At 39.0% G+C, this 42,390-nt stretch carries 48 protein-coding genes and 1 tRNA gene (1 of these 49 cut by a window edge); 17 read left to right on the forward strand and 32 right to left on the reverse strand.

Annotated features, from left to right (window positions below; translation table 11 throughout):
• Positions 1 to 924, reverse strand: partial view of a M23 family metallopeptidase gene (locus BUQ87_RS11770; RefSeq protein WP_207647192.1) — the 5' portion only. Its footprint begins 609 nt before the window's first position; 924 of the gene's 1,533 nt are visible here — the first part of the coding sequence; the start codon lies at positions 922 to 924; its stop codon lies off the left edge, out of view.
• A 257-nt stretch (positions 925 to 1,181) separates the two neighbouring features.
• Here BUQ87_RS11770 and BUQ87_RS11775 point away from each other — a divergent pair, with 257 nt between their 5' ends.
• Both BUQ87_RS11775 and BUQ87_RS11780 read left to right on the forward strand, forming a co-directional pair.
• Positions 1,182 to 2,249: a DnaD domain protein gene (locus BUQ87_RS11775; RefSeq protein WP_038262202.1), complete on the forward strand. Its 1,068-nt coding sequence runs from the start codon at positions 1,182 to 1,184 to the stop codon at positions 2,247 to 2,249.
• Positions 2,250 to 2,259: 10 nt separating this feature from the next.
• Positions 2,260 to 3,246, forward strand: a complete 987-nt coding sequence (locus BUQ87_RS11780; RefSeq protein ID WP_038262205.1) for an ATP-binding protein — start codon at positions 2,260 to 2,262, stop codon at positions 3,244 to 3,246.
• A gap of 72 nt (positions 3,247 to 3,318) precedes the next feature.
• On the opposite strand, the gene BUQ87_RS11785 is transcribed toward BUQ87_RS11780, so the two are convergent.
• From BUQ87_RS11785 to BUQ87_RS11795, 3 genes are all read right to left on the reverse strand, one after another.
• Positions 3,319 to 3,394, reverse strand: a tRNA-Val gene (locus BUQ87_RS11785).
• Between the two features lie 253 nt (positions 3,395 to 3,647).
• Complete coding sequence (locus tag BUQ87_RS11790) at positions 3,648 to 4,937, reverse strand: adenylosuccinate synthase (protein ID WP_334292814.1); 1,290 nt, start codon at positions 4,935 to 4,937, stop codon at positions 3,648 to 3,650.
• Positions 4,938 to 5,173: 236 nt separating this feature from the next.
• Positions 5,174 to 6,331, reverse strand: a complete 1,158-nt coding sequence (locus BUQ87_RS11795; protein ID WP_038262211.1) for an aminotransferase class V-fold PLP-dependent enzyme — start codon at positions 6,329 to 6,331, stop codon at positions 5,174 to 5,176.
• Between the two features lie 331 nt (positions 6,332 to 6,662).
• Between BUQ87_RS11795 and yedE the strand changes: the two genes are divergently transcribed.
• From yedE to BUQ87_RS11810, 3 genes are read left to right on the forward strand one after another with little or no spacing between them, the layout of a single operon-like run.
• A complete protein-coding gene (yedE, locus tag BUQ87_RS11800; protein WP_038262215.1) occupies positions 6,663 to 7,745 on the forward strand; it encodes a YedE family putative selenium transporter in 1,083 nt (360 codons plus the stop codon).
• The gene (locus BUQ87_RS11805) at positions 7,738 to 7,947 is read left to right on the forward strand and encodes a sulfurtransferase TusA family protein (protein WP_038262217.1); all 210 of its coding nucleotides are present in this window, start codon (positions 7,738 to 7,740) and stop codon (positions 7,945 to 7,947) included. The genes yedE and BUQ87_RS11805 overlap by 8 nt, the downstream gene beginning before the upstream one ends.
• A gap of 12 nt (positions 7,948 to 7,959) precedes the next feature.
• Positions 7,960 to 8,205 (forward strand): putative Se/S carrier protein, encoded by a 246-nt coding sequence (locus BUQ87_RS11810; protein ID WP_038262220.1) that lies wholly within the window; start codon positions 7,960 to 7,962, stop codon positions 8,203 to 8,205.
• 48 nt (positions 8,206 to 8,253) lie between these two features.
• Here the strand turns inward: BUQ87_RS11810 and BUQ87_RS11815 are convergent, their stop codons facing one another.
• The 27 genes from BUQ87_RS11815 to rpmH all read right to left on the reverse strand — a co-directional run bounded on the left by BUQ87_RS11815 (position 8,254) and on the right by rpmH (position 30,223).
• Positions 8,254 to 8,472 (reverse strand): DUF1858 domain-containing protein, encoded by a 219-nt coding sequence (locus tag BUQ87_RS11815; RefSeq protein ID WP_038262224.1) that lies wholly within the window; start codon positions 8,470 to 8,472, stop codon positions 8,254 to 8,256.
• 198 nt (positions 8,473 to 8,670) lie between these two features.
• Complete coding sequence (locus BUQ87_RS11820; RefSeq protein WP_052635927.1) at positions 8,671 to 9,300, reverse strand: GNAT family N-acetyltransferase; 630 nt, start codon at positions 9,298 to 9,300, stop codon at positions 8,671 to 8,673.
• A complete protein-coding gene (locus BUQ87_RS11825) occupies positions 9,269 to 9,751 on the reverse strand; it encodes a ferritin family protein (protein WP_038262226.1) in 483 nt (160 codons plus the stop codon). The genes BUQ87_RS11820 and BUQ87_RS11825 overlap by 32 nt, the downstream gene beginning before the upstream one ends.
• An 84-nt stretch (positions 9,752 to 9,835) precedes the next feature.
• Complete coding sequence (dnaB, locus tag BUQ87_RS11830) at positions 9,836 to 11,164, reverse strand: replicative DNA helicase (protein ID WP_038262229.1); 1,329 nt, start codon at positions 11,162 to 11,164, stop codon at positions 9,836 to 9,838.
• Positions 11,165 to 11,185: 21 nt separating this feature from the next.
• On the reverse strand, positions 11,186 to 11,638 hold the full coding sequence (gene rplI, locus BUQ87_RS11835) for a 50S ribosomal protein L9 (RefSeq protein WP_038262232.1): 453 nt from the start codon (positions 11,636 to 11,638) through the stop codon (positions 11,186 to 11,188).
• Positions 11,638 to 13,638 (reverse strand): DHH family phosphoesterase, encoded by a 2,001-nt coding sequence (locus BUQ87_RS11840; protein WP_038262235.1) that lies wholly within the window; start codon positions 13,636 to 13,638, stop codon positions 11,638 to 11,640. Before BUQ87_RS11840 ends, rplI begins: the two co-directional genes overlap by 1 nt.
• 19 nt (positions 13,639 to 13,657) lie before the next feature.
• A complete protein-coding gene (locus BUQ87_RS11845; protein ID WP_038262237.1) occupies positions 13,658 to 14,578 on the reverse strand; it encodes a YybS family protein in 921 nt (306 codons plus the stop codon).
• A 163-nt stretch (positions 14,579 to 14,741) separates the two neighbouring features.
• A complete protein-coding gene (gene rpsR / locus BUQ87_RS11850) occupies positions 14,742 to 14,999 on the reverse strand; it encodes a 30S ribosomal protein S18 (RefSeq protein WP_038262240.1) in 258 nt (85 codons plus the stop codon).
• A gap of 42 nt (positions 15,000 to 15,041) precedes the next feature.
• Entirely contained in the window at positions 15,042 to 15,464 is a 423-nt protein-coding gene (locus tag BUQ87_RS11855) for a single-stranded DNA-binding protein (RefSeq protein ID WP_038262243.1), read from the reverse strand.
• A 30-nt stretch (positions 15,465 to 15,494) separates the two neighbouring features.
• A complete protein-coding gene (gene rpsF, locus BUQ87_RS11860; protein ID WP_038262246.1) occupies positions 15,495 to 15,791 on the reverse strand; it encodes a 30S ribosomal protein S6 in 297 nt (98 codons plus the stop codon).
• Between the two features lie 286 nt (positions 15,792 to 16,077).
• Positions 16,078 to 17,262 carry an aminotransferase-like domain-containing protein gene (locus BUQ87_RS11865; RefSeq protein WP_038262249.1) on the reverse strand — a complete coding sequence of 395 codons (1,185 nt, stop codon included), beginning with the start codon at positions 17,260 to 17,262 and terminating at the stop codon, positions 16,078 to 16,080.
• Between the two features lie 209 nt (positions 17,263 to 17,471).
• Positions 17,472 to 17,669 (reverse strand): DUF951 domain-containing protein, encoded by a 198-nt coding sequence (locus tag BUQ87_RS11870; protein WP_038262252.1) that lies wholly within the window; start codon positions 17,667 to 17,669, stop codon positions 17,472 to 17,474.
• A gap of 11 nt (positions 17,670 to 17,680) precedes the next feature.
• The gene (locus BUQ87_RS11875) at positions 17,681 to 17,947 is read right to left on the reverse strand and encodes a putative Se/S carrier protein (RefSeq protein WP_038262255.1); all 267 of its coding nucleotides are present in this window, start codon (positions 17,945 to 17,947) and stop codon (positions 17,681 to 17,683) included.
• Between the two features lie 174 nt (positions 17,948 to 18,121).
• Positions 18,122 to 18,733: a sulfurtransferase-like selenium metabolism protein YedF gene (gene yedF / locus BUQ87_RS11880; protein WP_038262258.1), complete on the reverse strand. Its 612-nt coding sequence runs from the start codon at positions 18,731 to 18,733 to the stop codon at positions 18,122 to 18,124.
• 72 nt (positions 18,734 to 18,805) lie between these two features.
• A complete protein-coding gene (locus tag BUQ87_RS11885) occupies positions 18,806 to 19,411 on the reverse strand; it encodes a CvpA family protein (protein WP_038262260.1) in 606 nt (201 codons plus the stop codon).
• An 11-nt stretch (positions 19,412 to 19,422) separates the two neighbouring features.
• The gene (locus tag BUQ87_RS11890; RefSeq protein WP_038262263.1) at positions 19,423 to 20,487 is read right to left on the reverse strand and encodes a DUF5711 family protein; all 1,065 of its coding nucleotides are present in this window, start codon (positions 20,485 to 20,487) and stop codon (positions 19,423 to 19,425) included.
• Positions 20,488 to 20,638: 151 nt separating this feature from the next.
• A complete protein-coding gene (locus tag BUQ87_RS11895) occupies positions 20,639 to 21,940 on the reverse strand; it encodes a helix-turn-helix domain-containing protein (RefSeq protein ID WP_038262266.1) in 1,302 nt (433 codons plus the stop codon).
• Between the two features lie 96 nt (positions 21,941 to 22,036).
• Positions 22,037 to 22,828 (reverse strand): ParB/RepB/Spo0J family partition protein, encoded by a 792-nt coding sequence (locus BUQ87_RS11900; protein WP_038262268.1) that lies wholly within the window; start codon positions 22,826 to 22,828, stop codon positions 22,037 to 22,039.
• Positions 22,829 to 23,005: 177 nt separating this feature from the next.
• Positions 23,006 to 23,818 carry a nucleoid occlusion protein gene (gene noc, locus BUQ87_RS11905; protein ID WP_038262273.1) on the reverse strand — a complete coding sequence of 271 codons (813 nt, stop codon included), beginning with the start codon at positions 23,816 to 23,818 and terminating at the stop codon, positions 23,006 to 23,008.
• 96 nt (positions 23,819 to 23,914) lie between these two features.
• Complete coding sequence (gene rsmG, locus BUQ87_RS11910) at positions 23,915 to 24,634, reverse strand: 16S rRNA (guanine(527)-N(7))-methyltransferase RsmG (protein WP_038262275.1); 720 nt, start codon at positions 24,632 to 24,634, stop codon at positions 23,915 to 23,917.
• A gap of 86 nt (positions 24,635 to 24,720) precedes the next feature.
• A complete protein-coding gene (gene mnmG, locus BUQ87_RS11915) occupies positions 24,721 to 26,595 on the reverse strand; it encodes a tRNA uridine-5-carboxymethylaminomethyl(34) synthesis enzyme MnmG (RefSeq protein WP_038262278.1) in 1,875 nt (624 codons plus the stop codon).
• Between the two features lie 38 nt (positions 26,596 to 26,633).
• Positions 26,634 to 28,013 (reverse strand): tRNA uridine-5-carboxymethylaminomethyl(34) synthesis GTPase MnmE, encoded by a 1,380-nt coding sequence (gene mnmE, locus BUQ87_RS11920; RefSeq protein ID WP_038262281.1) that lies wholly within the window; start codon positions 28,011 to 28,013, stop codon positions 26,634 to 26,636.
• Positions 28,014 to 28,063: 50 nt separating this feature from the next.
• Positions 28,064 to 28,690: an RNA-binding cell elongation regulator Jag/EloR gene (gene jag, locus BUQ87_RS11925; RefSeq protein WP_038262284.1), complete on the reverse strand. Its 627-nt coding sequence runs from the start codon at positions 28,688 to 28,690 to the stop codon at positions 28,064 to 28,066.
• 12 nt (positions 28,691 to 28,702) lie between these two features.
• Positions 28,703 to 29,383 carry a YidC/Oxa1 family membrane protein insertase gene (locus BUQ87_RS11930; protein ID WP_038262287.1) on the reverse strand — a complete coding sequence of 227 codons (681 nt, stop codon included), beginning with the start codon at positions 29,381 to 29,383 and terminating at the stop codon, positions 28,703 to 28,705.
• A gap of 32 nt (positions 29,384 to 29,415) precedes the next feature.
• The gene (gene yidD, locus BUQ87_RS11935; protein WP_074210107.1) at positions 29,416 to 29,655 is read right to left on the reverse strand and encodes a membrane protein insertion efficiency factor YidD; all 240 of its coding nucleotides are present in this window, start codon (positions 29,653 to 29,655) and stop codon (positions 29,416 to 29,418) included.
• Positions 29,652 to 29,996 (reverse strand): ribonuclease P protein component, encoded by a 345-nt coding sequence (rnpA, locus tag BUQ87_RS11940; RefSeq protein ID WP_038262289.1) that lies wholly within the window; start codon positions 29,994 to 29,996, stop codon positions 29,652 to 29,654. Before rnpA ends, yidD begins: the two co-directional genes overlap by 4 nt.
• A gap of 92 nt (positions 29,997 to 30,088) precedes the next feature.
• On the reverse strand, positions 30,089 to 30,223 hold the full coding sequence (rpmH, locus tag BUQ87_RS11945; protein ID WP_038262291.1) for a 50S ribosomal protein L34: 135 nt from the start codon (positions 30,221 to 30,223) through the stop codon (positions 30,089 to 30,091).
• Between the two features lie 637 nt (positions 30,224 to 30,860).
• Here rpmH and dnaA point away from each other — a divergent pair.
• Positions 30,861 to 32,183, forward strand: a complete 1,323-nt coding sequence (dnaA, locus tag BUQ87_RS11950) for a chromosomal replication initiator protein DnaA (protein ID WP_038262293.1) — start codon at positions 30,861 to 30,863, stop codon at positions 32,181 to 32,183.
• Between the two features lie 34 nt (positions 32,184 to 32,217).
• Here the strand turns inward: dnaA and BUQ87_RS11955 are convergent, their stop codons facing one another.
• Positions 32,218 to 32,397, reverse strand: a complete 180-nt coding sequence (locus BUQ87_RS11955; RefSeq protein ID WP_038262295.1) for a hypothetical protein — start codon at positions 32,395 to 32,397, stop codon at positions 32,218 to 32,220.
• Between the two features lie 86 nt (positions 32,398 to 32,483).
• Here BUQ87_RS11955 and dnaN point away from each other — a divergent pair, with 86 nt between their 5' ends.
• From dnaN to BUQ87_RS12010, 11 genes are all read left to right on the forward strand, one after another.
• Positions 32,484 to 33,593 carry a DNA polymerase III subunit beta gene (gene dnaN, locus BUQ87_RS11960; RefSeq protein ID WP_038262298.1) on the forward strand — a complete coding sequence of 370 codons (1,110 nt, stop codon included), beginning with the start codon at positions 32,484 to 32,486 and terminating at the stop codon, positions 33,591 to 33,593.
• Positions 33,594 to 33,897: 304 nt separating this feature from the next.
• Complete coding sequence (yaaA, locus tag BUQ87_RS11965) at positions 33,898 to 34,101, forward strand: S4 domain-containing protein YaaA (RefSeq protein ID WP_242943840.1); 204 nt, start codon at positions 33,898 to 33,900, stop codon at positions 34,099 to 34,101.
• Between the two features lie 15 nt (positions 34,102 to 34,116).
• Positions 34,117 to 35,214, forward strand: coding sequence for a DNA replication/repair protein RecF (gene recF, locus BUQ87_RS11970; protein ID WP_038262303.1), 1,098 nt, complete (start codon positions 34,117 to 34,119; stop codon positions 35,212 to 35,214).
• Between the two features lie 15 nt (positions 35,215 to 35,229).
• Positions 35,230 to 35,523, forward strand: coding sequence for an extracellular matrix regulator RemB (gene remB, locus BUQ87_RS11975; protein WP_052635929.1), 294 nt, complete (start codon positions 35,230 to 35,232; stop codon positions 35,521 to 35,523).
• Positions 35,523 to 37,421 (forward strand): DNA topoisomerase (ATP-hydrolyzing) subunit B, encoded by a 1,899-nt coding sequence (gene gyrB, locus BUQ87_RS11980; RefSeq protein ID WP_038262306.1) that lies wholly within the window; start codon positions 35,523 to 35,525, stop codon positions 37,419 to 37,421. The genes remB and gyrB overlap by 1 nt, the downstream gene beginning before the upstream one ends.
• Before the next feature lie 56 nt (positions 37,422 to 37,477).
• Positions 37,478 to 39,910 (forward strand): DNA gyrase subunit A, encoded by a 2,433-nt coding sequence (gene gyrA, locus BUQ87_RS11985; RefSeq protein ID WP_038262308.1) that lies wholly within the window; start codon positions 37,478 to 37,480, stop codon positions 39,908 to 39,910.
• Positions 39,911 to 39,971: 61 nt separating this feature from the next.
• On the forward strand, positions 39,972 to 40,235 hold the full coding sequence (locus BUQ87_RS11990) for a YtxH domain-containing protein (RefSeq protein WP_038262310.1): 264 nt from the start codon (positions 39,972 to 39,974) through the stop codon (positions 40,233 to 40,235).
• Positions 40,225 to 40,473, forward strand: coding sequence for a DUF948 domain-containing protein (locus BUQ87_RS11995; RefSeq protein ID WP_038262313.1), 249 nt, complete (start codon positions 40,225 to 40,227; stop codon positions 40,471 to 40,473). The genes BUQ87_RS11990 and BUQ87_RS11995 overlap by 11 nt, the downstream gene beginning before the upstream one ends.
• A gap of 25 nt (positions 40,474 to 40,498) precedes the next feature.
• The gene (locus BUQ87_RS12000; RefSeq protein ID WP_038262315.1) at positions 40,499 to 40,816 is read left to right on the forward strand and encodes an STAS domain-containing protein; all 318 of its coding nucleotides are present in this window, start codon (positions 40,499 to 40,501) and stop codon (positions 40,814 to 40,816) included.
• A 65-nt stretch (positions 40,817 to 40,881) separates the two neighbouring features.
• The gene (locus BUQ87_RS12005; RefSeq protein ID WP_038262411.1) at positions 40,882 to 41,274 is read left to right on the forward strand and encodes an ATP-binding protein; all 393 of its coding nucleotides are present in this window, start codon (positions 40,882 to 40,884) and stop codon (positions 41,272 to 41,274) included.
• Positions 41,275 to 41,289: 15 nt separating this feature from the next.
• Entirely contained in the window at positions 41,290 to 42,087 is a 798-nt protein-coding gene (locus BUQ87_RS12010; protein WP_187655919.1) for a SigB/SigF/SigG family RNA polymerase sigma factor, read from the forward strand.
• Positions 42,088 to 42,390: the final 303 nt, after the last annotated feature.

The raw sequence follows: 42,390 nt of genomic DNA on the forward strand, positions 1-42,390 counted from the left end.
CTCCTGTGTGGTCTTGACGCTTATATAGGGCTTTGGCACTGTCACGTTGATCTGCTGGTCTATTTGGAGCTTTTCAACATTCACGTCCGGATTTGCCTTTTCTATGTCGCTTACATGAATGTCAAGCTCTCTTGCTATGCTCCATGCACTGTCTCCGGTCTTTACCTTGTAAGTCTGCAGCTTGTCTGTTCCCTGGGCTATGTATGTAAGTGCCTTTTCGCTAGACTTTATGTCTGCTATGTTGGCCTGCACCTTTTCAATCTTAACCTCCTGTATGAAATCTATTTCCCTGTTGCTTATGCCCTCTTCGTCTTCCTCATAAGGCTGTTTTATATTCTGGAGTATCTCATTGGCCTCTTCCTCCGACTTTACAACGGTAACAATCTGTCCATCGGCAACTATCCCGAATGCATCCATTTGAACGTCTATGCTTTGTCTTATTCTCGCCTCAAGCTTGCTGCCGGCAATAATCTGTGCCTTTGAAACATGAACCCTTTTCATTTCTATGCTTTGGCCTATCTTTATGTCCTCGCCAAACTGGGCCGGGACACTTCCCTTTATGTCTTCGACAAGCCCATATACCTCAGACTTCTTGTCAACTATCCCTATCATCTTTCCGTCTATGTATACCTCGTAGTTCAAAGTCGAAAAATATGCCGTTCCTGCAAGAATGACTATCAACGCAGATGCAGTAACGGTATAAAAAATATTCTTATTGGCATTCAGCGCCGACCATTTGTTTTCAGCGCCTAAAATCTTTTTAAGCTCTGCCGTATTTTTATTGTATGTATCTTTAAATCTATCAAGCATATGGCCATTTCCATATGATTCCTTCGCATTTTCAATTATTTCGACAAGGCTGTCCCTGCCCTTTAGTGCCACATCTTTGGCCTTTTTTGAAATTGACTTTATACTGTCAGCCAATTTATTTAAATTATCAGAATTCATCATAATGCTCCTTTCAATAAAAACTACACTCTATTATACCAAATTTCCGCACCTTATTTCAAATTACAGCTTAAATTATATTATTTTTTTGTGAATTGATATGATTTCTCAAATCAAACACCATGGCAGGCGTTCCAATTGCAGCTTCAATGAAATTTCGGGTTGAAATGCACATATATATTATGATAGTGTAGTAATCTGCATGTGATATAATTTAAATTGAGGTGGTAATAATGTTTTATAAAGAAAAATCGGATGTAAGCTTCGGCCAAACTCCTATTGACAATATATTCATAGACATATTCATGCCAATGGCAAACGGAACATTTGTAATGGTGTATCTTCTTGGGTACAGATACTCGCTTGAACCATACGACAGCGAAAATTCCCCTGGCAATATCACAATATCAAAAAATCTTGGCATACCCCTTTCAGACGTGCTTTCTGCCTGGGAATTTTGGGAAGGAAAGGGCATAGTAAAAAGGCATTCCGACTCGTCATTTGACGACGGAAAATACAGCGTGGAGTTTATGGACCTTAAAAGGCTCTATCTAGAAAATATAAAGCCCCACTCATTAAACTCCTCCACAGGAAGCATAGGCGTGAACGATCTGATACAGCTCAATGAAAATGAAAGCATACGAGGCATGTTCAACTCGGTAAACGAAATAATATCAAGGGAGCTTGCTCCAAACGAAAAGCAAAAGATACTCCAGATAATGGAACGCTATAATATGCCATGCGACATTATAAAGGCGGCATATTCATTTGCAAAAAATAAAAAGGGAATAAAAAATGTCAATTTCGTGGAAGGGATAATAAGGAACTGGTACGATATGAATATCTCAGATATAAGTGCTCTCGAAGAATACCTCAAAGAGCGCTCTGAAAGAATGGTGCTATATAGCAGGGTTTTCAGGTCTTTAGGATTTACAAGGCAGCCTTCTCAGGAAGAGAGAAAAGTAATGGACTCTTGGATGGATGGTCTCTCATTTGACATGGATATTATTTTGAAGGCATGCTCCAAATCCAAGAATACGTCCAACCCTTCAATAGCCTATATAGATGGTATTTTGAAAAGCTGGCACTCCAAAGGCTTTACCTCAGCTGAAGACACCCAAAAGGAAGATGCCGAAAGAGAAAATCAAAAGATCATCTCCGCCGGCAAAAATACTCAGTACCAAAAAAACCAAAATCCTTACAAGACGAAATTTCATTACAAGGAAGAGCGTAGTTCCAGATACACACCTGAAGAACTCGAAAAAATTCTTTTAGAAAACCAAAGGAAAAAATTTAAGTAGGTGAAAATACATGAGAGAGCAAAAAATAAGAACAATTCTTTTAAATTACGAAAAGAAAAGGGACAAAGCCCATATAGACCTTGAACACCGAAAGAAAGAGATTTATTCCAAATTTCCTCAAATTGAAAAGATAGATAGTTCAATATTTAGCATAGGCCTTAAAATGAGCAGGCTTGCACTGGAAAATCCAAACATGACTTCTGAGATAGTCCTGCAGTCCAAGCAGAAAATCGAAGCCCTCAAACAGGAAAAGGACAGCATACTAAAGGCAAACGGCTATTCACCCGACTACCTTAAAATCAAGTTCGAGTGCCCTCTTTGCAATGACAAGGGATTTTTAAAAAACGGCCAAAAATGCAAATGCCTGAGGCAGGAGATAATCAGCGAAGCGTATAATATGTCCAACATAAGAAAGGTCATACAAAAGGAAAACCTATCCACTTTCAACCTCGACATATTTTCAGACACAAGGGGCAGCGACGAGCCTTGCTCCCAGAAGGAAAACATGGCAAACATACTTACAATATGCGATGACTTCATAAGAGATTTCAACAAAAACACGGGCGAAAACCTGCTTTTCTACGGCACCACGGGCTCTGGCAAGACATTCATGTGCAACTGCATAGCAAAAGACCTACTGGACAAGGGCTATTTTGTAATATACCAGACAGCATTTGCACTGTTTGAAATAGTCGAAAACCACAAGTTTCAAAAGGGAAACAGGGACATAGGCGCGGACTCATACCGTTCACTTTTCGAGTCGGACCTTCTTATAATAGACGATCTTGGCACTGAAATCCAAAACTCCTTTACAAACAGCGAGCTTTTTCACATAATAAATTCAAGACTTGTAGCTGGCAAAAAGACTGTAATATCCACAAACCTTTCTCTCGGAGAGCTTTCCCAAAGATATACAGACCGGATATTTTCAAGAATTTCAAGCAGCTTCACTCTTTTGAAATTCTTTGGAAAAGACCTCAGGTGGGAAAACAGGTAAAAAAAAACCATCTGCGTAGCAGATGGTTTTTTTTAATGAAAAAGCGACTGTGACGCCACAGTCGCTTAAAATTGGTGGGAGCAACAGGGCTCGAACCTGTGACCCCCTGCTTGTAAGGCAGGTGCTCTCCCAGCTGAGCTATGCTCCCACGTCAATTTCTCAAATTGCCTAATTATTATTCTACTACCCTTTACCATATATGTCAACATTAAAATTGTATTTATTCAAAATTTTTGAATATAATTTCAAAGCGACATGGATATTCCCCTGGCCAAATCAACAATCTGCATATGAAATTGACCCCTACATAGCAGTTCAAAAAGACATGTGTATGGTATTATGCCTCACATGTCTTTCTGGAATTAACTGTCATATGAATATTTCATATGACAGTTAATTTTTTAGTAAAGCTCAGATCTTACTATTGTCTGCTTTCTCTTTGGTCCTACGGCAACCATGCTTGCCTTAACTCCGCAAAGCTCTTCAAGTTTTTCAACATATTCCTTTGCGTTTTCTGGAAGGTCCTCAAACTTGTCTATTCCTGTTATGTCTTCGTTCCATCCGTCAACTTCCTCGTAAACTGGCTCACACTTAGAAAGGTCTTCTATGTTAGATGGGAACTCAGATATTATCTGGTCGCCTTTTTTATATCCAACACATATCTTTATCTTTTCAAATCCGCTCATAACATCAAGCTTTGTAAGAGCCATTGATGTAAGTCCGTTTATTCTCACCGCGTATTTTACTATTACGGCGTCAAACCATCCGCATCTTCTCGATCTTCCAGTTGTAGTTCCAAACTCATGTCCTACTGTTCTAAGTCTTTCTCCGTCTGCATCGAAAAGCTCTGTAGGGAATGGTCCCTTTCCTACTCTTGTAGTGTATGCCTTAACAACACCTACAACTTCGTTTATCATAGTAGGTCCTACTCCTGCGCCTGTACATACTCCTCCTGCAACAGGGTTTGAAGATGTAACATATGGATAAGTTCCATAGTCAAGATCAAGTAGCGTACCTTGAGCTCCTTCGAAAAGAACCTTTTTGCCTTCTTTTATGGCATTGAATACTGTTACAGATGTATCTGAAACGTACTTTTTCATCTGCTCAGCGTATCCCATGTACTGCTCGTATATTTCGTCAAAGCCGAATCCGTCGTTGTCGTAAACCGCTCTTATAAGCTTGTTTTGCGCACTTACATTTCTCTCAAGCTTTGCCTTGAAAGTGTCTGAAAGCATGTCGCAAACTCTTATTCCCATTCTTTCAGTCTTGTCTCTGTAGCAAGGACCTATTCCCCTTTTAGTAGTTCCGATCTTCTCGCTTCCTCTTTTTTCCTCTTCAAGCACGTCAAGGCTCTTGTGATACGGGAATATTATATGAGCTCTTTCGTCTATTCTAAGGTTGTCCGTGCTTATGCCCTTTTTGTTAAGGTATTCTATTTCAGAAAGAAGAACCTGAGGGTCTATAACAACCCCTGCGCTTATTATGCATATCTGGTCTCCGTAAAGTATTCCAGACGGTATAAGGTGAAGCTTGTATTCTTCTTCTCCAACTACAACCGTATGACCTGCATTATTTCCTCCTGAATATCTAACTACTACATCGGCCTTTTCGGCAAGAAAGTCTATTACCTTTCCTTTTCCTTCATCTCCCCATTGCGAACCTACTACTATTAAACTCGACAATCTCTTCACCTCTTTATTTAAAAATATTATTCATTAATATTCGAACACTCCAAGGATAATTTTATCAAATATACGGATTGTAATCAATCTTAAAATATAATTTTGTGCTAAATAGGACAAAAAAAACCCCACTTTTACGCGGGGCTCCCTTACTACGGTCATTATATACATATTTTGCATTTTCAAAATGAACTTTATCAGTCTGATTCACAGCGCATTTTTGTCTACCATTTGATGTTTACAGTCTATTCCAGCTCCGAAAGCACATTTTTTATCGCCTGCACAGCATATTCAATTTCTTCCATTGTAGTTGCATATCCAAAGCTGAATCTTACGGTTCCCTGGGGGAATGTACCAAGAGTCTTATGTGCAGATGGCGCACAGTGAAGGCCCACCCTTGTAGATATGTTATACTCCTTTTGAAGCGCAAATCCTATTTCGGCATTGTCGTTTTCAGGAAAATCTATAGAGACAACCGCAGTTCTTCCGCTTGCATCCTTTTTACCTATTAGCTTTGCGCCTTCTATGCCCTTGACCCCGTCTATGAAAGCCTGTGTTATTTCCATTTCATGTTCTTTTATGCCCTCTATGCCTGTCTTTTTAAGGTATGAAAGCGCCGCGTGAAGTCCGTATATTCCCACTATGTTTTGAGTTCCCGATTCAAATTTGTCAGGCATGTAGCTAGGCTGCTCCTCAGACTCTGAAAGGCTTCCAGTCCCCCCTTCAATGAAAGGTGATACATTTTCATTGAGCCTGTCGCTTATTACAAATCCACCCATTCCCGGAGGCCCCAAAAGGCTCTTGTGACCTGTAAATGTTATGGCATCGGCATTTAGCTTTTTCATATCAACATCAAGCACACCGGCAGTCTGTGCCGCATCCACTATGAAAAACAGGTCATTTTCTACTGCAATATTGCCCACGGCCTCAAGGTCAAGCACTGTTCCGCATACGTTTGAAGCATGCATCATAACTATGGCCTTTGTATTTGCCTTTATTGCATCTTTTACATCCTTAGGATCTATCTCTCCCGTTTCACTGCACTGAACCCTTGTAAATTCGGCTCCACTTTTCGAAAGCCCAACAATAGGCCTCATTACGGCATTGTGTTCCATGGATGAGACTATCACGTGGTCTCCCGATTTTAAAAGCCCTTTTATTATTATATTGAGGCTTTCCGTTATGTTCTTTGTGAATATAACATTTTCAGTCTTGTCGAAATTGAAAAGTTCGCATATCATTTCTCTGGCTTCAAGCACTATTCTCTCTGCGGCAAAAGCCGAGTCGTAAGCGCCCCTGCTGACATTGCATCCCACGTTGTTTATATAGTTCGCCATGGCTTCTCCCACGCCAGGAGCCTTTGGAAAAGCCGTGGCTCCGTTGTCCATATATACCTTTTTCATGAAAATACCTCCGCTTCATACTTTATATTGCCCAAATTCAAAAATTCGATTCCGGGTGGTCTTATATACATCAGTGAATGCCATAATGCACAGCAATATACTGCACATAGCCGCTCAAATGATTAATTTGCACATTCCAAAACATTCCCCCTACTATGATAATATAAAATACCCGGTATTTAAATCATTTATATGCAATCTATAGTTTTTATCCATAAAAATAACTTATAGTATTTGGCATATGTATAAGAACTTTCAATTTAACCTTTACTCCTTTTGCTGTTACAATCTACTGGAATAAAACTTATATTTTTATGGGAGGGTTTTTAAAATGGGTGAGAAAAAAGGCATAATAATTGCCGGAGCTATCATTGGTATTTTATCAGTGGCTCTTGTAAAGCTGGGCAACCCGGTCAACATGGGATTTTGCATAGCCTGCTTCATAAGGGACATAGCTGGCGCTGTGGGCCTTCACAGAGCCGCAGTTGTACAGTATATAAGACCTGAAGTCATAGGCCTTGTAATAGGTGCTTTTGGCATGGCCATGTTTTCAAAGGAATTCAATTCAAAGGGCGGATCTTCTCCTATTACAAGATTTTTCCTTGGAATGGTAGTGATGATAGGAGCTCTAGTATTCCTTGGATGCCCTATGAGAATGGTATTAAGACTTGCTGGGGGAGACCTTAATGCAATATTCGGAATAGGTGGATTTGCAGCCGGAATACTTCTTGGTATAGCATTTCTCAACAAGGGCTTCAGCCTCAAGAGAAGCTACAAGCTTTCTAGCATGGAAGGGTTCATGTTCCCTGCGATGGCTGCAGCGGTATTTGTGCTTCTTGTGGCTGCGCCAGCATTCATATTCTTCAGCGAAAATGGCCCTGGCGCAATGCACGCACCAATATTCATATCGCTCGCAGTAGGCCTTTTAGTTGGAGCTTTGTCTCAAAAGACAAGACTTTGCATGGTGGGTGGAATAAGAGATATCGTTATGTTCAAAGACTCTTACCTTCTGTCTGGATTCCTTTCAATACTTGTTTTTGCAACTATAGGAAATGTAGCGCTCGGATATTTTAATGTTGGATTTGAAGGCCAGCCCGTTGCGCACAGCGACGCACTTTGGAACTTCATGGGAATGCTTCTTGCTGGATGGGGATCTGTGCTTCTTGGAGGATGCCCTTTAAGACAGCTTATACTTGCAGGCGAAGGAAATACGGACTCTGCAGTTGCTGTAATGGGAATGCTTGTTGGAGCTGCATTTGCGCATAATTTCGGATTGGCTTCAAGCCCTAAGGGACCTACTCCAAACGGAAAAATTGCAGTTATAATGCTTCTTGTGACAGTGCTTGTCATAGCATTTGGAAATATTCAAAGAACTTCTGTTTCTAAATCGAAAGGGGATGTAAAAGTTGGATAAGATAGATACAAGGGGCATGTCTTGCCCGCAACCGGTTCTAATGACTAAAAACGCAGTAAAAAGCAGTCCTAATGAAGTTCACATAATAGTCGACAACAATACGGCAAAGGGAAATGTTGAAAGATTCCTTAAAAGTTCAGGCTATTCAAACATAAGCTTCTCAGGCCAAAGCGAAGACTGCACTATAATAGCGAAAAAATAGGTAGGGGATTTAATGGTTGAATATGTAGCAGTTTTTTTCACACATTCGGGTGCTATAAAATACGACAAGTTTTTAAATGGCGAAAACATACATTCTGAGCTTATGCCTGTTCCAAGAAAGCTGAGTTCCAATTGCGGCATAGGTGTGAAGTTTTCATATGAAGGTGATGTCAGCACGCTTCTATGTGACGATATAGAAAAACTATTCAAGTCGACATTGCCAAAGGAATATTCACTAGTGTATGAAAATGACCAATAAAAAAGAGCCGTAAGGCTCTTTTTTTTATGCTGCAAAAATACATATCTGTTATTTTTCGTCTTTATTTTTTTCTTCAAAAAACTTTTCAAGCTCTTCAATAAGCTTTTCCAAATCAAGCCCATGAACTTGAGCTGCCTGCTCAACAGTTTCAAATCTCGCACTTGGACATCCAAGGCAGTGCATTCCATACTTCATGAATATATAGGCTGTATTTCTGTCTTCCGCCAATATATCCGTAATGGTCATATCTTTTGTCACTTTAAACATATACATATCCCCCTTAAATATTAGGCCATTAATTATACTGTACATATAAATATATCAAAACTGAAGATTTTATTCCACATGAAATACAAAACATTGATAAAATTTATGCACAATTCAATGTATATAGTTTTTAACAATATAGTAAACATTCACTGTCCTTACCCCAGTATTTCAGCTGCTTTCATAGCTTATCAACAATCACTTTGTGGATAATGTGGATATGTTCATTTTGTAAAACAGCGCCCAAACTTTATCCCCATTTATTTTGAATGTTTCATCTTTGCCATTTGAAAGCTTTCCTGCCATATCTTTGCTCAAATTCGTTTCCATATACAGCCTTCCAGTGATCTTAAACCCGCACGAGACATAACAGTTATAAGCCCTCTTGTTATATGCGGCCACCGTAAGCATGAGTTTTTTGTATTTCATGCCTTTAAAATAATACTCCAAAAAAGCCATTATAGCATCTTTGCCGTATCCTCGGCCTACATATGCAGGCGAAAATACTATGCCCATTTCAGCCCTTTTGAATATGAAATTCATATCCCGAAGTGATATGTATCCTATGAGCTGCATATTCTCATTGAGCACTGCAAAACACTTTCTAAAGACATTGTTTTTCATCTTAAACCATATGTCTCTTTCTTCGCTGTCAAGACTCGGGAATGAGTAGTCCTTCAGAAAATCCTCCTCATATAATCCCCAGCCTATCATTTCGTCAACATCTTTTCTCTCAAGTCTTCTTATAAAAGTCTTTTTCCCCCTTGAAAGCAATCTCATATCTCTTCCCGGAGTATTAAATACTTTTATATAGCTGAAGAAGTTCATTTAAATGGCCCTCTTCTTCAATTATGAGCTTTTTAAGATTTTCCTTCGCACTCTCCATTCTTGTGCTCTCGTAAAGCTTCGAATAAAAAAGTATAGAATCCTTTTCAGCCTGTATCCCCATTATTATGGCCTCTTTGGCAGTCTTCACCTGGCCAAGCATTGCGGCCATGACTCCATCTTTGTTAAATACGGCGCTGCTGCTTATAGAAGCTATATATGCGCTTGTGTGTTCATCTAGAAGGTATTCATCGCTGATGGATGACTTTTCGCTTGCTTCCTTGTATAGCTTTTCAAAATACTCCCTGTGGCATCTTTCTTCCTTCGCAAGGTTTAAAAACATCGCTTTTATACTCTCGTCATCTGCCCTGTCTGCGGCGGCAGTGTAAAAGCTTTCGCCTTCCTGCTCTATTTTTTGAGCCATCTGTAGCAGTTCCAATTCGTTAAAATTCATCTCAAAATCACCTTCCAAGTCATTATTTTTTAATATATATTTAACAATGCAATGCAGCTTCCGCCTGTTAGGGCGGAAATCATGCTAAATCTCCCTCGCAAGATTGTGGAATTTCTGGTATTCCCCCATCCATGCAAGCTCGACAGTTCCCGTCTCCCCATGACGGTGCTTTGATATTATTACCTCGCCTATGTTCTTCTTTTCGGTATCCTCGTTGTAATATTCATCCCTGTACAAGAACATTACTATGTCGGCATCCTGCTCTATGGCTCCTGATTCCCTCAGGTCTGAAAGTATCGGCCTGTGGTCCGCCCTGAGCTCCGGGGCACGTGAAAGCTGAGAAAGCGCCACCACTGGACAGTTGAGCTCTTTTGCTATTATCTTGAGCGATCTGGATATCTTGGCTATCTCCTGCTGCCTGCTCTCTCCGCCGCCTTCACTTTCCATAAGCTGCAGATAGTCTATCAGTATGAGGTCCAGCCCCTTTTCCATTTTAAGCCTTCTGCACTTTGACCTTATTTCCATTACAGTTATTCCAGGGGTATCGTCTACATATACATTCGACCTTGAAAGAACGCCCATGGCCTCTATTATTTTGGGCCAGTCCTCCTCGCTGAGGTTTCCGTTTTTTATGTTCGAAAGCTCTACATGCGCCTGAGCAGCCACCATACGCTGTATAAGCTGTTCTTTTGACATCTCAAGGCTAAATATGGCAACTGAACTCTTGGCCTTGAGCGCCGCATTTTGAGCTATATTAAGCGCAAATGCCGTTTTCCCCATGGCTGGACGCGCCGCCACAAGCACGAGGTCGCTTTTTTGAAGCCCGCTTGTCTTTCTGTCAAGGTCTGCAAATCCGGTGGTTATTCCGGTTATTCCACCCTTGTTTCTCGCAAGCTCCTCCATCACCTCGTATGCGCTCATAAGCACTTCGCCTATGGGCTTTAAATTGTCCCCTGTCTTTTCCTGCGATATGTCGAATATGTTCTTTTCCGAAATCTCAAGTATCTTTTCTATTGATTCATTTTCAGAATAGCTCACATCCAGTATTTTATACGATGCGTTTATTAGTGTTCTCAGTATAGCCTTTTCCTTTACTATCTTTGCATAATTCCTTACGTTTGTAGTGGTGGGAACCACAGTTGAAAGCTGTGTTATATAGGCTATTCCACCTACCATGTCGAGAGCCTGCATCCTCTTGAGCTCGTCGGTAAGTGTTATAAGGTCTACCGGCTCACTCCTGTTGTAAAGCGACAGCATCGCAGCATATATGTTTAAATGCGCCTCCTTGTAAAAATCTGAAGGCGTCACTATGTCTGTAACCTCTGTTATGCAGTCCTTGTTGAGTAGTATTGCACCAAGCACGGACTGCTCCGCATCTATATTGTGCGGTGGAACTTTTCCTACAAAATCCAACTTTACCAATCCACCTTATTATTATTTATCCTTTTCGTTTACCTGAACCTTTATCTGAGCTGTAACCTCAGGATGCACCTTTATTTTTACATTAGTTGCACCAAGCACCTTTATAGGCTCATCCAGAAGTATCTTTCTCTTGTCTATCTTTATTCCGTGTTTTTTATTTAAAGCCTCGGCTATGTCCTTTGATGTTACTGATCCAAAAAGCCTTCCGCCTTCTCCCGCCTTGGAGAAAAGAGTAACTGTCATCTCTCCCATGTTCTCTGCAAGCGCTTTAGCCTCTTCGAGCTGCTGGTCCTCTTTTATCTTTTGGGCGGTCTTTTGCTCTTTAAGAACCTTGACATTCCCCTCTGTAGCCTCTTTTGCCACACCCTTTGGAAAAAGGAAGTTCCTTGCGTATCCATCACTTACATTTACAACATCACCTTTTTTCCCTGTTCCCTTTAAATCCTTAAGTAGTATAACTTTCATTACAAACCTACCTCCTTCAAATATGTTGTGACTATGTCTTCAAGTTTTGATATTACATCTGATATATCTGAATCCTTTATCTGGGCGCCGGCAATGTCAATATGACCTCCTCCTCCCAGTTTTTCCATTATGACCTGTACATTTATCTCTCCCATGGACCTTGCGCTTACATAGACAATGCCGTCTTTTCCCTTCCCAAGCACGAATGATCCCTTGATTCCCTTTATGTTGAGCAGCTCATCGGCGCCCTGGGCTATTACAATGCTAAGGTTTTCAATGCCCTCCTCGCACGACGATATGGCTATCTTTCTCTCTATTATTTTTGCACTTCTTATAACGTCTGCCTTTGCAAAGAATGTCTCTACATCGCCCTGGAATAGCTTTTTGACTGAAGCCGTATCGGCTCCGAGCTTTTTAAGCGTCGCAGCAGCTTCAAATGTCCTGACGCCGGTCCTGAATGTGAAGTTCTTAGTGTCAAGGGTTATTCCTGCAAGCAATGCCTCAGACTCTAGCCTTGAAATGTATGGCTTTTCAGATATGTACTGAATAAGCTCTGTCACCATTTCACTTGCAGATGAGGCATAGGTCTCGTGGTATACCAGCACTGCCTTGTCTATAAACTCGACTCCCCTTCTGTGGTGGTCTATTACAACTATCTTCTCGGCGATTTCCAAAAGCTCCTTGCATTCTGTGAAATTAGGCCTGTGAGTGTCTACTACTATCAGGAGAGTGTCTTTTGTGCACATCTTTATCGCCTCTTCCCTTTTTACGAAGAGGTTTTTATATCCTCCTGACCTGAATATATTCTTTAGAAGAAGTTCTATTGAACCATTCGACTCCTGAAGGACTATGTTCGCACTCACATCCAAATGGGCGCATATGCTGTATACTCCCATTGCCGCGCCAAGAGCGTCGAGATCCCCATTCTTATGCCCCATTATAAGGACGTTTTCAGAGTCCATTACAAGGTCCTTAAGAGCATATGCTATGAGCCTTGCCTTTACCTTTGTCTTCTTCTCTATACCCTTAGAGCGCCCGCCGTAAAAAGTTGATTTGTCCTTTCTCTTTATTACGGCCTGATCGCCGCCTCTTCCAAGCGCCAGATCTATTGCACTTTCGGCGTATTCAAGGCTCTTTACAAGGGTGTCGCCCCAAACCCCTATTCCTATGCTCAGCGTTAGCGGAAGTGAGTTGCCGTAGTTTATCTCCCTCACCTCGTCAAGTATTGCAAATTTTTCTTTTTCTAGCTTTTCCAGAGTTGAATTCTCCATGAACACTATATACTTGTCGCTTCTGGTCTTTTTTATAGCGGCCCCTATGGAGTCAGCCCATGCCTTTAGCGTTCTCTCCATGTCCGCCACTATGAGAGGCCTCATGTCCGAACCCGCACTTTCAAGCACCTCGTCAAAACTGTCTATTTGGACTATTCCAAACACAGATTTTTCATCATAATACTTCTTTGAAAGCTTCAAAAACTTGGTGTTTTCTATGAAGTATACCATTATTAGATATCTTGATTCCAACTTGTTTTCTATTTTCACTATATTGTATACGACATTGAAATTATTTCCTTCTATGCTCACATTTGTATACATTTCATTCTTTTCATTTAAAACCTTCCTGAGGTTCAGGTTTGGAATCATTTCCTCTATCTTATTGTCCAGAAGCTCTCTTTTTTTAACTATGTCTGCAAATTTGTTATTGTACCAGTTTATGTTCCCGTCTATTTCAAGTATGCATATGGGTATTGGAAGGTTTATTATTGCGCTTTTGACAGTTTCATCTATATCCGCCGAAAGGCTTTCTATATATTTGGTCCACTCCTTCTGCCTTATGTCTGAAGTCTTTCTGTTATAGTACAGAAAATATATTATCGCGGACACTGAAATAAATCCTATCACCTTGTTATAATATAAAGCTACCAATGTCAAAACAGCTATCATGACTATATATCTTTTTTGTTCGGGAAACCAAAATTTAAAACTAGTCTTATTTTTCATGGCAGGCCTCCTAATATTGCTATCTTCTTATCCTTCTAAAGTCAATTATAGAATCTAAAAAACCCAGTATTGAAACAAAAGAAGAAAAAGGCCCTAGCACTAAGGCCATAAAAAGCAACGTGTTTTTTAAAGCGCTATTCATTTTTGTCTTGGACAGCAGATGTCCAAGCACGGCAAATCCCTGCAAAAAGAACATGAAAAGTATTATAAGCGTTATATTTGCAACAAGCGCGTCATATTTTATCCAAGGCACGCCTTTCATGGTCATTGTAAGGAAATATATTATGAGTATCCCAAGTGCTATATTTCCCGGCAGCGTGAATTCGCTTATCCTCGGCATGCTTACAGACTCCCTCTCCACCCTTTTTAGTATAGAAAGAGATATGTAGTAGTTGAAAAAAGACATTGACATAGCCTGTACGATTATAAGCCCAGGTATTATGCTGCCCATTATGCTCAATATCTCCTGAGCATCTATATCCCCCGCATGCATTGGCAGCGTACTTTGAAACTCTAGAGCCTGTTCAAACATCTCCATTACAAGCTGGACTATATCCACTCCAAAAACTACCGAAAGCAGCTTTATGTATATCATGGTAAGAGTTATTGATGATATGAACCCCCACGATATTGGCACATATGGTTCTTTGCATCCTTTGCCTGTATGTCCTATGGCTATCCCCGGCATGAAAAACAAAAAAAAGAGTGTTGCACTATAAAAAATATTCGAAAACATGAGAACTGCCAGAGCCGATATGCAAGCCGACATTATGCCGTATTTCAGTCCGTTCCTCATTGTTATGAGTATGTACGGAACCGCCGTAAAAAATATAAGAAGCTGTAAAATTGGGACATATACACTCATAAGTATGAATATTATTCCTATAGAGCTTACTATTGCCGATTCCGTAAATCTTTGTCTGGTACTTTTTTCAATCAAAATATTCCCTCCTGATAAAACAGCATGCACCTACTCGTGCATCTATTTCCTCTTAAATAATTATTATACCACACATGTACTTTCTTATGAAACAGCATAAGCGCCTTTGCCTTTAATCCGCAAATAACAAAAGGCGAACCGTCAGGTTCGCCTCTAAAAATTACTAGTCTATTGTGTATGGCATTATAGCTATAGCTCTTGCTCTCTTTATCGCAAGAGTAACTTCTCTTTGGTGCTTAGCACAGTTTCCTGAAATTCTTCTAGGAAGTATTTTTCCTCTTTCAGTCATGTACTTCTTAAGACCATCTACATTTTTGTAATCTATAGTCTTGTTTTTATCGGAACAAAACGCGCAGACCTTTTTTCTTCTTCTTCTTGCGCCGCCTCTTCCTCTTTCTCCTCTTTCTCCTCTTTCAGCCATATTCAACCCTCCTCGGTTAAATGTATTTAAAGCCCCGTGGCTTTAAAATGGTATATCATCATCGTCTAGAGCTTGGAATCCTTCTGGGTCAAGTCCAGCTGGTTCAAAAGACTTTTCCTGTCCGCCGGAAGGCTTTTCATCCCTTCCTGTCCATTCCAAAAACTCAACTCTGTCGGCAACTACCTCGGTTACCCATTTTCTCTGGCCCTGCTGATCATCGTAGGTTCTTATCTGAAGTCTTCCACTCACTGCAGCCTGCCTTCCTTTTTGAAGGTAGTTAGCACAATTTTCGGCACTTTTTCCCCAAACCTGTATTGGTATAAAGTCTGCCTCGTATTGGCCTTCCTTGTTCTTAAAAGGCCTGTTTACCGCTATTGTAAAGGTGGCTACAGGCTTACCAGTACCAGGTATATATCTGAGTTCTGGATCTTTTGTTAGTCTTCCTATCAAAACAACACAGTTCAACTACAACACCACCTTATCTATATTTCATTACTATTTTTCGTCTTGTCTTACCATCATGTGTCTTATTACAGCATCCATGATCTTAAGATTTCTGTCTATTTCGTTTACAACTTCTGATGTAGCTGTAAAGTAAACAAGATTGTAGAAACCTTCGTTAAGCTTCTTTATTGGATACGCAAGTCTTCTGTTACCCCAAGTATCAACTTTATCAACCTGACCGTCAGACTCTATTATACCCTTCACCTTGTTGAATACAGCCTCCCTAGCCTCATCTTCAAGATTTGGTCTTAGGATGTAAACTAGCTCATAATTTCTCTTTGTATTCATCAATTTCACCTCCCTTTGGACTTATGGCTCTATTTAAAGAGCAGAGATTAACATACCGTAGTATTTTAACATTTTTGAAACATAAAATCAATAATAAAATAAATTTCAAAAAAATTTTATTTTTTTTTGAATTTTATCTATAATCCTTTCATATTTTGGTAACTATAATAATAGGTATCCCACAAACTTATTTTTTTATCTCAATCTCCCCCTAATACTAGAGAATTGTTAAGGGAGTGGATAAATTCCACTCCCGATTTTTTTTGCCTATTTTTTTGTGTTGGTATTACATCATTGACTTTATAGCTTTTGCAAGTCTCTTCATGCCCTCTTCAAGCTTTTCTTCAGGTGCGTTAGAGTAGTTAAGTCTGAATGTGTTTTCATTTCCTCCGTTAGGGAAGAATGCTCCACCTGGAACGAAAGCAACTTTTTCCTCTAGGCACTTCTTAAGAAGGTCTCTTGCATTAATGTGCTCTGGAAGAACAACCCAAGTGAAAAGTCCGCCTTCTGGGTAAGTCCACTTAACGCCTTCTGGGAATTCTTCTTTCATTATCTTCATCATAAGGTCCCTACGAACCTTGTATACAGCTTTTATCTTCTCAACGTGCGCATCAAGGTCATACATCTCTCCGAATTTTGCAGCTTCCATTTGAGATATTGTAGAAGACTGAAGGTCAGCACTTTGCTTTACGAAATTGAACTTTTGAAGTATTTCAGGCGCCGCGCAAACCCAACCTATCCTTAGGCCCGGAGCGAATATTTTAGAATATGTTCCAAGGAAAACTACAAGATCCTTTGTGTCCATAGACTTAAGCGATGGAAGTATTTCTCCCTCGAATCTAAGCTCTCCGTATGGATTGTCTTCTATTACAGGTATTTCGTGCTTGTTTATAACTTCCATGAATCTTTCTCTTCTTTCCATTGTCCAAGTCTTTCCGCTTGGGTTTTGGAAGTCAGGTATTACATATACCATTTTTACATTTTCTGTAGAGTCAAGTATCTTCTCTAGCTCTTCTATAACCATTCCGTGGTCATCTGTTGGAACTTCTATGAATTTAGGGCCGTACGCCTTGAATGCGTTTATAGCTCCAAGGTATGATGGGCTCTCACAAAGAACAACATCGCCCTCGTTTATGAATATCTTACCTGCAAAGTCAAGTCCCTGCTGAGATCCGCTTGTTATAAGCACATCGTCAAGCGCAACTTTCGACTGATATTTTCTGTTCATTCTGTCAGCTATCTGCTCTCTAAGCTTTACATTTCCCTCAGTAGTAGCATATTGAAGAGCAGACTGTCCGCTTTCTTCAAGAACTGCAACTGCAACTTTCTTCATCTCTTCCACAGGAAAAAGCTCTGGAGCCGGCATTCCGCCGCCAAATGATATTATGCTTGGGTCTGCCGCAAACTTTAGAAGTTCACGTATTTCTGAAGCTTTAAGATTGTCCATACGATCTGCAAATTTAATAGCCATATTATAAAAGCACCTCCAAATTGTTTTGAGACTATAAAAACGTTCTAATAAAAACAAGTGAAAACATTTTCCTAAACTAGTATTTATTATATCACTTAAATTTTGTATTGCCTACAATACTTGGAATTTGCAGAATTTTCATACTTTTGTTTTTTTTTTGAACACCGAATACATATTCAGTCCTGTACTTTTTTTTCGAATTTTTATTCCTACTTTTTGTCTTCTGGCTGTATTATTTTTTTGATCCTTTTTTCGAGATTTACTCTCGATATCCAGACCTCTTTGCCGCACCCCAGACACTTGATTCTAAAATCCATTCCGGCTCTTGTTATCTCGAATTCATCGCCCCCGCAAGGATGGCTTTTCTTGAGAATGAGCTTGTCACCTACATTCAATTTTAAAGGCATACATATCCCTCCTACAATATTTTTTGAACCTGCTTCTCTTTTTCCCCCGCTAGCTTTGTAAGCTTGAATATTCCATATATGTCGACATTGCTTTCCTCTATCTTTTCCTTTACATTTTCAATGTCGGACTTGTCAAATTTAATAGAAAGCCCGCAGCTTGCCGTTATCTCCCTTGGAGAAGGTATCATCATCATTTTTATGTCTGCTTCTTTGAGTATTTTTTCAAATTTTATCGCATAGTGCGTAGAGTTAAAAGTTACAACATGCATCTCGTTCATAATTTCCTCCCTAAATCCTATCAATTGTCCGTGCATCTTATTTGCAGCACAGCCTACAGAATTGCCTTGCGGCTAGAGTACTGCAGCCCAGTAGTCTCTAGCCTGTTTTATAAAAAAATAGACTACAGTATGTAGTCTATCATATTAGAAGTTCATACTCCATATTCTTTTTGATTAGCCTATTACAAGCGTATTCGAAGCATCCTTTGCAGTTTCAAGTATGTCGTACATATTTCCCACTATGCCGACCTCGAGCTGGTCTTTTATTCCAAAGAAATCAAGGCATGTACCGCATGATATTATGCTTACACCATTTTGCTCAAGAATCTTGAGGTTTTCTATTGTGTGGCCGTTTTGAGTTGTAAGTCTTACCCCTGAGTTCACAAGAAGGACGGCCTTTGGATATGGCTCAGCCTCAGTAAGGGTGTACACAAAGCTGTTTATCAATATTGCTCCAAGCTCGTCAGAGCCGCTTCCCATCTTGTCAGACTGTATCATAACTACCTTGTCTGCAATGTTGGCTGAAACCTCGCACTCTGCGCATTCGCATTCCGTTAGAGATGCGTCCTTGCTCATTTCTCCCTTTGTTATTTCTATGTAGAAGGCCCCATCTTTTTCATAGCTGCTGTATTCACATTCCATTGATTTTGCAAGCTTTATCACATTTTCTTTTGCAGTTTCATTGTCGACTACCGTAATTACAGGCTCGCTTGCTCCTTCTACAGCCTTTTTTGTCTTTATTACAGGCTGCGGACATGCAAGGCCCCTAGCGTCTACTTGTATCATGACTTTTTCCTCCTTTAAGTTTGGCAGCAGTACCAATCAGTATATAAGTAAATTATATCACCACAAAATGGATTATCCTAACCTATTACTATTGAATATTTCTATGAGGCCATTGAAATATTTAAACATAAAATTGTACATGTAAAAATATTTTGCCAGCAGCGAATTGTTAAGGTTGTTTGCAATCTCACCGTCAGGATTCATCGCCACAAATGGATTTATTATTACAAATGCAAGCATTACAAGTATAGTGCCTTTTGCACTGCCAAATAAAAATCCCGCGGCCTTATTGACCATGCTCAGTGGTTGTATCTTTAAAAAACCGTTTATAATAACAACAGCAATGCCTATTGCAATATTGCATGCCATAAATATGAGTATTATAGCCCCTGCCTGTGCAAACAGGTAAGATGCCTTATACATAATTACTTCGTAGTTTTCAAGTCCTGAAAAAACACTTTGTGATATTGTCATGAAAAACGCCATTACTTTTTCATTCCCCATCAATGTCTGCGAAATAGGCTCGTAGTACATGGCTGTACATGCTATTGATATGCCATACTTGGCCAGGTTGAGCAGTGAAAATGCAAATCCCTTTATATATCCCATTGTACCCAGGAATAATATCACTGTAATTATTATTGCGTCTACATGGTTCATACTGTTTATATAATTCATCCGCACACCTCCTAATTTACAAGAAGTATTTTCGCTTCTCCTCTGCATATTGCCGCTACGGACTTTTCATCTATTCTTATTACTTCCAATATGTCGTTTTTAACATCAAATGTATCATCGCTGTCTAATACGTCAAGTCTCATTTGTGTATAGAGAATAATTTTGCTTCCAGCTGATACTGTCCCCTTGAGTTTTTCTCCATACCTGTGGATGCTTTGCTCTCTTCCGTCATATGAATAAACTCTTATGGTATTTGACTCATCAGCAACTACAAATGCATCTCCTATGTCCTCCACCCCTATTATGCCGCTGTCAGAATATATGGAATTGACATATTTTAGCTCCGAGTCCCTTATTTCTATATAGTTTTCCTCCCAAAGCACAAATTTTCCATTTGAATGCAAAGCCCCTGCAAAAACTTTGTTTTCCGTCTTTTCACCGCTCATAAGGTCTCCATCACGGCTGTAGTGCATTATATTGTTGTATAGCCTGTTGTCCTCTATGCTTATTCCGCTCATTATGAATCCATTTGAATCCTTGTCTGTATTTATAAAGAGTATAGTTATATTTGCAATTTGTATGTCTTTTATCTGTTTTCCCGAACTGCTAAATACCCTTATTCCTTCGGCCTTTTCATTGAGATCATATACATAGTGTACAATAAATCGTCCCTTTCCAAGAGCTTCAATTGAAAGTGGCTTTTCGCCGAAATTTATCTGCTTTAGTATATTTCCTTTTTTATCTATTAATATGAGAGTACGCTTTATTCTGTCCAAAAATAGAAGTTTGTCGCCAAATCCCTCTATGTCAAAGTCATTTGTCCTCCACTCTATGTCGAATGCGGTATTTCCCTTCCTGTCAACCCCACGGATATCTCTGCCGTTGTATATTGCAATGCCTTCGTCAAACCCCACAAAGCTCATATTTGGCCCGTATTCAAAAGAAAACTTTGCTATCTCGCTTATTTCAGGGTCACTCATATTAAGCCCCTTAATCATCTGCATTGCATTTGGGTTCAATACAAAAAGCACAGCTATTATAAATAGTCCTATTATAAAAGTCTTGAATATCTTCATTCCTTTTACTCTTCCTTTCGGGGTTTATAATATTAATCTTTAACTAAAGGCATGCGGATGGCATGAATAATATGTACATAGCTCCGAAGCGTAATATGTCTGTACGTTCATACCTCAAATGCCTATAAACAAAAGACCCTTATGTAAGGGTCTAATTGGCTATTATCTCCAGTTCCTTGTATATCTTTACTCCTCTAGAGTAGTATTCAAGCTCTTTTTCACTTGATATTTTAGAGTATATTTCAGCAAGTTCAAAATAGTTGTCCGCAAGCTCTTTCTTGTCTCCGTATTTTTCAAGAAGCTCTATGCATCTTTGCATGTTCTCAAGAGCTATGTCCATTTCACCTTGATTTAGGCTTACCTTTGCATAGTATTTTATGGATCTTGCCTCAAGCACCTTGTCTTTTATCTGTATCGATATGGACAGCGCTTCTTTGCTCAGCTGCTTGGCTTCATCAATTCCCCCGCTCGAAAGGAGAACATTTATGTAGTCAAATATTATATGTATAAGCTCCTTGTCCTGAGAATCCATTCTGAGCTCATATGCTTTTTTGATTTTTTCTATGGATTCAGGATACTGCTCAAGTTTTTTATATATGTAAGACATCACAGCATATGTCTTTGCCTGCTCACTAGTCTTCTCATGCTCCATAAAAACATCCAGAGCTTTTGCAAAATATTTTTTCGCCTTTATGTAATCTCCTTCATTCAAATACTTGTTTCCGAGAAGGAATAGGCTGTTGCCCTTGTGCCTGTAATCTTTCATCTTTTCTTCTATCTCGTCCGCTTTCTTTGAATAGTAAAGCGCCTCTTCATAGTCTCCCAGTTCCATGCTGCAGTATGATATGTTTATGTATAAAAGCCTTTCTATTTCATAATTAACTATATTGCTGTCAGAAAGGAAGTTTTTGCCCTGTATGAACTTGTCCATAGCAGGCTTATAGCATTTTTGAAGCATGTATATCTTGCCCAGCTCTATATAGCAGTTGAGAGAACCTTTAACATTTGATGTCTTTATATTAAGTATAAGGCTCTTTTCCAGCATGCTTGCAGCCATTGTATATTCTTTCTCGTCCTTGTATACGCTGGACATCAGGAATTTGGCCTTTGCACATATGGAATACACCCTATATTCCTTACACAGTTCTATAACCCTTGTCAGTTCATCCTTGGCACTTTTCAATTTGCTGTTTTTTATGTAGTATTCACCTTTTAATAGAAGTGCCTCACTTATTTTTTTCACTTGAGATTCCTTGCTCTCAACAAGGTAATCCACAGATACACCTAGTTTTTGAGAAAAATATTCAAGAAGGTCCTGACTCGGATAAGATTTATCTCTCTCTATGTGGCTTATTTGCGCAGCCGTAACTCTGCTTCCTGCAAGCTCTTTGAGAGTCATATTTTTTTCTTTTCTTAATTTCTTTATCTTTTGACCTAATGTAAGTATATCCATATCTTATCCTCCAAATTTAAATTTGCTACATTGATTATAACTTATCCATCATAAAAAAAACAACCTAAACATAGGTTTATTAACACATTGCCGCACCTATCCGCTCATTATTGTATTGACTATGTGTTCAAGCTCTTCTTCACTGTAGTATTCTATTTCAATTTTTCCCTTTTTGATTCCATTTTTTATGCTGACCTTTGTTCCAAGCATGTTTATAAGATTTTCCTGTATGTTTCTTATAAATGGATCTATGGCCTTGGCCTTGCCGCCATCCTTTTCTTTTTTCGACATATTGCCTTTTATAATCTCCTCTGTAACTCTTACTGAAAGCCCTTCTTCCGCTATCCTATTGGCTAGTTTTCTCTGCTCATTTGCGTTTTTAATCTTGAGCAGGGCTTTCCCATGTCCTGCTGATATCTTTCCTTCCCTTAAAAAAAGCACCACCTGATCTGAAAGGTTTAAAAGGCGTATCATATTTGCTATATAAGGCCTGCTTTTTCCAACTGAGGCAGCTATATTCTCCTGAGTAAGCCCGTATTTTTCACAAAGTTCTCTATAGGCAATGGCTTCTTCAATCGGATTTAAGTTTTCCCTTTGTATGTTTTCTATAAGGGCAACCTCCATTATACCTTTTGATGACTTTCCGTCCCATACAACGCAAGGTATATTTTCAAGCCCGGCTATCACTGAAGCCCTGTAGCGCCTTTCACCTGCAACTATCATGAATCTGTCCATTTTTTTTTGAACTACTATAGGCTGTATTATCCCGTGTATCCTTATTGAATTTGACAGGTCTTCAAGTTTTTTCTCGTCAAAAATCTTTCTGGGCTGAGAATTATTTGTACAAATATCTTTAACAGGAATCCATGTTATCTCCTTTTGTCCCAAGTTTTCACCTCCTTATTAAAACAGACAACCGTTTTAAATAATATTTAATTTTAACTTATAAGTTCATTATACATAAAATATACAAATAGTTTAATCCATTTTTCAATAAAAAACCTTAAAAATATTTTAAGCAAAATAAAAAATTACTGAAAACATCAGTAATTTTTTATATAAACTCTAAAGCTTTGGTATTCTTACAACTATTTCAACATGATCGCCCTTATCAACTTCATCATATTTTGCATCAATTCCCGTGTCAACTATTGCCTTGTATGCGTTTTTAAGTGTATTTGTATATATCTTAAAATTTATGAAGCCCTTTATGTTTCTTGTGCTCTTCTTTTTAGGGTCCTCTGTTTTTTCCTCTTGCGGTGGATTTGCAATATCACTGAGTATATCCGATATAAGCTGCTCAGCTTTTTTAACCGTCAGGTCATTTTTTATTATGGTTTCGAGCACACTGAGTCTAAGACCATCGTCTGGAAGCTTTAAAAGCGCCCTTGCATGCCTTTCCGTAAGTCCGCCATCGATTACCGTCTGTATTGTGTCTTTAGGAAGTCTCAGTATTCTTATCTTGTTTGCTATGGTGGACTGGCTCTTGCCTACCCTGCTTGAAAGCTCTTTTTGTGTGAGTTCGTATTCATTCATGAGATTTTGATATGCATATGCTTCCTCTATAAAATTCAGGTTTTCCCTTTGTATGTTTTCTATAAGGGCTGACACCGCAGATGATTCATCGCTGACTGAAGTGACAATAGAGGCTATGCTTGAAATTCCAGCCATCTTGCAAGCTCTAAGCCTTCTCTCACCTGCTATGAGCTCATACCTCGCATCCGAAATCCTTCTTACCGTTATTGGCTGAATCAGCCCGCATTCTTTTATAGAGTTTGAAAGCTCCTCTAAAGACGATTTGCTAAAGCTTTTTCTAGGCTGATTCGGATTTGGAAATATATTTTCTATGGGCAATTCAACAATCAATTTGTCCGTCATGAGATCCCTCTTTCACAAACTAAATTTTAAATTTCGCAATATACAATATATATATTATAAACCAACTGCTGTTGTTATTAAATATATTTGATATATTTAAGCTATAGGTTTTTTTGAAGGCATGCCCGCTTTTCTAGGATACTTTGATGGAGTCCCTGAAATTTTTTCAAATACAAGTACATAGTGGGTTATATCCATAAATGGAAGCTTGACTTCTACCTGATTTTTGAGTCTGAGGCCAAGCACTTCTATGGCCTTAGATGCCTCTTTCAGCTCATCGCCTGCCGCCGGACCCTTTTGACACACAAAAACTCCTCCGACCTTTAAAAATGGAGTGCAGTATTCCAAAAGCACATTAAGCGATGCCACAGCCCTTGAAACCGCAATATCATATTTTTCCCTATATTCAGGATTCTTTCCGAAATCCTCTGCTCTTCCATGCACGAATTCAACATCCTCAAGCTCCAGCTCACTGCATACAGTCTGCAAGAACCCTATTCTCTTTTTCAGCGAATCAAGAAGAGTAAGTTTTATTCCCTCTTCATATATCTTTAGTGGAAGTCCAGGAAATCCTGCTCCAGTTCCAACATCTATAACAGTTTTGCCTTCTGTGAATTCCTCTGTAAGCATGCATGCAATCGAGTCCACAAAATGCTTTATATAAACTTCCTTATCCGCTGTTATTGCCGTCAGATTCATCTTTTCATTCCACTCCACAAGAAGCTCCTTGTATCGTTCAAACTTCGCCAAAGAGATTTCATCTGAGTCAAGCCCAATCTCTTCAATGCCTTTTTCCAAGTATTCTATATTTTCCAAAGGAATTCTCCTTTCAACACGCCGTACAAGTCGTGACAATTATATTTTTATACCTTAAAACCAGTGCTTGCCATATGTCCAAATGATTACTGCGCGCTTCTCTTCATGCTCTCCATATATATCAAAAGTACAGATATGTCGGCAGGAGAAACTCCCGATATCCTCGACGCCTGTCCTATTGAAACAGGCTTTATCTGCGTCAGCTTTTGCCTCGCCTCAAGTCTTAATCCCTCTATGTTTGAATAGTCCATATCCTGTGAAAGCTTCTTTTTCTCAAGCTTTTTAAACTGCTCTACCTGCTTTAGCTGCTTTTGTATATATCCGTCATATTTTATTGTGATCTTGCACTGATTCTTAACCCTGTCTGAAACATCGGACGACTTTCCGATTTTTTGGAGCATGTCATAGTCAGCCTCTGTCCTTTTCAGGAAATCATAAAGGCTTACGGTGGCCTTCAAAAGAGAGTGTCCCTCTTTTTCAAGCAGCCAATTGACTTCCTTTGGAGATATTTTCTCAGACTTTAGCCTGTCCATTTCTATCTGGATATCAAGCTTTTTCTTAAGGAATTTCTCATATCTTTCACTGCTTACAAGTCCTGCCTCACGCCCTTTTTCAGTAAGCCTAAGGTCTGCATTGTCCTGCCTTAAAAGAAGTCTGTATTCAGCCCTCGAAGTCATTATCCTGTACGGCTCATTAGTTCCCTTAGTTACAAGATCGTCTATCAAAACGCCTATATAGGCTTCCGATCTGTCAATCACAAAAGGCTCTTTTCCCTTTACCTTAAGCACTGCGTTTATTCCGGCTATAAGCCCCTGAGCTGCCGCTTCCTCGTATCCTGAAGTGCCGTTGAACTGGCCCGCCGAAAACATGCCTTCTATCTCTTTCATCTCAAGAGTTGGCTTTAGCTGCATAGGGTCTATGCAGTCGTATTCTATGGCATACGCCGGCCTCATCATCTTACAGTTTTCAAGCCCCTTTACACTCTTGTACATGTCCAGCTGGACTTCGTAGGGAAGGCTTGTTGAAAAACCAGATATATACATCTCCTTACTCATTTCCCCCTCGGGCTCCACAAAAAACTGGTGTGAAGGCTTTTCGCTAAACCTCACGACCTTGTCTTCTATCGATGGACAATATCTAGGGCCAACTCCCTCTACATGCCCACCGTACATTGCAGATCTTTTGATGTTTTCATTTATTATATCGTGAGTCTTCTGATTTGTCCTCACAAGATAGCAAGGATGGTCTTCAAAATCCAGGGTTTCATTCATGAGTGAAAACGGTTCAGGCCTTTGCTCCCCATGTACTATCTCCATCTTTGAAAAGTCAAGGCTGTCCATATGGACTCTTGCCGGTGTTCCCGTCTTGAACCTGCTAAGCTTCACACCAAGGTTCATAAGGCTGTTTGTAAGCTCGCTTGCGGCCATGAGTCCAAGAGGTCCCGATTCAAAATTGACTTCTCCTATGAATATCTTGGACCTCAAATATACTCCCGTACACAGTATTACGGCTTTTGAGCTGTAAAGCGCCCCAAGCTTTGTAAGCACTCCCTTTACTTTTGAGCATTCACAAACCAGTTCCACCGCCTCGTCCATTACTATGTCCAGATTTTTCTGGTTTTCAAGCGTTTTTTTCATCTCCTGATGATACTTATATTTGTCCGACTGGGCTCTAAGCGAATGTACTGCAGGTCCCTTTGCAGTATTAAGCATTCTCATCTGTATAAGTGTCTTATCCGTATTTATTGCCATCTCTCCGCCAAGGGCGTCTATCTCCCTTACAAGATGGCCTTTGCCTGTTCCTCCTATTGAAGGGTTACACGGCATTAGGGCTATCGCCTCCAGCGACATTGTAAGCAGCAGTGTAGAGCATCCCATCCTCGCACATGCAAGCGCAGCCTCGCACCCAGCATGTCCTGCTCCTACAACCACCACGTCATAACTTCCTGCGTCAAATCTCATACTTTGTATGCCTCCTTTGTTCCTTGTGAAACTATAATCTACTTCCCTATGCAAAACTGGCTGAATATGACGTCTAATAGGTCTTCGCTCACTGTCTCTCCTGTTATCTCGCCAAGGTAGTCCCATACATTTTTAAGGTCTATTTCCACAAAATCCATAGGCACCTCAGAATCTATGCCGTTTAAACATTCTTTTGCAGAATCTATGGCCTTTTGAAGCGCATCTATGTGTCTGACATTCGTCAGCATTACATTTGAGTTTTGAGTCACCTCTCCTGAATACACCATGTTTTCTATTTCATCTTCTATATCTTCAGTTCCCCTGCTTTCAAGAGCCGATACCCTTATTATCTTCTTGTCTGACATGTGCTGCCTTATTTCTTCTTCGCTTACAGCAGGCTCAAGGTCTATCTTGTTTATGAGGACTATGCAATTTCTGCCCTTTGCCATATCCATTATCTCTATGTCCTCCTTGGAAAGAGGAACTGACGAGTCTATTACAAGTATTATAAGGTCCGCCTGCTCGAATATGCCCTTCGTCCTTTCAACACCCATTCTCTCTACTATGTCTTGGGTGTCCCTTATTCCTGCAGTATCTATGAGCTTTAGAGGTATCCCCCTTATGCTTATGAACTCTTCTATTATATCCCTTGTAGTTCCGGCAATGTCAGTTACTATGGCCCTTGCCTCTTTGAGCATCGCATTTAGAAGTGATGATTTCCCCACATTTGGTTTTCCCACTATCACCGTCTTAAGGCCGTCCCGTAATATCTTTCCAGTTTGAGAGGTCCTTTGAAGCTCCTCCATATCACCAATGAGCCCCTGTGTCTTTTCACGTAAAACTCCCATTGTGATTTCTTCAATGTCCTCTTCCGGAAAGTCCAGTGAAACAGTTACATGCGCAAGTATCTCAGAAACCTTCATCCTCAGGTCTTTTATACTTTCCGAAAGGCTTCCCTCAAGCTGTTTTTGGGCTTCTTTGTGGCTCGATTCAGTTCTCGCCCTTATAACGTCCATTACGGCTTCTGCCTGTGAAAGGTCCAATCTTCCATTTAAAAAAGCCCTCTTTGTAAACTCTCCCGGTTCGGAGATTCTAGCTCCGCCCTTTAGCACAAGCTGTAGTATCCTCTTCAGGGATACATATCCACCATGGCAGTTTATCTCCACTACGTCTTCCTTTGTATAGCTGTTTGGCCCCTTCATGTAAACTACAAGTGCTTCGTCTACAACATCATCGCCACTGAATATATTTCCATATACCATTGTCCTTGGACTGTACTGGTCTATGTTTTTGCCGCTTTTTGATCTGAATATGCCCTGGCTTATAGAAATAGCCTCCTCGCCGCTTATCCTTATTATTCCTATGCCACCCTCTCCCGGAGCAGAGGATATGGCTGCAATTGTATCGTACATATACATAATATCACCTTCTTTTTCAACAAAAATAAAGCCACTACAAAATGTAGGGGCTATTTCTTGATTGCTATTACAACTCTCCTGTTAGGCTCGTCACCTTCGCTATAAGTCCTAACATATGGATCGCTCTGAAGAGCTGCATGTATTATTCTTCTCTCATAAGGATTCATAGGCTCAAGTTTTATAGGCCTTTTACGCTTGACTGCAGCCCTTGCCATCTTTTTACTGAACCTTATAAGCGATTCTTCTCTTTTTTCTCTGTAGTCTCCAACATCCATAAGCACCTTGACGTGTTCTTTGCTGTTTTTATTTACTACAAGGTTTGTAAGAAACTGAAGAGCATCAAGTGTTTCTCCCCTTCTTCCTATCATATGGCCCATTTGATTTCCATCTCCATCAAGCCTTATGTTCAAAACCGAGCCGTCCTTTTCGATATTCGGTGTAAGATCTACATCCATGCAATTAAGTATTTCATTTATGAAACCCCTTGCAATGTCGCCACTTCTGTCTTTCAAAGTGACCTTTATCCTGCCGGCCTTTCCGCCTATCAGTCCAAGAAATCCCTTTGTCGGTTCCTCTAAAACCTCATATTCAACTTCTTCCAAGGTGGCCTTTAGCTCTTCTAACGCTTTGCCCAGAGCTTCTTCAATGGTTTTCCCCGTAGACTCTACAAATCTCATATAACCGCCTCCTTAATTCTTATCCGGCTTCATTATAAAGTACTGCTGTGCTATCTGGAATACATTGCTGACAACCCAGTATAGAGTAAGTCCTGCTGGAAAACTTCTTCCCCACCAAAGTATCATTAACGGGAAAAAGTATAGCATCATAAGTTGTGTAGTGTCTTTCTTGCCAGCCGACTGCTTAGCATTCATCATTGCAGAAGCCAAATATGTTGTAATTGCCGCGAGTATTGGTAATATCCATGGCAGATCTAGTCCTCCAACCATTATTACATCTGGATCAGATAGATTTGACAGCCATGCAAAACTTGTATTTATAGCATTATATGCTTCTTCTGACTTGAATACGTATTTCGCTGGATCTTTAAGCGCATTGAAAAGACCTATTAGTATAGGAAACTGTATGACTAGTGGCAGGCATCCCGCTGCCGGATTTATCTTGTGTTCTTTGTATATTTCCATGACTTTTTGCTGTGCTACCTGTTGGTTGTCTTTATACTTTTCTTGTATCTGCTTTATCTTAGGTTGAACCTGCTGCATTTCCTTCATTGACTTGGTCTGAGCCCTTGTGAGCGGATAAAGCGCCAATTTTACAAGAACCGTGAAAATTATAATAGCAAGCCCATAGCTATTGACCGTGTCAAATACAAGCTTTAATAGGGAACCCAGTGCTCCTGATATTGCTGCCAAAATAATACCTCCTAATAATGTTTAAGTATTTTTTACGACAGAGGATCGTATCCACCCTCATTAAACGGATTACATCGCAGTATTCTCTTAACTGCAATATATGACCCCTTAAAAGGACCATATTTTTTAATGGCCAGTACTGAATATTCAGAACAGGTAGGATAAAATCTGCAATTTTTTCCCAAAAGCGGAGATATCAATTTTTGATAAATTCGTATTACGAAAATAATTATAACCGCCGCCAATCTTTTTATGCCATTCACATAAATCATCCCTTTAGTATTGAAGCCCTTTTAAAAAGATTTTTCATGGATTTTTCTACCGCCTTGTAATCTGCATCTTTAGCTGCAACTCTGGATATGAAAATTATATCATAGCCGGACTTAATGGTGCAGCAATTAAGCCTGTAGCTCTCCTTCATCAATCTTCTTACCCTATTTCGCACAACACTATTGCCTACTTTTTTAGAAACAGAAAAACCTATCCTGTTTTGGCCGATATTATTTTTTCTTACATATATGACGAGATCTCTATTTGCACAAGATTTTCCCTTCCTATATATATCTCTAAAATCCATATTTTTTTTTAAAGTAACTCCATTTTCAAACTGCATACTCCCATTTCCTCCGATTATGCAACTACAAAAAATTATACAAAAAGGCCACATTACGCGGCCTTTTGATTTGCATATAAGTAGTATGACTATTATGCTGTAAGTCTTTTTCTTCCTCTAGATCTTCTCTTCTTTAGGATTCTTTTTCCATTTGAAGACTTCATTCTCTTTCTGAATCCATGCTCTTTCTTTCTTTGTCTCTTTTTAGGTTGGTAAGTTCTTTTCATCTAAAACACCGCCTTTCATTAATTTTAAATTCTTCTATTTTAAAAAAACACACATATTCATATAGTGCATACATATAGATTATAAAGGGATGAAATAGCGTTGTCAACTTAAAATTTCAATGTGGATTTTATTTTTGTTTATCCACAAAAACATACAATTTGCACATGCATTTTACACCGGCATAAGACTTATTCATTCAAATTTCATATTCTGCAGGTTTTGTGGATATATTTCTTGATTATTATGGCGCTATTATCAACAAACTGTTACATCTGTGGATAAATTCCCTTTTATCTATTGATGTTTTTATCTATATTTGATATTATATTTTTGCCTGTTGATAAGTATCCGTGCCGGGAATATTTTTTTCAACTTATTCACAATCTGTGGATAATACTGTGTATAAGTTATTCTAATCGTCTTTTATCGCCTATTTTATTGTCTTTTAGGTATTGATAAATTTATCCACACTCTGTTTATTTATTTTTTTATTCTAGATACCATCTAAGTTTTTCACATTTTATTATACCATTTACCCACACTCTGTGTTAATGAATTCAACATTTTTACAAATATATTGTTTGTGTTGATATCTTTGTTGATTAAAATTTTTATGAATTGGGAGGACTTTTTACAATGAATTTAGATACAATATGGCAAAATGCTCTGAAAATAATAAAGACAGAGCTCACTCCCGCAAGCTACAATGCATTCTTTTCCCCTATTGAACCCCTGCAAATCAGTGATTCTACAATATTTTTATATGTTCCGAATGATTTTATGAAGGGTATATTGGAAGCAAGGTATATGAATCTTGTAGAAAAATCCATAAACCAGCTTTCTACAGTAAAATACAATGTCAAGTTCACTATTGAAAAAAATGAAGTTTTAGCCAAGGAAAAAAAGAGAAACACTTCAAAAATTGAAGTTCCAGTGTATTCAAATCTAAATCCAAAATACACTTTCGACACCTTTGTTATAGGAAACAATAACCGATTCGCACATGCAGCATGCGTTGCGGTAGCAGAAGCTCCGTCCAAAGCATACAATCCGCTTTTCATATATGGGGGAGTTGGACTTGGAAAGACACACCTTATGCATGCTATAGGACATCATGTGCTGTCTCAAAATAACAATGCCAAAGTCGTATATGTTTCATCTGAAAAATTTACCAACGAACTTATAAACTCAATAAAAGACGATAAAAACGAACAGTTTAGAAACAAGTATAGAAATGTAGATGTATTGCTTGTAGATGACATCCAGTTTATTGCAGGTAAGGAAAGAACTCAGGAGGAATTCTTCCATACTTTCAATGCGCTGCATGAGGCCAATAAACAGATAATCATTTCCAGCGACAGAACCCCAAAGGAAATACCTACTCTTGAAGACCGTTTAAGGTCAAGGTTTGAAATGGGCCTTATAGCTGATATCCAGCCTCCTGACTTTGAAACACGAATAGCAATACTCTACAAAAAAGCTCAAAATGAAAACATAGAAATTGAAAATGAGGTAATGGCTTATATTGCAAAGAATATAAAATCCAATATAAGAGAGCTTGAGGGAGCCCTCATAAGAGTTGTTGCCTACTCATCACTCACAAATAACGATATCTCTTTAGAGCTTGCAGTTGAAGCCTTAAAGGACATAATCACACCATCGAAGCCTCAGGAAATAAACGTGGAAATTATAAAAGAAAAGGTGGCTGAGCACTTTAATATAAAGATGGAGGACTTCAGCTCTAAAAAGAGGACAAGGGCAATAGCATACCCAAGACAAATTGCAATGTACCTTTGCCGAGAGCTTACAGATCTTTCGCTTCCTCGTATAGGAGAAGAGTTCGGGGGGAGAGATCACACCACGGTAATCCATGCGTATGAGAAAATATCCCAATTATTGACAAGCAATCAGGATTTAATCAAAAAAATGAACACCATAATCAGCGAACTCAAAGAATAACAGGGCTTGTTTCAAAACAAGCCTTTAATTAATTTTAAAATATAACCCATATGATTTTTATCCATAAGCCATGTTGATAATCACATGCAGCTGTTGATAATATTTCAAAGCTGATTTTTTGCTGGAAAATATGCATTTGCAAATCTACAGCCTTATCAACATGTTTTTCACTGTGGAAAACCCCATTTTTCAACCAGTCTACATAGTTTTCCACATATCCACGGCCCCTACTACTATTACTAACAGTTTTTGTTCTTTTTATTAATCAGATTTTCAAACTTTTCAAAAGGAGGCATCCACATGAACATAATATGTCATCAAAAGGAGTTATCTCAAGCTATAGGAGTGGTTCAAAAAGCAGTGTCCTCAAAAACTACAATGCCCATACTCAAAGGAATACTGGTAGAGACTGCCCATAACCGATTAAAGCTCACCGGCAATGATCTTGAACTTGGAATAGAAACCATAATAGATTCTCAAGTCATAAGGGATGGTTCTGTTGTAATAGATTCGCGTTTATTTGGAGAAATAGTAAGAAAACTGCCAGATTCTTATATAGAAATAGATTGTGATGAAAAAAACAATGTGGTCATAAAATGCGAACATTCAGAATTTAAAATAATGGGCTATTCACAAACCGAATACCCTCAACTACCTGATGTCGATGACAATTTCAACTATGAAATAAATGCACACTGCCTGAAAAACATGATAAGACAGACTGTATTTGCAATATCTCAAGACGAGACTAAACCTCTTTTAATGGGAGAGCTTATAGAGATAGACGGTGCGGATATAAGTATAGTGGCTCTTGATGGATACAGGCTGGCCATAAAAAAGGCCGGTATTGAAAATAATATAGGCAATATAAACGTAATAGTGCCTGGCAAAACACTGTCTGAAATAAACAGGATAGTTTCTGGCGAGGAGAAAAATATAAAAATGGCATTCACTCAAAAGCATGCCCTGTTTTCAATTGAGAATACAAGGATTATAACAAGGCTTTTGGAAGGTGAATTTATAAATTACAAGCAGATAATTCCGAAAGAAAGCAGAATAAAAGTGACTGTAAATACTAAAAATCTTCAAAACAGCATTGAAAGAGCATCTCTTTTGGCAAGAGAAGGCAAAAACAACCTGATAAAATTCTCAATAACAGACGGGCTTATGATAATAACCTCCAATTCTGAAGTCGGCAATGTATACGAGGAGCTTCCCATAAATCTTGAAGGAGGAAATATCGAAATAGCATTTAATTCAAGATATATGCTTGAGGCCCTTAAAGTCATGGAATGTGATAGCATAGTCATGAATTTCGATACAAACCTTAGTCCATGCACAATAAATCCGCAAGAAGATACGGGATATACGTACATGATACTTCCCGTTAGGATTTCTGCCGGCAATTAAAAAACTGAAATATTTATTACAATACAGCCTGGCTGCCAGGCGACATAAATACAATTGCCAAAAACCCAGCCTGTCATTAAGTCTGGGTTTTTGGCAATTGGAACAAAAATAGGCTCATGCAGGCATTTATTTTATTGAAAATCAAAAGATATTACTTAATTTTGTTATTTCAATAAGTGAGTTTTTTTGTGCTATAATATATTGATTGGCTATACTTTTTAAGCTTAATAAGCATACATAGGCAGCCGAAATGAAATTTGTGTTTCATGCATTATGAATGCATCTGATACGGGAGGATGAATTTGTGAAGATTAAAATAAATTCTGAATATATAAAATTGGACCAGCTTCTTAAATTTGCAGACATTACGTCTTCTGGAGGAGAGTCAAAAATTTTAATTAAAGAAGGACATGTAAAGGTTAATGGCGAGGTTGAAACAAGAAGAGGAAGAAAGTTGCATCCTGGAGATATTGTTGAGATGGATGGTGAAAGTGTAGAAATAGAGTAAAGAGGGGCTTTTATTATGAAGCTGGAGAGTTTAAAACTCTTGAATTTTAGAAATTACAGTGAAATGCAGGTGGATTTCAACCCGGAACTGAACATAATAATTGGAAGTAATGGACATGGAAAAACAAATATACTCGAGGCGATATACTTTATGTCCATAGGCAAGTCATTTCGTACCAGTAAGGACAAAGAAGTCATAAACTTTAAAAGTGACAGGGGCTATATTTCGATTGCCTTTGGCAGGGGAGCCCAAAAGGGCGGCATAGAAATGCTCATAGGGAAAAAAGGTAAGGCTATAAAAATGAACGGCATTTCAATTCAAAAGATATCGGAGCTGTTTGGAGCATTTAACTCTGTAATATTTTCACCTGAAGACATAAGAATGCTCAAGGATGGCCCGGCTGAAAGGCGAAAGTTTATGGATAGGGAAATTTCCCAGATATCTCCGCGGTATTATCATGATCTTTCTGCATACAATAAACTTCTCTCACAAAGGAACAGCTGCCTTAAAAATAAAAATGTGGATGAAAACCTCATTGACATATATGACATTCAAATATGTCAGTACGCATCACGTATTTACATGGCGCGGAAAAGATTTGTTGAAAGTCTTTCTGAAATAGCAAAGGGCATCCATTCCAAAATAGTTGGAAAGCCAGAAAGCTTTGAAGTTGAATATTTGAGTCAGCTCAAAATGGGGGATGGGGAGCCTGGCGAAGATGAAATTGCAAGCGGTCTAACAATTTTGCTTAAAAAAAGCAGAAGGGACGATATACAAAGAGGCAATACGCGATATGGGCCTCATAAGGATGACATAAAAATAGTCGTAAACTCAATAGATGTCAGGACATACGGTTCGCAGGGACAGCAAAGGACTGCGTCGATATCTCTCAAGCTGTCTGAACTTGAGCTTATAAAAAAAGAGACAGGGGAGTATCCCGTGCTCCTTTTGGACGATGTGCTCAGCGAGCTTGATGAGAAAAGGCAAAAAAGTCTTATAGACAGCCTCGGGGGAATACAGACATTTGTGACTACGGCCGAAGAATCGCACATTAAAATATTTGAAGGTTATGACATGTCTGTCTATAGAGTTAAAGAGGGAAGAATAACATAAAAACGGAGGTAAATAATGTTTTTTCACCTGGGAGAAAACTATTATATAGACGCAAATGAAATACTGATGATAATGGACATGAAGTCAGCGCTTACGTCCAAAATATCAAGGGATTTCATAGAAAAAATAAAAAAGGAAAAAGGCATAAAAAGCATATGCGGCGAAAAGCCTAAATCTATAATAATAACAAGGGAAAAAAGCCCTGATGGATATGATATAAAGGCGTACTATTCTTCGATATCATCGAATACCCTTTTGAAAAGGTCGTATCAATATGATTTTTCTTCTTTTGAAATGGAGGTAATGTAATGCAAGAATACGGAGCAAGTCAAATACAGGTTCTTGAAGGTCTTGAACCTGTAAGAAAAAGACCGGGCATGTATATAGGATCTACAGGGCCAAGAGGGCTTCACCATCTTGTATATGAGGTGGTAGACAACAGTATAGATGAGGCGCTTGCAGGATACTGCACCGATATAATGGTATCAATAGAAAAGGATAACTCGATAGTTGTCACTGACAATGGAAGGGGTATCCCTGTCGAGACACACCCCAAAACAGGCAAGTCGACTGTAGAGACAGTTCTAACAGTGCTTCATGCGGGAGGTAAATTCGGGGCCGGAGGATACAAGGTATCAGGAGGTCTTCACGGGGTTGGTGTATCGGTAGTTAACGCCCTTTCTGAAAAGCTTGAGGTTATAGTAAAAAGAAACGGCAAGATTCACAGGCAGAAATATGAAAGAGGAAATCCTATGACGCAGCTTGAAGTCGTAGGGGAGACTACTGAAACTGGAACCACCACAATTTTCAAGCCTGACGGCACGATTTTTGAAGAGACTGTATACAAGTACGAAACGCTTGAGCACAGACTGAGGGAGCTTGCATTCCTAAACAAGGGAATAAAAATAGTGCTTGAGGACAAAAGGTATGAAAGAGAGCAGAAAAAAGAGTTTTCTTATGAAGGTGGTCTTATTGAATTTGTAAAGCACCTGAACAAAAACAGAAATTCAATACATGACCAAATCATTTACTTTGAAAAGCAGCAGGATGATTACAGCGTTGAGATATCAATGCAGTATACAGACGGCTTTACTGAAAACATATATTCATTTGCAAACAATATAAACACACATGAGGGAGGAAGCCACCTTACAGGCTTTAAGGCATCTCTTACAAAAGTTGTAAATGACTATGCAAGAAAGTACAATATTCTAAAGGAAAAGGAAGACAATTTCACAGGTGAGGACATAAGGGAAGGTCTTACTGCCATACTTTCTATAAAACTGCCGGACCCACAGTACGAGGGACAGACAAAGACAAAGCTTGGAAATACTGAAGCAAGAGGAATAGTGGACACTATAACTACTGAGAATTTGGCGGCGTTTTTAGAGGAAAATCCTGAAGTTGGAAAGATAGTGGTGGAAAAATGCATGAGGGCGCAAAGGGCCAGAAATGCAGCTAAAAAGGCAAGGGAGCTGGCAAGGAGAAAAAGTGCGCTTGAGAGTACTTCACTTCCAGGAAAACTCGCGGACTGTGCCGAAAAGGACCCTTCAAAATCCGAAGTATATCTTGTCGAGGGAGACTCGGCGGGAGGATCTGCAAAACAGGGCAGAGACAGGAACACCCAGGCAATACTGCCTCTCAGGGGAAAAATATTAAATGTTGAAAAATCAAGGCTTGACAAAATACTCAGTTCAGAAGAGATAAAGAACATGATAACTGCATTTGGATGCGGAATAGGCAATGAGCTGGATATTGAAAAGCTTAGATATCACAAGATAATAATAATGACGGACGCCGATGTCGACGGAGCGCATATAAGAACGCTTATACTAACATTCTTCTTTAGATACATGAGGGATCTTGTTGAAGGCGGATATATATATATAGCACAGCCACCTCTTTACAAGATAAAAAAGGGAAAGTCTGAAAGATATGCATACAGCGACAGGGAAATGGATGCAATATTAAGTGAAATAGGAAGAAAAGGCGTAGGGCTTCAAAGATACAAGGGTCTTGGAGAGATGAATCCAGAACAGCTTTGGGAAACCACAATGAATCCGGAAAACAGGACACTACTGCAAGTTTCAATAGATGACGCTGCACATGCAGACGAGGTATTTTCAATGCTAATGGGAGACAAGGTTGGGCCTAGAAGAGAGTTCATAGAGCAGAATGCAAAATATGTAAGCAACCTGGATTTCTAGTTTGGAAATAAAGTACATTCTATAGGAAATATGTCCGGGAAGGAGAAATGATTTATATGATAGAAGAGGGAAAAGATAATATAGTTGAAATACAAATAGAAGACGAGATGAGAAAATCGTATATAGACTATGCGATGTCAGTTATAGTTGGCCGTGCACTTCCAGATGTCAGGGACGGGCTTAAGCCGGTTCACAGAAGGATACTATATGCCATGAATGACCTTGGGCTGTATCCTGAAAAGGCATATAGAAAATCAGCTACGGTTGTCGGGGAAGTTTTGGGTAAGTACCATCCTCATGGAGATGCATCCGTATACGATGCAATGGTAAAAATGGCACAGGACTTTTCAATGAGAAATCCCCTTGTAAACGGACATGGAAACTTCGGTTCCGTAGACGGAGACAGCGCTGCGGCAATGCGTTACACAGAGGCCAAAATGGAAAAGCTTGCAACGGAGCTTTTGAGGGATATAGACAAAGAGACTGTAGATTTTGTTCCAAACTATGACGAGAGCAGAAAAGAGCCTTCTGTTCTTCCTTCAAAATACCCGAATCTGCTAGTAAACGGTTCTAACGGAATCGCCGTAGGTATGGCAACATCAATACCTCCTCACAACCTGGGGGAGGTAATAGACGGGACAATATCGCTTATAGACAATCCAGACATATCTATTGACGAAATGATAGAGCAGATAAAGGGACCTGATTTTCCTACAGGCGGAATCATAATGGGCAAAAATGATATGGTAAGGGCATATCAGACCGGAAGAGGAAAAGTCAAAGTAAGGGCAAAAGCAGAGATAGAGGAAGGTAATAAGGGAAGAGACAGGATAATAATAACCGAAATACCATATCAGGTTAACAAGGCAAGGCTTATAGAAAAAATAGCAGATCTTGTAAAGGACAAGAGGGTTGAGGGAATATCAGACCTTAGAGACGAGAGTAACAGGCATGGTATGAGAATAGTCATAGAGCTTAAGAGGGATGCCAATCCAAACATAGTGCTCAACCAGCTATACAAGCATTCTCAGCTTGAGGATACCTATAGCATAATAATGCTTGCTCTTGTAAATGGAGAGCCTAAGGTTCTAAATCTAAAGCAGATGCTGTATCACTATGTAGAGCATCAAAAACAAGTCATAACTAGAAGAACCAGGTTTGAACTTAAAAAAGCTCAAGACAGGGCACACATACTTGAAGGTCTTAAAATAGCTCTGGACAACCTGGACGAAGTGATAAAGCGGATAAGGGCAAGTAGTGATGGCTCGATAGCAAAAGAAGAGCTTATAAACAAGTTTACCCTTACAGAGCCTCAAGCCCAGGCGATACTTGATATGAGACTGCAAAGGCTTACGGGACTTGAAAGAGGGAAGATAGACTTTGAATACAAAGAGCTTATGGAGCAAATAAACTCACTGAGGGAAATACTTTCTAACGAGCCTATACTTATGAACATAATCAAGAGAGAAATGCTCGAAATAAAAGAAAAATTTGCAGATAAGAGAAGAACTCAGCTAAAACCTTCAGAAGCAGAAATAAACATAGAAGACCTTATAGAAGATGATGAGATAACCATAACGCTTACCCATCTTGGATATATAAAGCGTGTAACTTCTGACACTTACAAAATTCAAAAGAGGGGCGGCAAAGGAATAAGCGCACTCAGCACCAGGGAGGAAGATTTTGTAGAACATCTTGTAACTACTACGGCACACAGCAAGGTGCTTTTCTTTACGAACAAGGGAAGGGTATACAGGCTTAAGGCTTATGAGATACCGGAAGGCAAGAGGCAGGCCAAAGGCACTGCTCTCATAAACATACTTCCGCTTGAAAAAGATGAAAAAGTTACAGCTCTTATACCATTTAAAGACTTCGATGATGAAAATTATCTTTTATTATGTACTAAAATGGGTATAATAAAAAAGACTGTGCTTAAAGAGTTTAGAAAAAGCAAGAGAAATGGCCTTATTGCAATCAATTTGAGAGATGAAGACGAGCTTATAGGTGTAAGGGTTACTGATGGAGACCAGGAGATTATAATGGTCACCAGAAAAGGAATGTCTATAAGATTCGATGAAAATGACATCAGGCCTATGGGAAGAAGTGCCATGGGAGTCAAGGGAATAACGCTTTCGGAAGATGATGTTATAGTATCGGTCAACCTTGTAGGCGAGGGTGAAGATCTTCTGATTGTAAGTGAAAATGGATATGGAAAGAGGACTCTTCTTACTGAGTATAGAATGCAATCAAGGGGCGGCAAAGGGATAAAAACATACAATATAAATCCAAAGACCGGCTCAATATCTGGAGCACGAGTTGTAAATCCAGAGGACGACCTTATGATAATAAATTCAGATGGTGTTCTCATAAGACTTGGAGTAGAAAATATATCTAGGCTTGGAAGGGCTACAAGCGGAGTCAAGCTGATGAAAACTGAAGAAGAGACGAATGTTGTATCAATAGCCAAGATAATGGCTGAAGAAGAATAGATGCGTGCCGGCTTTGCCGGCCGCATACATTATTTATTGAACAGTTGGAAGGGGTGTAGACTTGAGAGGCAGATCAAGATATTTTATACTTGGTGCAGCTGTGGGTGCTGCCGCCGCCTTGGCATTTGCTCCAAAAAAAGGTTCTGAATTTAGAAAAATAGCAGTTGAAGGTGCAAAAAAGCTGATAGAAAGCTCGGATGAAATATTAAGAGATATAAAAGAAAGGCTTGAAGATATTGCCGAAGAGGTAGAGATAGTGCCTCCAGATGAGGAAATAGTAATAAGTGTAGACTATGAATCAGAGGATGATGAGTATGAACGTTAGTCTTTGGGAAATAGGCGTATTTATTATGGCTATGGGATTTTTTGTACTGTGCATAAACCTTTCATATGCAGTGAAGAGCGTCGATAGGACTATAAAATCGGCTATGGACATAATTGAAAAAAATGAGCCAGACATAAAAAAAATTGTGGCTGACATAAGTGGTATTACCGACAATGTTGAAAAATTGACCAATATAACAGCTGTATTGGCTGGAGTATTGTCAAAGATAAAAAAATAATAGATAAGTTTGGGGAGGGATATTGATGTCACTTACAATAAACAAGAGTTTCAATGAAGATAAGAACATATGGGACGTCTCGTTAAAGGGAGAAGTAGACATATATACAGCAAATAAACTCAAAGAGACTCTCATAGACATGGTTGCAGAAAGGCCTCAGGATATATTAATAGATGCTTCAAGACTCGAATATATAGATTCTACAGGACTCGGAGTGCTTATAGGAGCGCTTAAGAGATTAAAGCAACATGAAAAGGATATATATATAAAGGATGTAAAGCTCAATGTAAAAAAGATATTCAAGATAACAGGCCTTGACAAAATATTTAAGGTGGAGGGATAAATTTGGATGCTATAAATAGTCAACTAACATACAAAGAAGATGTTTCTGAATTTGATTTTATATCGATGAAGATTCCAAGCAAGCCGGAGTATGTGGGTGTTATAAGACTTACGGTTTCTGCGATTGCAAATAGAATAGGATTCAATATAGAAGAAATTGAGGATATAAAAGTTGCTGTGGCAGAAGCATGTACAAATGCCATACAGCACAGCTGCAATGGAATAAATGAATTTTATGTAGAGTTTGAAGTTGCAATCGACAGACTGGCAATAACAGTAAAAGACAATGGAAAAGGAATAAATGAGAAGGACGTGAAGGAACCTAATCTTGGAGAACTTAATGAAGGCGGACTGGGGATATTCATAATAAAAAGCCTTATGGACGAAGTTAGCTTCAGCTGTGAACTTGAAACAGGTACAGAGATAAAAATGGTCAAGTTTTTGCAGGAGAATTTTTAGGAGTTGATGTACGCGATGGGCAGAAGAATATCAAAGAAAAGATCTATTCCAAGGGATTCCTTCTATGCTGACAAGAGTGATAAAGAGCTATTTGTAATGTATTCTGAAAACAGGGACATAGATATAAGAAATGAGCTTATAAACAGAAACATATATATAGTTGAGATACTTTCAAAAAAGTTTTTAAACAAGGGAATAGAATATGAAGATATATATCAGGTTGCTTCTTTAGGACTCATATATGCAATAGAAAGATTTGACGTCACAAAGGGATTTGAATTCTCAAGCTTTGCTACACCTACAATAATAGGGGAAATAAAAAAATATTTCAGGGACAAGGGATGGTCAATAAGGGTTCCAAGAAGGATACAGGAGCTTTCCAAGAAAGTGAATACTGCAAGTGTGCACCTTCAGCAGCAGCTCCACAGAGTTCCAAAAGTTGAGGATATAGCTGAATATTTAGGATGTACACAAGAGGAAGTGCTTGAAGCTATAGATGCATCCTATGTCTACAAGCCAAAGTCACTTGACCTTTCATATGATAACGACGGAGATGACAAGGACATTCAGCTTATGGACCTTGTGGGAAGTGAAGACAAGAGTTTTAAGGCTATAGAAAACAAAGATTTTCTAGAAAGGGCAATGTCTAAGCTTAATGAGGTTGAGCTGAAGATAATAAAAGACAGATTTTTCGGGAATAAGACACAAATGGCCATAGCCAATGAACTTGGAGTATCTCAAATGACTGTGTCCAGGATAGAAAAAAAGGTCCTTTCAAAATTAAAAAAGGAATACGAAAAGATAATTTATTAATGGTGAATTAGTACTTTAAATCTTTTGCATATTTCACATAGTAGCATGTGAAATATGCAAAAGATTCTGTCATTTTGTATTTGAAATATTTATACTGAAAAGTGTTGACCTGCAGAGATAAAGCTGGTATAGTATTACTTGTCGCTGAAACAAGGCGGCAAACACCAAGTCCTAGCGGCCTGGTTTCAAGGCTTCCAGAAAAAAGGAATTTAGCAGTATGTTGCAGCCAATCGAATTCCACTTGGAAATTCTCTTGGGCAACACTTGCATGAGACGTACAGTGCTTATTTCATAAACAGTGTT

This window comes from Peptoclostridium litorale DSM 5388, assembly GCF_900141635.1.
Taxonomy (GTDB): Bacteria; Bacillota; Clostridia; order Peptostreptococcales; family Peptostreptococcaceae; genus Peptoclostridium; species Peptoclostridium litorale.

Coding starts and splice junctions, on each gene's coding strand:
- gyrA (WP_038262308.1), top strand. CDS start 37,478: ATGATAGAAGAGGGAAAAGATAATATAGTTGAAATACAAATAGAAGAC.
- dnaN (WP_038262298.1), top strand. CDS start 32,484: ATGAACATAATATGTCATCAAAAGGAGTTATCTCAAGCTATAGGAGTG.
- yedF (WP_038262258.1), bottom strand. CDS start 18,733: ATGATACAAGTAGACGCTAGGGGCCTTGCATGTCCGCAGCCTGTAATA.
- BUQ87_RS11995 (WP_038262313.1), top strand. CDS start 40,225: ATGAACGTTAGTCTTTGGGAAATAGGCGTATTTATTATGGCTATGGGA.
- rplI (WP_038262232.1), bottom strand. CDS start 11,638: ATGAAAGTTATACTACTTAAGGATTTAAAGGGAACAGGGAAAAAAGGT.
- BUQ87_RS12010 (WP_187655919.1), top strand. CDS start 41,290: ATGGGCAGAAGAATATCAAAGAAAAGATCTATTCCAAGGGATTCCTTC.
- mnmE (WP_038262281.1), bottom strand. CDS start 28,013: ATGTATATGTACGATACAATTGCAGCCATATCCTCTGCTCCGGGAGAG.
- rpsF (WP_038262246.1), bottom strand. CDS start 15,791: ATGAATACAAAGAGAAATTATGAGCTAGTTTACATCCTAAGACCAAAT.
- yidD (WP_074210107.1), bottom strand. CDS start 29,655: ATGATTTATGTGAATGGCATAAAAAGATTGGCGGCGGTTATAATTATT.
- BUQ87_RS11895 (WP_038262266.1), bottom strand. CDS start 21,940: ATGGATATACTTACATTAGGTCAAAAGATAAAGAAATTAAGAAAAGAA.
- gyrB (WP_038262306.1), top strand. CDS start 35,523: ATGCAAGAATACGGAGCAAGTCAAATACAGGTTCTTGAAGGTCTTGAA.
- rpsR (WP_038262240.1), bottom strand. CDS start 14,999: ATGGCTGAAAGAGGAGAAAGAGGAGAAAGAGGAAGAGGCGGCGCAAGA.
- dnaA (WP_038262293.1), top strand. CDS start 30,861: ATGAATTTAGATACAATATGGCAAAATGCTCTGAAAATAATAAAGACA.
- BUQ87_RS11795 (WP_038262211.1), bottom strand. CDS start 6,331: ATGAAAAAGGTATATATGGACAACGGAGCCACGGCTTTTCCAAAGGCT.
- jag (WP_038262284.1), bottom strand. CDS start 28,690: ATGAGATTTGTAGAGTCTACGGGGAAAACCATTGAAGAAGCTCTGGGC.
- recF (WP_038262303.1), top strand. CDS start 34,117: ATGAAGCTGGAGAGTTTAAAACTCTTGAATTTTAGAAATTACAGTGAA.
- noc (WP_038262273.1), bottom strand. CDS start 23,818: ATGACGGACAAATTGATTGTTGAATTGCCCATAGAAAATATATTTCCA.
- yedE (WP_038262215.1), top strand. CDS start 6,663: ATGGGTGAGAAAAAAGGCATAATAATTGCCGGAGCTATCATTGGTATT.
- remB (WP_052635929.1), top strand. CDS start 35,230: ATGTTTTTTCACCTGGGAGAAAACTATTATATAGACGCAAATGAAATA.
- BUQ87_RS11815 (WP_038262224.1), bottom strand. CDS start 8,472: ATGTTTAAAGTGACAAAAGATATGACCATTACGGATATATTGGCGGAA.
- BUQ87_RS11865 (WP_038262249.1), bottom strand. CDS start 17,262: ATGGCTATTAAATTTGCAGATCGTATGGACAATCTTAAAGCTTCAGAA.
- BUQ87_RS12005 (WP_038262411.1), top strand. CDS start 40,882: ATGAAGATTCCAAGCAAGCCGGAGTATGTGGGTGTTATAAGACTTACG.
- rnpA (WP_038262289.1), bottom strand. CDS start 29,996: ATGCAGTTTGAAAATGGAGTTACTTTAAAAAAAAATATGGATTTTAGA.
- BUQ87_RS11780 (WP_038262205.1), top strand. CDS start 2,260: ATGAGAGAGCAAAAAATAAGAACAATTCTTTTAAATTACGAAAAGAAA.
- BUQ87_RS11875 (WP_038262255.1), bottom strand. CDS start 17,947: ATGAACGAGATGCATGTTGTAACTTTTAACTCTACGCACTATGCGATA.
- BUQ87_RS11870 (WP_038262252.1), bottom strand. CDS start 17,669: ATGCCTTTAAAATTGAATGTAGGTGACAAGCTCATTCTCAAGAAAAGC.
- mnmG (WP_038262278.1), bottom strand. CDS start 26,595: ATGAGATTTGACGCAGGAAGTTATGACGTGGTGGTTGTAGGAGCAGGA.
- BUQ87_RS11820 (WP_052635927.1), bottom strand. CDS start 9,300: ATGAACTTCTTCAGCTATATAAAAGTATTTAATACTCCGGGAAGAGAT.
- BUQ87_RS12000 (WP_038262315.1), top strand. CDS start 40,499: ATGTCACTTACAATAAACAAGAGTTTCAATGAAGATAAGAACATATGG.
- BUQ87_RS11825 (WP_038262226.1), bottom strand. CDS start 9,751: ATGAATTTTAACGAATTGGAACTGCTACAGATGGCTCAAAAAATAGAG.
- rpmH (WP_038262291.1), bottom strand. CDS start 30,223: ATGAAAAGAACTTACCAACCTAAAAAGAGACAAAGAAAGAAAGAGCAT.
- BUQ87_RS11890 (WP_038262263.1), bottom strand. CDS start 20,487: ATGAAGATATTCAAGACTTTTATAATAGGACTATTTATAATAGCTGTG.
- BUQ87_RS11840 (WP_038262235.1), bottom strand. CDS start 13,638: ATGAAAAATAAGACTAGTTTTAAATTTTGGTTTCCCGAACAAAAAAGA.
- BUQ87_RS11775 (WP_038262202.1), top strand. CDS start 1,182: ATGTTTTATAAAGAAAAATCGGATGTAAGCTTCGGCCAAACTCCTATT.
- BUQ87_RS11810 (WP_038262220.1), top strand. CDS start 7,960: ATGGTTGAATATGTAGCAGTTTTTTTCACACATTCGGGTGCTATAAAA.
- BUQ87_RS11885 (WP_038262260.1), bottom strand. CDS start 19,411: ATGAATTATATAAACAGTATGAACCATGTAGACGCAATAATAATTACA.